Genomic DNA, 55815 nt, shown 5'->3' on the forward strand with positions numbered 1-55815 from the left:
CGAGCAGGGTGCGCAGGTAGCGATCCCCCATCTTCGACACGCGCCCGAGCCGGGTCTTTCCGCCCGAGGAGTTCTGTCGTGGAGCCAGGCCCAGGAACGCTGCGAACTCCCGACCAGAGGCGAACATGGAAGGATCGGTGACGCTGGCGGCGAGGGCCGTAGCTGTCACGGGACCGACACCCGGAATGCCCGCCAGGCGCTGACTGACCTCAGTGATTCGATGCCATTCGAGAAGCTGCTGATCCAACTGCGCGATCTGCTGCTCCAGGCTGGTCAGCTGGTGCTGGCAGTCTAACGCTAGAAGGTCTCCGGTAAGGGCTTGATGTCCGGGAGGCGGGATGGATCCGATCAGTTTCAAGCGGCATCGGTTCCCCGGAGCCGTAATTGTGCAGGCGGTGCGCTGGTACTTCCGTTTCACGCTCAGCATTCGTGACGTCGAGGAGTTGATGGCCGAACGCGGGATTGCGGTCAGCCGTGATGCGATCCGGTGCTGGGTCATCAAGTTGACCCTCTGATTGCCGCCAACCTGCGCCGGGTGAGATCACGCCCTACCGGCCGTTGGCACCTGGATGAGGTTGTCGTGAAGATCGGTGGCCGGCGAATGTATCTGTGGCGCGCTGTCGATGATGAGGGCGAGGTGTTCGACGTTCTGGTCCAGAAGCGCCGGAACAAGCAGGCGGCGCTGAAGGTGCCGCGCCGCCTCTTGCGCAACAGTGGGATCCAACCGGAGGCTATCGTCACCGATGAGCTGGCCTCGTACAGAGCGGCGATGAAGGTGCTGAATCTCCAGGCCCGTCACCGCCCCGGCGGGATGCGGGAGAACAATCGCGCCGAGAACCCGCACCTCCTGATCCGCCGACGAGAACGCAAACAGCAGAAGTTCAAATCCCAGGGTTCAGCCCAGCGTTTCCTCTCCAGCCACGGTCCGATTTACAACGCGTTCAATCTCCAGCCCCATCTGGTGTCCCGAGCCGGCCTTCGCTCCCTGCGAGGTCTGGCTGACAACGCCTGGGCGGCCGCAACCCAAGCTGCCTGAAACGGGGAAGGGAAGGGGCCATCTGCGGGCTAGGAGACTTAAGTTGTCAGTCCCTCTGGGGGTCTATGGCCCGCAAACGCCCGCCCTGTCTGGCGATCGCACCAGTTTGCGGCCCGCAAGAGTCGAGTCCGCGGGCCTGTCGGCGATGCAATTTTATTGTTGATATTCAATGGTTTAAACGGTGGCGGTGGTGTCAGTCGGAAGATAACCTGTCTGCACCAGGCGCCAGGCAAGGCAGTGGGAGTCGATGCCGGGTCAGGCCGGCAGGTCCTTCACATTCCGCGGAGAAAGCCGGTACGTCATACCTGTCGTCATCACGAGGCGGATCACCTCGGGCGAGTTGTCGAAGTAGCGGAACACGGGACGACCGAGCGAAGCCTCGGCTGACAGCATCCTTCGAACCCAAGAGGCAGTGACCAGCAGAGTTTGTCTATTTCAGGAGGGTCGGAAGCCACAGCGAAAGCGCCGGGATGAAGGTGACCAGCATCAGCACGCCGGCGCAAGTCAGCCAGAACGGCCAGATGGTCTTCAAGGCCCTGGTCATCGGTATGCCGGCGATGGCGCTGCCGACGAACAGGACTGATCCGACCGGCGGGGTGATCAGGCCGATGCCGCAGTTGAGCAGCAGGATGACGCCGAACTGGACAGGATCGACGTCGAACGCCTTGGCCACCGGCAGGAAGATGGGGGTGCAGATGATGATCAGCGGGGCCATGTCCATGAAGGTGCCGAGGATCAGCAGGATAACGTTGATCATCAGCAGGATCACGATCGGATTGTCGGTCAGGGTCTGCAGCAGATCGACCATCATGGTCGGCACCTGCATATAGGCCATCAGCCAGCCGAAGGCCCCGGCGCAGCCAATGATGAACAGGACCACGCCCGAGGTCCGCGCCGCCCCGAGGCAGGCGGCCTTGAAGGCGCGCCAGGTCATGTGGCGATAGATCAGGCCGGTGACGACGGTGGCGTAGACCACGGCGATGGAGGCGCTCTCCACCGCGGTGAAGATCCCGGCGCGGATCCCTCCGAAGATGATGCCGACCAGCAGCAGTCCGGGGATGGCGGCCACCAGCCGGACGGCCACGGCGCGGAAGCCGGGGAAGGCCTCGGCGGCGTATCCGCGTCGCCGCGCCACGACATAGGAGGTCACCATAAGGGCGGCGGCCAGCATCAGGGCGGGGATAATGCCCGCGGCGAACAGGTCGGAGATCGACACCCCGCCGCCGGCTGAGGCCGAGTACAGGATCATATTGTGCGAGGGCGGCACCAGCAGGGCCACCAGTGCCGCCGAGATGGTGACATTGACGGCGTAGTCGGCGTCATAGCCGCGCTTCTGCATCTGCGGGATCATGGTGCCGCCGATGGCCGAGACGTCGGCGATGGCGCTGCCCGAAACCCCGCCGAACAGGGTCGAGCCGACCACGGTGACCTGTCCCAGGCCGCCGCGCACATGGCCGACCATGGACGCGGCGAGGGCGATCATCCGGTCGGACAGCCCGCCCTTCATCATCAGTTCGCCGGTGAAGATAAATAGTGGAATGGCCAGCAGGGCCACCGAGGTGATGTCCGACCCCATCTGCTGGAACACCACGATCGGCGGCAGGGCCAGATAGAGGACGGTCGCCAGGGTCGCGGCCAGCAGGGAGAAGGCGACCGGCACGCCGATTGCCAGAAGGATGGCCAGGAGGCCGAAGAGGATGATGTATTCCACGCTCAGTCCTCCGCCTTCCCGGCGACATCCGGCGCGCGATAGTCACCGGTCAGCAGGCGCTCGAGCGAGAACAACAGAATCAGCGTGCCGCCGACGCACAGGCCGGCGAATTTGAGCCCCGAGGGCAGGGGCGCTCCGGCCAGGGCGACCGGCCATTCGTCGATCATCAGGGTCCCGCCCAGGATCATCAGCCCGGCGCCGGCGGCGGCGGCGATCAGGCGCGCGATCGACTTCAGCAGCCACTGGAGCGGACCCGGCGCCGCGTCGCGGAAGGATTGGAAGGCGAAATGGGTCTCGCGCCGCACCGCCACGGCCGCGCCGAACATCACGGCGAAGCTCATCAGCAGCAGGGCGAGAGGCTCGGTCCAGCCCGGGCTGTCGTTCAGCACATAGCGGGCGAAGACCTGCCACGCCTGGATCAGGGCCATGGCCACGAGGGCAAAGCCTGCGAGCCCCATCGCGAGGCTGGCGAGACCGTCAAGCGCGCGCGCGCTTCCGCGTCGTGGTTCAGACATGCAACGCCCTCCCTGAGCGTCGGGTTTGCGCGGTCGTTCAGGCAACCGCTGCGATCCGTTCGTGGAGCGCGCGCAGGCGCGGCTCGGCGAGATATTTGTCCAGCACGGGCCGGACGGTGGCGGCGAAGGCGGCCTTGTCGACCTCGGCGACCTGGACGCCGGCGGCGATGACCGCGGTGCGGGCGTCGGCTTCGCGCTTGTCCCAGTCGATGCGCATGACCTGCACCGAGCGTCTCGCCACGTCGCGGACCAGTTCGCGGTCCGCCGGCGTCAGGGCGTCGAAACTGGCCTTGGACATGAGCAGGGCGTCGGGAGAGAAGGAATGCTCGGTCTGGCTCCAGAACGGGGCGACCTCGAACTGGCGGCTGGACTGGTAGGCCGGCCAGTTGTTCTCGGCCCCGTCGATGAGATGGGTCTGCAGCGAGGAGAAGACCGCGCCGAAGGTCAACGGCGTCGGATTGGCGCCCATGGCCCGGATGGAGTCGAGGAAGATGTCCGACTGTGGCGCCCGCATCTTCAGGCCGCGCATTTCGCCGGGCTCGGTCACGGGGCGCCGCACATTGTAGAAGCAGCGCGGCGCGGCATCGTAATAGGCCAGACCGATCAGGCCCCGACCCTCGAATACGTTGAGAAGTTCGGTGCCGATCTCGCCGTCCACCACGGCCCGGACGTGAGGCACGGAGCGGAAGACGTAGGGCAGGGCCAGCAGCCGGGTTTCCGGAAAGGCGTTGTTCAGCGCGGCGACGGCGACCCGGCACATGTCGACCGCCTGGAAGCGCGCCAGGCCGATGGAGTCATCCTCGTTGCCCAGTTGTCCGGAGGGAAACTGCCGGATGCCCAGCCGACCGGCCGTAAGGCGCCCCAGTTCCTCGCCCATCCATTTGACGGCGGTCACCGTCGGGAAGTCGCTGGGATGGACGTCGACCGCACTGAAGACGGTCTGGCCATTGGTGGCCGGGCGCGGGGCGCAGGAAGCCAGGCTGAGGCCGGACAGGCCCGCAAGACCGAGAGAACGACGGGTCAGGCTCATACGATGGCTCCTGTCGCCGGGACCGCGAGACAGTCGATATGGCCGTCGGGTCCGAAGTCTGCGGAGGCGGACTGACCGGCGAAGATATCGTGCACCCCGGTGGCGGCGCCGGTCGAGACCAGTTGTCCCGCCTCAAGCCGCCGGCCGCGCCGGTGCAGCAGGTTCAACAGGAAGGCCAGGGAATCGAGCGGCCCCCCCGGAATCGCCGTCGCGCCGCCGCGTCCGATGACGACGTCATTGATGGCCATGGTGCAGGTCAGGCCGGACAGGCGCTGGCGCCAGCCGGCGATCTCGCCGCCGAGGATCAGGCCGGCGTTGTTGCCGAAGTCCGAGGCCGTGACGGCCGGGCCGTGGTCGTTGATGCCCGCAAAGGGGCTGCCGGCGATCTCGACACCGATGAAGGCGCGGGAGACCAGCGTCGCGACCGTATCGACGGTCCAGTCGCCGCGATCCGGCGCGGTTTCGCCGATCTCGATCACATATTCCGCCTCGACCGCCGCGAAGCCGCCCTCGATCACGCCGAAGTGGGTCGGGGTCTGGCCGGCGGTCCAGACGCTCCGCGAAAAGATCGGCCCGGCCAGCCGTCCGGCGCCGAAGCGCACATCGTGTGGGGCGTTGATCCGACCCAGTTTCCAGCCCGCGATCCGGTCCGGCCAGGCGGCGATCGCCTCGTCCTGGATGGCGTATGCGGCCTCGAGCGATTCGGGCTGCAGGCCCGGATAGGCTTCAAGCGCGCGACCGCCGCGACGCGCGCCGACAAAGGCCCGCGCGATCGGCGAAGTCGCTGAATTATCGTGTGCGTGGCTCACGCCGCCTCCCTGTTACGGCAGACATTGCGCAGGAAGGAAACCGGTGTCAATTTGAATCCGGCGACGCCTTTCCGGCGCCGCCCCGGCTCAGGGTCGCGACGACAGGCGACCGTGCGATAGGATGGAATCATGACCCTGCTCCGCCTCGCCGCCCTCGCGGCCGCCCTCGTCCTTCCCGCCGCTTTGGCGATGCCGACGTTCGCGCAGACGCCCGCGCCGGTCGCCGCCGACGCGCTGCTGCCTGCCTTCCCCGGAGCCTTGGGCTGGGCGGCGCAGACGCCGGGCGGGCGTGGCGGTCAGATCATCCGCGTCACCAATCTGGACGCCTCCGGCCCCGGTTCGCTTCGCGCCGCCATCGAGGCCGACGGGCCGCGCATCGTGGTGTTCGAGGTCGGCGGGGTCATCGACCTGGGCAAACAGACGCTGCGCCTTCGCAACCCCTTCATCACCATCGCCGGCCAGACGGCGCCCTCGCCGGGCATCACCCTGATCCAGGGCGGCATGGACATCACCGCCCACGACGTGATCGTCCAGCACATCCGCATCCGTCCCGGCTCGGCCGGCGGCGCATGGATGAGCGGCTGGGACGAGGACGGCATTTCCACCATCGGGGCCTGGAACGTCATCATCGACCACTGCAGCCTGACCTGGGCGACCGACGAAAACCTGTCGGCCTCGGGCCCGCGCTTCACCGGTTCGACGCCCGAGGAATGGCGCCGCGGCACCAGCCACAACATCACCTTTTCGAACAATCTGAACGGCGAAAGCCTGGCCTATTCGACCCATTCCAAGGGCGAGCATTCCAAGGGCTCGCTGATCCACGACAATGTCACCGGCCTGCTGATCGTCGGCAATCTGTACGCCCACAACTACGAGCGCAGCCCCCTGTTCAAGGGCGGGGTGCACGGGGTGATCGTCAACAACCTGATCTACAACCCGGGTCCACGGGCCATCCACTACAACCTCGCACCCGAAGAATGGGGAACCGTCCCGTTCGAGGTCGGCAAGATGACGGTGATCGGCAATGTCCTGCGCGCCGGCCCGTCGACGCCGGTCGACCAGCTCGCCTTCATGATGATAGGCGGGGCCGGCGACGTGGAATACTACGGCCGCGACAACATCGCCGTGGACCAGGTCGGCGAGCCGATCCGCATGTTCGGCCGCTACACCACCAGCCCGGCGCGCATCATTCAGACGCGCCGTCCGCCGGTATGGTGGGAGGGCCTGACGCCCATGCCCGCCGGTGACGTCCAGCGCGCGGTGCTGTCGCAGGTCGGAGCCCGGCCATGGGACCGCGACATGCGCGACGTGCTGCTGATCGCGGAAGTGGCCGAGGGCCGCGGCGAGATCATCGACCACGAGCGCGAGGTCGGCGGTTATCCAGCCGTGATCGAGGCGACCCGCAAGCCGTTCAACCGCGACGACTGGGACCTGCGCTTCATGACCCCATTGCGCGACGAAGTTCTGGACCGGCCGGCGACGCGACGCGGGACGTGACCGCTGACAGCGTGCGCGGCAACGTCTAAGGACAGCGTTCGGCCAGAGAGACTCCCTCAGTGAACAAACCCGGACGGACCGGCGTCAAGCCCGCCACGATTAACGACATCGCCCGGCTCGCCGAGGTGTCGAAGAAGACCGTCTCGCGGGTCATCAACAATTCGCCCTTCGTCAAGGAAGAGACGCGCAAGCGGGTCGAGGCGGTCATCGCCGAGCATGGATTCACCCCCGACCCGCAGGCCCGGGGCCTGGCCTTCCGGCGGTCGTTCCTGGTCGGGATGATCTATGACAATCCCAGCCCGAACTATGTGGTCAACATGCAGCAGGGCGTGCTGGACGCGGTGCGCGGCTCGGGCCTTGAACTGGTCGTCCACCCCTGCAACCGGGGCACGGACACCTTCCTGAACGAGGTGCGGGCCTTCATCGTCCGGCAGAAGCTGTTCGGCGTGGTCATGCCGCCGTCGGTGTCCGAGGACGACCGGGTGGTGGCCATCCTGAAGGAGGCGGATTGTCCCTATGTCCGGATCGCTTCGGTCTCGCTGGACGAACCCGCCTGTATGGTGGTGACCCACGACAGCCGCGGCGCGGCCCAGGCGGCGCGGCATCTGGCGGAGCTGGGGCACAGGCGGGTGGCCTTTATCTCGGGTCCGGACAGCTTCCGGTCTTCACATGAGCGCGGACGGGGTTTCAGCGAGGGGCTGGCCGAGCACGGGCTGGTGCTCGATGATCGCTATGTGCGCCAGGGCGCCTATACCTTCGAATCCGGGGTTGAGGCGGCGGCCAGTCTGCTGGCCATGGCTGAGCCGCCGACCGCGATCTTCGCCGGCAATGACGAGATGGCCATCGGCGTGATGAAGGCCGCGCGCGACGCCGGTCTCGACGTGCCGCGCGACCTGTCGATCGTCGGCTTCGACGACCTGCCGATGGCGTCGCGCGTCTGGCCCAACCTGACGACCGTCCGCCTGCCCATCCGCGACATGGGCCGTATGGCGGCCGAAAAGCTGACCGCCCGCAGCCGCGGGCTGGATCCGGCGACCCTGGTCCAGCCCGAGGTCGATCCCTTCCTGGTGGTGCGCGATTCGGCGGCGCCGCCGGGGCGGTAGCACAGACCTTGCCCCCGAACATGACACCGGTTACCTAGACGGCGCGCCCCGACCCCGACAAGGTGATCCCATGTACTGCAAGACCTATCACGCCACCCATCCGGACATGATGGACGGGGTCACCAATGATCAGCTGCGCGAGCGCTATCTGATCGACGGCCTGTTCGCGGGCGGGGATATCCGCCTGAACTACACCCACTATGAGCGGTTCGTGATCGGTGGGGTCCAGCCGGGCGGCGCGACGGTGAAGCTGCCTGATCAGACCGAGCCGGCCTCGGCCGCAGGCCATCCGTTCCTCGAGCGGCGCGAACTGGGCGTGGTCAATGTCGGCGGCGCAACCGGGACGGTCACCGTCGACGGTCAGGCCTATACGCTGGAGGCCAACGACGGCCTCTATGTCGCCATGGGTTCGAAGGACGTGACCTTCGCCGGCGACACCCGTTTCTACCTCGCCTCGACCCCGGCCCATGTCCGCTACGAGACCAAACACATCTCGCTGAGCCAGGCCGTGCCGCTGGAGCGGGGCGCGCTGGAGACTTCGAACGAGCGGACCATCTACCAGTACATCGTCCCGGCCACCTGCCAGTCGTGCCAGCTGCTGCTGGGCCTGACGATCCTCAAGACCGGCAGCGTCTGGAACACCATGCCGCCGCACCTGCATGACCGGCGCTCGGAGGTCTATTTCTACTTCGGCCTGGGCGCTGACGACCGCGTCTTCCACTTCATGGGCGAGCCTGATGCGCAGCGCCATATCGTGGTCGCTGACGGCGAGGCAGTGGTGTCGCCGCCGTGGTCGATCCACATGGGCTCGGGCACGTCGAATTACACCTTCATCTGGGCGATGGGCGGCGAGAATCTGGACTATACGGACATGACCGTCCTCGACATCTGCCAGCTGAAATGAGCGGCTTTGACCTCACCGGGCGGGTGGCCATGGTCACCGGCGCCAACACCGGCCTGGGCCAGGCCATCGCCGTCGGACTGGCGCAGGCCGGGGCCGACATCATCGCCGTGGGAAGGTCGGCGCCGACCGGGACGGCGGCCATGGTGGCGGAGACGGGGCGAGCCCTGCACCCCATCTCCGCCGACCTGTCGTCCATCGCTCCTATCGCTGATGTAGTGGCCCAGGCCGTAGCCGCGGTCGGAGCGATCGACATTCTGGTCAACAACGCCGGCGTCATCCGCCGCGCCGACAGCCTCGACTTCACTGAGGAAGATTGGGACGCGGTCATCGACACCAATCTGAAGACCGCCTTCTTCCTCAGCCAGGCCGTGGCCCGGACCTGGGCGGCGGCGGGCCGGGGCGGCAAGATCATCAACATCTGTTCGATGCTGAGCTTCCAGGGCGGCATCCGCGTGCCGTCCTATACGGCTTCCAAGAGCGGTCTGGCCGGGCTGACGCGTCTGCTGGCCTGCGAGTGGGCGAGCAAGGGCATCAACGTCAACGCCATCGCGCCGGGCTATTTCTCGACCAACAACACCGAAGCCCTGCGCGCTGACGAGACCCGCAACCGCGACATCCTCGCGCGGATCCCGGCTGGCCGCTGGGGCGATCCGTCCGACATCAGCGGCGCGGCGGTCTTTCTGGCGTCGGATGCGGCGGCCTACGTCCACGGCACGGTGCTGGCGGTGGATGGGGGTTGGCTGGCGCGGTAGGGCCTACCCACCGCTATCGTCATCCCGGGGGGCGCGAAGCGAACCCCGGGACCCAGTGGCGCGTGAAGCGCGAAGCTGTCGACAGCCTGGGTGTGTCAGATCCGCTGCCCGGAAACGTACCGTCGGTGTTTCGCCGCCGTTGCGGCGCCGCTGGGTCCGGCCTTCGCCGGGATGACGAAAGCAGGGAATCAGTGGGCCAAGCTGTTCAGCCAGTCTTCCAGGTTGGTATAGCCATCGCCGTCCCGGTCGGCCGCTCCGTCAACTGCGTCGGCAGGATTGAGGCCATGGGCCGTTTCCCAGTTGTCCGGCATGCCGTCGCCATCGCCGTCGATCCAGGGTGATCCCGCACTCAGTTCCGGCCAGCCGCCGACCTGGGACTGGCTGTCGATGATGCGGCCGGTCCGGTCGCGGACGCCCCTGATGATGCGGGCGTCGACGGCGTCGCGCACCCGGCCGGCGCCGACGTGGGCCAGTACGCGGACCTCAGCCTCCGACGCTGTTTCGCTCGCGGCGTCCGCCCAGTCGGGTCGGGTCGCCAGCCGGTAGTCCGGGCGGTCCGAATCCTTCACCAGACTCCACGGGTCGACCGGGACGGCGCCGTCCATGGCGTTGCCCTCGAACCAGGCGCGGGCCAGCGGATTGGATTCCTCGAACGCCTGCCGGCCGGCCGAGTCCGGACCGGGGATGTAGGCGTTGCCGATGAAGGTATAGGCCGACAGGCTTTCGGTGTCGGCGTTGTAGCCTGCGTGACCGCCGCTCCAGTCATAGAAGACGTTCGACCGGAACTCGAACCGGGCCCCCTCGGGATCGACCGAGGGCGGATTGTAGTTGCCCGGCCGGGGCATGCGCGCCCGGTGAGCGGCCCACAGATTGTGATGGAAGGTCATACGCGCGCCGTGCCCGCCACGCACCAGCGTCCCGTAGCCGTGGTCGCCCTTGGCGTGGCCGGAGGCGTTCAGTGATTCCGCGATCAGCGACCACTGCACGGTGACATCATAGATGCCGCGCTCCGGCGGGTTGTAGCGGCTGCCGACCGACAGGGTCTCGTCGACGGACCAAGAGGCGGAGATGTGATCGAGGATGATCCGGCGGCCGCGTTCGACCGATATGGCGTCGGCCTCGACCCCGCTCTCGTCCCCGAGGCGCGAGCGGAGATGGCGGATCACCACATCATCGGCCGACACGACCAACGGATGGTCGCGCAAGGTGATTCCGCCACCGGGCGCTGTCTGGCCGGCGATCGTGATGCGGCCGCGCCGGACGGTCAGGGGCGAGGCCAGGCGGATCAGGCCGCTGATGTCAAAGATAACCGTGCGCGCCCCATCAGACTCGACCGCCGCGCGCAGGCTGCCCGGACCTGCATCGCCCAGATGCGTCACGCGCAGGACGCGTCCGCCGCGTCCGCCCGATGCAAACCGGCCCGCACCTTCGGCCCCGGGAAATGCGACCACGCTTTCGGCTGATTGCGCGAATGCAGGGTGTGCCCCCGACGACACGCCAATCACGCTTACCGCAACGCTGGTGACAATGAGGCGACGAAGCGGGGTTGCGAAAGCGGGGATCATCAGGTTAGGCTCATGATTGCTACCGGTGTCAGAAGTCATTCCATGCGAAGATGACACCGGTGTCAAACGATTGGGCCAAAGAAGCCGGGTCGCAATAACACATAGACCGGGGCTACCTCGGCGTTCTGTATGCCCATTGGGAGGGAGCATATGTTGCAAGCCATTCAGCCGGGGATGACCCGCACTTTTCGCCGCAGCCTGTTCGCCGGAGCGTCCGGCCTGGCCGTCGCCCTGTCGCTTGGCCTGGGAGCCGGCGCCGCCGCGGCCCAGACCGCGCCGCCACAGGAAGCCACCGAAATCGACGAGATCGTCGTCACTGGCTTCCGGGCCAGTCTGACCGCCGGCCTCGACGCCAAACGGCGTGACGCCAACGTCATCGACGTGATCGTCGCCGAGGACATCGCCGACTTCCCCGACCTGAACCTGGCCGAGTCAATTCAGCGCGTCCCGGGCGTCGCCATCGACCGTGACGCCGGCGAGGGCCGCTCCATCACGGTCCGCGGTCTGGGCTCCGATTTCACCCGCACCCGCATCAACGGCATGGAGGCCCAGGCCACCGCTGGCGGCACCGATTCATCGGGCGGCGCCAACCGCGGCCGCGGCTTCGACTTCAACGTCTTTGCTTCCGAACTCTTCAACAGCATCACGGTCCGCAAGACCGCCGCGGCTGAGACCGAGGAAGGCTCGCTCGGCGCGACCGTCGATCTGCAAGCCACGCGGCCCTTCAACAACCGCGGCTTCACCATGGCCGCCTCGTTCCAGGGCGGCTACAACGACCTGTCGGAAAACTGGGACCCGCGCGCCGCCTTTCTGATCAGCAACACCTTCGGGGCGAACGACGAGTTCGGCGCGCTCTTCTCCGTCGCTTACAGCGAGCGCAACATTCTAGAGGAGGGCTTCAGCTCCGTCCGCTGGGCGCCGGCGTTTGGAACCGGCAGTTCGGGCGGCTTCTGCTCGCCCGTCGGCGTTGCCCCCCAGAACCCGGGCAACAGCGGGGCCAACGGCTCCAGCGCCGCCAACTGCTCGACCGGCAATCCGCGTCCGGCCAACACCCCCGGCAACGTCGCCGCCTACAATACGGCCAACCAGAACAACGTCTTCATCCCGCGCCTGCCGCGCTACGGTCGCCTGACCCATGAGCAGGAGCGTCTCGGCCTCACCAGCGCCTTCCAGTGGCGCCCGGCCGACACCACCCTGTTCTCGCTGGATATCCTGTATTCCGAGCTGCACGCGACTCGTCAGGAAGACTTCCTGGAATCGCTGTCGTTCAGCCGCAACGCCGCGGCCGGGGGGCAAACCCAGGTCATCGTCCGCGAGGCCGAGGTTCAGAATGGCATGCTGGTCTACGGCCTCTTCGACAACGTCGATGTCCGGTCCGAGTCCCGCTTCGACGACCTGACCACCGAGTTCCTGCAGTACAGCCTGACCGCCGAGCACGATTTCAGCGACCGCCTGCGCGGCCGCGCCTACTACGGTCGGGCGGAATCTGACTTCGACAACCCGTTCCAGACCACGGTCACCCTGGATCGGCGGGACACGGACGGCTTCTCGTGGGATTTCCGCGGCAATCCGAACGCGCCGCTGATCGACTACGGCTTCGACGTCACCAGCGCGGCCGCCTGGTCATGGAGCCAGACCGGCTCGCCGACGCCTCGCTCCGAGATCCGCATTCGTCCCCAAGGCGTCGACACCGTGTTCGAGGCGGCCCAGGCCGACTTGGAATTTGACGCAAACGACTGGCTGACCATCAAGGGCGGCGTCAACTGGAAGACCTACGGCTCCCGCTCATTCGAGTTCCGGCGTCCCGACGAAACGGTCGTGCCGGCCTTGCCGGGCGGCACCACGGTGGCGGACATCTCCAACCTGCTGACCGGCTACGGCAGGAACCTGGTGCCCGCCGGCACGGCCACCAGCTGGCTTCGCCCCGACCTGGACGCCATCGCGACGCTTTTCAACATCTACTGCAACTGCAACACCGGCGTTCCTGGTGGCGACTTCACCATGTCCAGCTTCACCAACGGCAACGCACGCGGCGGCAACCGCTACGTCAGCGAGGACGACCTGGCCTTTTACGTCCAAGCCGACTTCAATACCGAACTGTTCAACATGCCGTTCCGCGGCAATGTCGGGGTGCGCCAGGTCAATACCCAGCTCTACGCCGAGGGCTACAGCTCGACCGGCGGCGGCACCCTGGTGTTCGGAACGCATGAATATGACGACACCCTGCCGTCGCTGAACCTGGCGCTGGAGCCAGTCGAGGATCTGATCGTCCGTTTCGGCGTGGCCAAGGTCATGGCGCGCCCGCAGATCAACAACTCGCTCTCGGGTGCCAACTATCTGGTGCCGACGACCTCGCTGAACGCGACGGGGCCGAACTTCACCGCCACGATCGGCAATGTGAATCTGGATCCGTTCCGGGCCACCACCTACGACCTCAGCATCGAATGGTATTTCGCGCCGGAAAGCCTGCTGTCCTTTGCCTATTTCTACAAGGACATCGACACCTACATCCAGGTGATCCGGCAGGACCTGCCCTATACGGACCTGACCGCGCTGAACCCGTCGGCGTTCGACCCCGCCTTCTGTTCCGGCGCCTGTTCGCCCACGACGATCTTCGCGCTGACCTCGGCGGTGAACACCGACGGCGGTCCGCTGTCGGGCTTCGAGATCAGCTACCAGCAGCCGTTCCGCTTCCTGCCGGGCCTGTTCTCGAACACGGGCGTCCAGTTGAACTTCACCCACGTCGAGTCCGAGATCGACTACTGCAACGACGCCCTGTGCTCGACCTTCGTCACGGCCGATCTGATCAGCCTGTCGCCCCGGTCGTGGAACGCCACGCTCTACTATGAGGATGACCGGTTCTCGGCCCGGATCTCGGGTTCGTCGCGAGAGGGCTATATCCAGAACGTGCCCGGACGGAACGGCAACAACATCGAAGGCAAGATGGAGACCTTCAACGTCGACGCCGCCGCCTCGTACCAGATCACCGAACATGTGCAGCTGACCTTTGAGGCGATCAACCTGACCGACGAGTTCAATCACCAGTTCGTCGGCGACGGTCTCGATCGCGAGAGCACCTCAGTTTATCATCACACGGGCCGGCAGTACTTCTTCGGTGCGCGCTATCGCTTCTAGAATCGCGTTCTCCTGAACGTGTCTTGAGGACCGGCGGCCTTGTCGCCGGTCCTCCGCTTTTTCCCGTTTCCGCGGTGTCGGGACAGGCCTACAGGATTCCCGGATGTCTCCCCTGCTGAGCCTTCGCCCCGCCCCCGACTGCCGATGGGACATGGCCGCGCTCGGCGAGGTGATGCTGCGTTTTGATCCCGGCGAGCGCCGGGTGCGTAGCACGCGCTTCTTCGACGTCTGGGAAGGGGGTGGCGAATACAATGTCGCGCGGGCCATGTCCCGGACCTTCGGCCTGCGCAGCGCCGTGGTCACGGCGCTGCCTGACAACGACCTCGGCTGGCTGGCCGATGATCTGATCGCCCAGGGCGGGGTGGACCGCAGACACGTGGTATGGCGCGAGGCCGACGGGATGGGGCGCAACACCCGGCTGGGCCTGAACTTCACCGAGCGGGGATTCGGCGTCCGGCCGGCCCGGGGCCTCTCTGACCGCGCCAATTCTGCGGCCAGCCAGCTGCGCCCTGGCGAGATCGACTGGGATCGGCTGTTCGGCGAGGAGGGCGTGCGCTGGTTTCACACCGGCGGCATTTTCGCCGCTTTGTCCGCCACGACGGCCGAAGTCGCCATTGAGGCGGTGGAGGCCGCTCGACGGCATGGAACGGTCGTCTCCTACGATCTCAACTATCGCGCCAGCCTTTGGGAGGGTCACCCCGACCCGGACGCCGTCCGTCGCGTGAACCGCGCTATCGCCGGCGCAGTCGACGTTATGATCGGGGATGGACATGGGTTCGAAACCTGTCTGGGCGTCGACCTCACAAAGGCTGAGTCCGGAGACGGCTCGGACCTCGGGGCCTCGGCCTTCGCTGTTGCAGCCGAGGCCTATTGCGATCTGTATCCCCGGACGAAGATCGTCGCCGCCACACTCCGGCGTCCATCGACGGCAAGTCGCAATGACTGGTCCGCAGCGGCGTGGAGCGGCGGCGCACTGCAGACCGCGCCGGTCTGGGCCGACCTGGACATTATGGACCGGGTGGGAGGCGGCGACAGCTTCGTTTCAGGCCTCGCCTGGGCCTTGATGAATGACCACTCCGTCAAAGAGGCTGTTGCTTGGGGCGCGGCCCATGGCGCCCTGGCCATGACCACACCCGGCGACGCCTCCATGGTTTCGCATCCGGAGGTCGCAGCCCTGCTGGCCGGCCGCGACGGTCGGTCTATCCGATAGGTCGGCCCGCGCCGCATGCGCAGAAGCGCAGGCTTGGAGTCCGCAGGATTCGCCGTCGGGAAAGGCCGGCCTCACCGGGCGATCGCACCGGTCCAGCCGCCGCCGAGGGCGGAGTTCGGTCAACAAGTCTAGAATAAAATTCTGATCTATATAGAAAAAGGGTGCTGTCAGTCCAACGACAACTTGTCTCCACTGAGCGCAGGTAGGGCAGGGGACGCGAGGCCTATCCGGCGAGCGTCTTCCACTCAGCCAGGGCGGCTGAGCGTTGGGCCTTGTATGTCTCTCTGCTGATGAGGTGGCGGTCCTGATTGAAGTGGTTGTGGAAGGCGGCATGGACGGAGCTGAACTTCTGCAGCGTCTCATCTGCCGGAAGCGGAGCATGGCCCTTTCTCGTCGTCGGAAGGGCAGATGTGAGTTCTCCACCCTGTTGTTGGCCCACCTGCCAACCTCCTGCTTCTCCGCGTTGCCGAGCTCTTTCATGGCGGCCTTGTAGGAGCGCAGACCATCAGTGGTGATGGCCTTGGCGCGGCCGTGCCGCTTCATGAGTTTCTTCATGAACTTCAGAGCGGCCGGCTTGTCCCTGGTCTTGCCGGCAAAGGATTCCAGCACCTCGCCCTCGTGATCGACGGCCCGCCAGAGGTAGTGCATCTGGCCGTTGATCTTCACGTAGACCTCGTCGAGGTGCCACCGCCAGTGGGTGAAGGCGCGCATCTTCTGGACCCGCTTCCTGCGGATCTCCGCGGCGAACATCGGACCGAACCGGTTCCACCAGAGCCGCACCGTCTCATGGCAGATGTCGATGCCGCGCTCCGCCAGAACGTCCTCCACATTCCGGAGCGACAGCGGGAATTTCACGTACATCATGACCACCGTCCGGATCACCTCCGGCGACGAGTCAAACCAGCGGAACGGATCGTGGGTCTTTTTTGGACGGGCCATTCTGCCCGCCTAAACGCTACGCCTTACAGAGCGGTGCATTTGAGCTGACAGAGCCCCTGTCTGAAAGCGATGGAATCGTAGGCCCGGTCGGCCATCACGGCGACCGGCGCAAAGCCTTCAATCAGGGCGGGCGCGGCGAGGATGTCGTGGCTCTGGCCGGCGGCGAGCAGGAAGCGAACGGGTCGGCCCAGACTGTCGCAGGCCATGTGGATCTTGGTCGTCAGTCCACCTCGGGAACGCCCCACAGCCGGATCCAGGCCCACCTTTTTGAGCCGGAGCCCCGGCCGGTCGTCGCCTGCTGGTGCGCTCTGACCAAGGTCGAATCCAGCATCAGATACTGGTTGTCCCGGTCCTTGATCAGATCAGCGAATACCCGTTCCCAGACCCCGGATCGCGACCAGCGGCTGAACCGCTGGTGCGCCGTCTTCCACTTGCCGGAGCGCTCCGGCAGGTCAGGCCAGTGCGCGCCCGACCTCAGAACCCACAGCACCCCATTCACAAACAGCCGGTTGTCGGCCCCCGTCCTGCCCGGGTCGCCCGCCTTGCCCGGCAGCAGCGGTGCAATCCGCTCCCACTGCGCATCGCCCAGTTCGTACCGCTTCACGCCCATCATCGACCTCCGCCAAAGCGGAGACCTATGAATCACGCATTCAGGTCGACGTGAATCCCTGAATGTCGATTGGACCTAGTGACCGACGCAGACAGCTTCGACCTGTTCAACGAGGCGCGAGCCCGGTTCTTGTCATCTATGGCGTCAGAGCACTTGAGTTCATCAGAAGGTACCCTTTGCTCAGTCGTTATCCTGACGCATCTGCTCGCCGACCGGCCAGTCTTCATTGAAGCCCTCAGCCGGTACCTCACGATCAGTCGCGTGATTGCCATCCCCTATTCGACCGATCAACGGGTCGCCGATTGGGTGGCTGCGCGATTTACCCTTGCTCAGCCGAGCCTGCAGGAACTGCAACAGGGTGGGGTCGTCCGCGACGCCCTCCTGCACGACGGGACCGCGGCGCAAATCCTCATTGAAATCGGCGGGTACGGCGCGCGGGTCACGTCAGGGGTAGGGCGCAGTTAGGCTGGCGGCACTCGAACCTTGGGTCGAGAAACCATTTGGGAACTCCTTTGTCGGAAACTCCGTTTAGATCGCCAGGTGCGCCATGCTCATGGTTCTAGACAGACAGGACGGCAAGTCCGACATCGCCAATGTTGAGCTGGTTGTATGCCCGGCTCTGCTAGGTGATCCCTCTCTGCTCTCATCTACATTGAGGATCCTACGTGGGCAGAGCGAGACACTGCTGCTTGGCGAGCGGTCAGCAGGATCGTTTCGCTGGGGGAGCAACATCATCGCTTGGCGCCTTCTGTTTGAAGCTCCGAGGTCGAGCGGAAGCCCCCCCAAATATGTCCTGGCGGTGGATACGGTCGCTGCTACGTCGACCGCTGGCTAATTAGCCGAACGCTGGTCGTTGACCCCCTGCTAATGTTCCGGCACGTTCCGCGCTCTGCGTAATCGGGTGGGCCCGCCTAATCATGAGCACTGAACATGGAGCGTACGCTCCCGGCTTCGCGGTGCGAGCCCAGATCGCAAGGGCGATCGCTCTTAGCCAGCCCCATGCGGTCGAATTCGAGAATAGGAAGCCGAGCCTCTCTCGGGATTCGTTCCTCAAACGTTACACTGAGACAGTCGACGGTGGATCGGAATCATTTATCGATCTGCAGATCATTTCTCTAATCCATCGGGAAGAAGAGCTCGATCGAGCTGTTCAGACGCACGACGCTCTAATTTCATTTTCCAACAGCGAGTATCTAGGTGCTCTAGCCCTCGGTTTTCTGTCTGGCGCTCGAATACCTGAAGCGGTGAACATAGAGAGCAATCTGGATCGTTCGATATTCCTCCAAAGCGCTGCACTCAGAGCCAATGACGATCGAGACTTCGCGAGTGGCGTGGCGACGTTTGTGTCGACCTGCTTCAAGAGTTTCGGCCTACACTACCCCCTTCGCTCCTTCGCCGAACTCGCCAAGCTCGCACACGCCTTCGAAATTTCGTGGTCCCCGAATTCGCTTCATCGCGTACCGGAACTAGCGAACGAGATAACTGCGAGCAGTTGGTATGTATGGGGGCCGGAATTCCGCTTAGCGCTGTTAGATCTCGCTGAAGGCAGCCCGCCGGGACGGGCTCATTTGACCGAAATTTATGGCCTCACTTATCTATCGGCGAGGGTCCAAGCACTACGAGACGCTGCAGAGGCAGCTCTCGATATGGACTTCGAGCCCGAGGGAGACGGTGACATTGGCGAAGCGGCGATTGAACGCTATGCCGTGCAATCACGTGCGAGAACAGGCCGCAGCACCCGGTCCGCGCTCGACAATGATTACTTCGAGTTAGCTGAAAGTCTCATTAATTCTCTGAGACGAGGCTTGCGCACTAACAAGCTTGAGCAAGCGTACAGGGCAATCGCTCTTTTGCACGAGCTCGATCCTAGTATTCTAGATTTTCTTGACTGGGAAAAACTGAATCACTTAATGCCGACCTTCAGGGAGGCCCCATCCATACCTAAATGTTTCTGCGATATTATGTTTGCGACCAGGAGCAACAATTCTCTGGCCCTTCGTGTTGCGCGGGGGGATGGGGTCTTTATCGGAAGCTATTCCCGGGTCATTGAAGCAAGTCGCCGACAGAATAAGTCTCTTTATGCGTTAGTGGGCCAGATCAAAGCCGAACTTCCGCCCCGAGCCGCAGAAACCTTCGCGAACTACATTCTTCGGGGAGACATTGTCGCAGACCTGCACCTGAAGCTTCCTCCACCGACGAGAACAGACGAAGCGCTTGATGATGAGCAGGGGAAGACGGACTATCTTCGAGCTGCGCAGCGAATCGCGCTTGGCCAGCAATTCATCGGCCAGCGTATCCTCGCGCCCCTATCCTGTAATGAAATCTTCGAAGAGGAGCGACGGTGCATCGCACTCCTGAAGTTCAGGAAGGCGCTTGCACGCGGCCGGATCAGAATTCGGCGAGAGTTTCTAAGGCAGGAAGCGGCTCGGTTTGTTGCCCAAGTCTATCCCGGATTGCAGTTTAATCGGAGATATTCGGACTTCAGCAATGAAGAACAGGTGAGCGCTTTTGTAGATTTGCTAAAGATAGACATAGAGGGCCTCATAAAGGGCGTCTTCTTGACGGGCACCAACGCGTTGGACAAGCAGATTTCGAGTAATATCAGACACGGTTGGATTACAGATCGATACCAAGCATCATTTATCAACGCTATCCGAGAGTGTTGCGAATGTGAGCCCCGCGGCGCCTTCAACTGGGAAGACGCTCTCGTTGCAGAGAATCTGGGCGCCGCATACGAAGAAGCGACCAATCTCAAACGAGAAATAGCTCTCAAAGTTGAGATATTTCTCGATCAGCACCTCACTGTCCGCTCAGATTGGCAAGAGTTAGACCACTTGCGGATGCAAATGCGGCAAAGGATGTCTCAAACCTTTACTGCTCGAACAATCATCCTTTCCGACGTAATCGAGGACCTCGCAGCCCACGTGAGATCGACCGTAATAGCTGTTCTCAATCGTATGCGACAGGACTTGGAGACCGTCCTGGTCGCCGACATCAATTCTCTTATAGAGCGTAGCAGAAGTGAAGTTATTCGAGCGCACGGCAATCGCCATGCGGCATTCTTTGACGCGTTGACGCTGTCTGCAGACGCAACGCAAAACGAACTCTCTGGATGGCTGAAGGTCACCGAGGAGGATGTTGAGTTCGGCTCCTATCGGGCTACGCACCTAGTCATGTTTGAGGCACACATTGTTCACCTAAGCACTTCGAAACAGCTGAATGTAGAGGTCAAATGTGCTCAGGAGCGCGAAGGAAAATCTATCCGCCGCTTCGATTTCGAACTCCGGGGCGGCAGCTTTGTGGCGATGACTGAGGTGGTCCACAACCCTATGTCGAACGCCATGAAACATAGCGGGGAGGGGCGGATGACCGAGATAGCCCTAAGCTTTATAGGGCGCGGCGACGAGTTCATAGTCCAGTGCTACAATTCCTATACTTCTCAGGCGTTCAAGGTGATGCGCGCCGACAGGGAGAGAATTGCGCAGCTGGCAAAGGGAGAGAGCAGCGAGTTCGCTGGTCGTGAAGGGAGCTCGGGCTTTCAGAAGATCGTTGACGTGTGCAGACACCGTTTGGGAGTCGTGCCGAAGATCAACTTCATTATGCCTAAAGCCGGCCGCCATCATACATCCGTGGAGGTTAGGATACCAGCGGGGGATCTGGTGGTGAAGGTGTTGTGATGAAGGTTCTGTGCATAGAAGATCAAGAAACCAAGTTCAAAGCCATTAGGGATGCCCTCCGTGGCGGCTTCGGCGCCGAGGTGACCTGGGCACGGGCAGTCTCAGCCTCCCTCGGCTTGCTAGCCGAACCGTGGGATCTCCTGGTTCTTGACATGAATTTTCCCGCCGCCGGAGCTACCGGGCGTGAGGTTGGGCGACGGGAAACGTCCGGGATCAGGGTCTTGCAGGTAATGAGCGCGCAAGACAGCCGCGTGCCCGTCATAATTGCGACGGCTCACGATTCATTTGTTGAAAGCAAAGATTTCAAAATCTCGGGCATCGATGAGCTAGACGAGGTTCTACGTTCCGCATTTCCCAAGTTGTACCGGGGCGCAGTGCGAGTTGATCATACAGCCGAAGCGTGGCGAGACACGTTCCTTAGGCTAGTGGAAGGCCTCGGGTTTGAACGACGATATTGAAATACTGCTCGTCGAGGACGACGCGGCCAAAGCTGAGCGCATCATGGCGACCCTGGCAGCGGCTGTCGAACCCGCTGCTATTCGGTTTACCCATGCGGTCGACTACGAAACCGCACGGGACTGTCTGAAACAGGCCCACCATGATGTGCTTATACTCGATTTGCACATTCCCGGCGCTGGTCAGATGCCATCGCCAGCTTTCGCCATAGCATTGCTACAGGACTTGGTGAAGGGCATCCTCAATGCCCCTACACACGTCATCGGGCTAACACAGCACGAGGAGTCTGCACTCCTACATCGGGAGTCGTTTGCGCGTTACTTGTTCCACCTGGAAATATTTTCACACAACGACACCGGTTGGGCGCGGCGGATAGCGGACAAGCTTCGCTACCTCTTCGACGCGCAGCGGGCAATGTCGCGGTATGCGCTGTCAAGGAGCGGCACAGACATCCTCGTGGTGGTGGCAAGAGGTGGAAGCGAGTTTGTCCCTATATCGTCGAGGATCGACTGGGTTGCAGAGCCCCAAGACGGTCATGTGATGTTCCCGGGATCACGGGTGCTCCACGGGATGGTGAAAACCCCCAGTGGGGAACAGCGCAGTCTTGTGTTCGCCTGCTTCGAAGAGATGGGCATAGCTGCCGCCGCGGTGCATTCAAGCAACCTTCTGCACGTTTTCCGCCCTAAGTTGGTCGCAATGCTGGGGATGTGCTGTGGCTTTCGCACAGCAGGGAGGAATGCAAACCTCAATGATATAATCGTGGCGGATGAAGTGGCGTGTTGGGATGAAGGAAAGTATGTAGAAGGGACAGAAGATATCAGTCGTTTCATTAGTCGTGCAAAAACGATAACAGTGCGGGAGCCGCTAGCGAAGTACCTTAGTAGCTTTATGGAGCGACGCGGTGACGCGCTCGCGAAGAAACTGTCAAAAATGCCGGAAAACACGCGCTTGGTTAGGCTCTCGCAACTCGCAGGCTATAGTTCGCCAAACATCGAACTGAAGGCTGGGCGGATTGTGAGCGGTCTTAGTGTCGTAAGTGACAGAGAGAAGGTAAGGTCAATATTGGAGCGGTCGCCTAGTGCCGTTGCGCTGGACATGGAAACCTATGGCGTATTCAAAGCGGCGAAATCGATGCCTCTTTTTAGACCGTACTTCGTGGCGATCAAAGGGGTGGCGGATTTCGGGTTTGACAAAGTCGACAAGAGATTTGATCCCGCGCAAAAGACAGCTTCGGTCCTTTCTTACGCTACGTTTTGGGAGTTCATGGACTTCTTGGAAGGTGAGACGACGTTCTGGGAATAGATGCTGCAAAGGCTCCCTTGGGTGCATCAAAGGATGAACAGACGGCACGGCTCGTTCGGCGTGATGTGGCCTGTATGTTTCTCGGGGTCAGTCCGGCTTGCCGCGGAGCTAGGTTTGGGGTGACGGAGCCCTCCGGCCGAGATCTTGACCTAGCTGAGACTTTGGACCGACATTAGGTGCGTCGAATTCAAATGGGCCGGCGGGGTCTTCGGGCGAGCCAAGGGAATTCCGAAATTCTAATCTGGCCCGGAGCTGCGGCCATCATCTAAGGATGGGCATTGGCGTGGATCTCTGGACCTGGATCACTAGGGTGCTGAGTGCCGGGGGGGCAGCGCCTGTAACCGGAAGCTTGGTAGAACGTGACGCGTTGGATCACGCTTGGGCTTGGTTCGACCTCCATTCCAAACAGCGCATGCAGACGGTCCACTTCTACATGATTTTGATGGCGGCTCTCCTTGCGGGCTGTGCGGGCGCGATCAAGGACAACCAGCAGGAATTCCTGCTAGCGCTCGGGGTGGCGATAGTACTTATCTCTGGGCTGTTTTACGGATTCGACCAGCGTGCCCGACAACTAGTTAAGATCGGCGAGAGGGCCCTCGAAGCTGAGGAAACCAAACTGGCCAAGCTCTCCACTCCTGCCCTCAACCTGATCAAGGAGGCTGCCCGCACCGGAAAAACCCGCCTGAGCTACGGCAAGCTGCTGAAAATTATGTTCGCGACGTTTGCACTGGGAGGTCTCCTTATTGCCATCTTTGCGGGCTTGGCGCTCGTACAGGCGGCGAAAGCTTGATCGTGTCGACCATAAGGTGCGTGCCAAGTTTCGCGTACCCGGTTTCACATCCTGAAGCGCTCAGAGAATGTCCAAGAACTCGTAGTGCGATCCAGAATGACCAACTGCGGGGATGCTGCCAGTCGTCCAACCGGTCGGTCCGACTTCTCGGAATCCCGCGTGTCGGCGACCGACCCTGATCAGGGCCTCGCGTCCGGGACGGTCTGTTGGGCGCGTCAGGTTCGAGTCTCACCACCTCACCAACCGCGCCATTCCCAGTCCTCGATTGGCGGCAGACGGTCGAATGGGGCCGAGCCGTCCAGCAGCGGGTCGATGGCGTCCGCCTCCACCTGAGCCCAAGCCCGCCAGCTGGCGTAGTCTTCGGCCTCGGCCGTGGGCGAGCTATCCGCCGCGAGCACTCAACGGCGAGCCGCCGAAGCGCGGTTGCATCAGCCAGCCGCTGGTCAAGGCGGTGAAGCGGGCCCATGAGCTTCTCGATGCCCATGCCGATGCCAATCGCGTCCTGCTGCAGGCGCCCCCGACTGTTCATGAGCGCGGCCTGATCCGGCTCGCCTGGCTCGCGCCGGATTTGCAACTCGCGATGCTCGAAGGTCGGCAGAAGACGGGGCTCTGCCTGGAGGATTTGCGCTTCGCGCCTATCCCGCTGTGCTGGGACGACCAGCGGCGGATGCTCGCGGAATGACCCGCGCCAGGCGTTTCCTGCCGGCGGCGTTGTTTCCCTGATCAGGCCGACAATTTTCCCTGCTAACGACAGCGCCCGGATACCAGCCGGCCGGTCGAAAGGGCTGCTGGCATTAGGTCCCGGCGTCGAGGCGGTTCGGCGACCGCCGCCAAGAAAGCGGAAATTCCCTGCTAATTTCCCTGTTAGCAGGGAAACTCCACCGGATCTTTGGACGACAGAGACGGCGGCCGAGGGTTCTTGGGGTTTATGGCCCGCAAACACCCGCCCCGTCTGGCGATCGCACTAGTTTGCGGCCCGCAAGAGTCGAGTTCGCGGGCCTGTCGGCGATGCAATTTTATTTTTGATATTCAATGGGTTAAACGGTGGCGGACAGAGAGGGATTCGAACCCTCGGTAGGCTTTCACCTACACACGCTTTCCAAGCGTGCGCGATCGACCACTCCGCCACCTGTCCGTTTCCACGACGTGCGTGAACGCGCCGGAGGTCGATCCGGCGCGAGGCGAGGCTGATAGAACACCCGGACCCCCTCGGCAAGCGGCGCATGAGGCCCCATATGGAAGAATGATCGTTCGACCGGCCGCGTCGGATCAGGAAGGCGGAGCCTTCTGACCGCGGCCTATCAGGGAGCCCGCCATGTTGTTCCAGAAAACCCACGAAATGCCGACCGCCGCGGAGGCCCTGCCGGGCCGCGCGACGCCTGTGCATACCGACCAGGTCCACCATGTCACCGGCCGCCCGCTGAAGGGGCCGCATCCGGAAGGGTTCGAGACCGCCATTCTCGGCATGGGCTGCTTCTGGGGCGTGGAGCGCATCTTCTGGCAGTTGCCGGGCGTCTGGGTGACCTCGGTCGGCTATTCCGGCGGGATCACGCCCAATCCGACCTATGAGGAGACCTGCACGGGCCGGACCGGTCACGCCGAGGTGGTGCAGGTGGTCTTCAATCCGCATGAGACCAGCTACGGCGATCTGCTGAAGGCCTTCTGGGAGAATCACGACCCGACCCAGGGGATGCGCCAGGGCAACGATGTGGGCACCACCTACCGCTCGGCCATCTACTATCTGAACGACGCCCAGCGGGACGAGGCGGAGGCGTCGCGCGAAGCCTATCAGGCGGCCCTGACGAAGGCCGGACGCGGGACCATCACGACGGAGATCGCGCCGGCGGGCCCATACTATTTCGCCGAGGACTACCACCAGGGCTATCTGGCCAAGAACCCGGCGGGCTATTGCGGCATCGGCGGGACCGGGGTCGTCTGTCCTATCGGCGTGGGCGTGGAGGCCTGATCATGGATCGCGAAGGCGTCGGCAGGGTGTGCCTGGCGTTGCCGTCGGTGACGCTGGACCATCCGTTCGGCGAGGACCACGACGCCTATCGCGTCGGCGGCAAGATCTTCGCCATGGTCGGCGAGCGGGGCGGCATCTCCTTCAAGGTTTCCGACATCGCCTATGAGGTGCTGACCGAATCCGGCCACGCCCGCCCCGCGCCCTATATGGCGCGGAACAAATGGGTGAACCTGCCGCAGATCGGCGACTGGGCCGACGACGAACTGGCCGAGCATCTGGCCATCGCCCACGGCATCGTGGCGGCCAGGCTGACGAAGAAGGCGCGGGCGGCGCTGGGGCTCGCCTAGTCGGCGGGCCGCGCCTTCTCTTCCGCGATCCAGCGGTCCATCCGCTCGTCAAGCAGGGCCATCGGCAGCGGACCGTCGACCAGCAGGGCGTCGTGGAACCGGCGGATGTCAAACCGGTCGCCCAGTTCGGCCTCCGCCCGCGTCCGCACCGCGCGCAACCGGATCTCGCCGATCTTGTAGGCCGTGGCCTGCCCCGGCCAGCCGATATACCGCTGCAGCTCGGTCTCGATGTTGAGCGGGGCCAGGGCCGAGTTGTCGCGGAAACAGGCGCGGGCCTGTTCGATATTCCAGCCCAGCCAGTGGATGCCGGTGTCCGACACCAGCCGACAGGCGCGCCACATCTCGTAGCTCAGCCGCCCGAACCGCTCATACGGCGTGCGATAGAAGCCCATCTCCTCGCCGAGGAACTCCGAATACAGGCCCCAGCCCTCTACGAAGGCGGTGACGTCGACGCTGCGCCGGAAATAGGGGCCGTCCTCGGCCTCCTGCTGCAAGGCGATCTGCAGATGGTGGCCCGGCACCGCCTCATGCAGCGTCAGGGCCGGCAGCTCGTAGAGGCCGCGCTGGTTCAGGCTCGAGGTGTTGACCATATAGCCGCCGGCGACGCCGTTCTCGATGGAGCCCTGGTTGTAGCGGCCGGTGGTGTAGTTGGCCTCGATGGCCAGGGGCACGGGACGCACGCCATAGGGCAGGCGGGGCAGGGTCCCGAACAGGGCCGGCAGGCCGTCGTCGGCCCGTTTGGCCATCTCCGACGCCTTCTCCAGCAGCGCCTCGCGGCTGGTGACGTAGAATTGCGGATCGGTGCGCAGGAAGTTGAGGAAACCAGCGAAATCCCCGGTCCAGCCGGCGGCGCGCATCTCTATATCCATGCGGCCGCGGATCCGGGCGACCTCCTCGAGGCCGATGGCGTGGACTTCGTCAGGCGTCAGGTCCGTGGTAGTGAAGCCGCGCACCAGATAGGCGTACAGCTCGCGCCCGCCGGGCCGATGGACCAGGCCGAGGGTCTCAGGCGCGCGGGGCAGATAGTCCTCACGCAGGAACCGCGCCCATTCGCGCCGCTGCGGCATGATCCCCTCGGCCACGGCCCGCGCCGCCCGTTCGCGCAGGGCGGCCTGCTGGGCGGCCGGGATGGAGGCGGGCAAGGTCTCGAACGGCTTGAGCAGCGGATCGGCGTCCGGCGTCAGCGCCGCCTCGGGCCCGACCAGGGTCAGGGCGTTTTCGACGATGGAGCGGGGCTGGACCAGACCCGTCTCGAGACCGCGCCGGGCGTTGGCCAGCGGATCGGCATAGCTTTTCGGCATGGCCTCCAGGCGGGCGATCCAGGCCTCGGCGTCGGCGGCGGTGGCGATCCGGGTGACGCTGGCGATATAGGCCAGACCCTGTCCCGGTCCGCCCTCGGAGTTGAAGGCGTCAATCCGGCCGGTGTCGAGCGGGATGCGGGCCAGCGACCGCTGGAGCACATAGGTCAGGAAGGTGTGGTTCAGCCGGTCATCGTCGCTCAGCCCGGCGGCGTCGATCGCAACCAGCCGGTCGGCGAACCCCCTGAGCACCGGTTCCTGCGCCACTTCGAAGGCGCGCGAGCCGTCGGGCAGACGCGACAGGGCGGCGCGGTCGCCTTCCATGCCCGCATTGATCGGGTCCACGGCGCGGAGATAGGCCTCGTAGTCGGTGAGAACGACGGCCAGGGCCGGGTTCTCGGCGTTGTGCGCGGCCGGGGCCTGCACCGGTGCGGGATGGGCGAAAACAGGGGCCGCGACGGCGGCGAGTACGGCGATGGCGCCGGCGGCGATGACGAGCTTCATGAGGTCCCTCTCCCGGATTGGGCGTGACTGCACCGGAGCGGAGCCGTCGCGTCAACCGCAGAAGGCGAAGAACCGTTCGATATTCGGCGCGGATTCCGGATGGGGGGCATAGCCCTGCCGTTCGCCGTCCAGCCACAGGGCGATCCAGCCGACCCGTCGGAAGCGCTGGAACACGAGCGCGTCCGTCCCCGCTTCGGCCGTCAGGAAGACGCCTTCATGCAGTTCGGACGGCTCGGACCGCGCCGCAAACCGTTCCGTCTCGCCGCCCGCCTCAACGTGGATCTCGGGCCTGGCGTCGGGACCGGCGACGGCGCTCAACGTCAGCCGTCCGCTGCCTTGACCGCAATCCAGTCCCAGCCGCAAATCATCGCTCTCCGCCAGTCCATAGACCAGTCGAGCCTCTCCGCCGTCGCGATGATAGAACCAGTCATGATCGGCCACGGGCGCCGGCGAGCCGGATGAAGCGCCGGCGGGGGCCGGCTCCACCGGGGTCTCGACCGTGGCGCAGGCCGCAGCACTGAGGGCCAGGACGGTCAGGACAATCAGGGCTGGGGCGCGCATCGACGTCTCCCGCGATCAGCCCGAGCACAGTTCCGCGAACCGGCGCAGCTTGGCAAGGTGCGCGGCGGGGATCTCGATCGGGCGGCGCTGGTCGCCGACGACGATCGCCATCCGACCGTCGACCGTAAAGGCGGCGAACACGGGATGGTCCGTCCGTAGCGCCAGCTTGGTAGCGCCGGCCCGCGCCGTCGCCGCCTCGGCTACGGCGGAGGCTTCGCCGGCGGTGACCCGCGCCATACCGCTCAGGGCCGGGCCGCCATACAGGGTCAGCCGCGCGACGCTCGTGCCCGGATCGCATTCCAGCGTCGTGCGCAGGTTGGCGGTGTCGGGGACTTCATGAGCCAGAACCACCGGCTCCGCGTCGGCGTACAGGGTCCAGGTCCAGGCGGGTTCCGGTGCCGGGCTCTGCGCGGCCAGGGTCGCGATGACGAACAAGGCGATCATGGCTCAGCCCCCGCGGAATGCTCAGTCCACTGTTGTGGTCAGACGCGGTCCGAACCGCAATAGGCGAAAAAGTCGCTGATCAGGCGGCGTTCGGCCGGGTTTGCGGACAATTCGAACTGTCCGGCGTCGGCCTCAACCGCCAATTTGCCGCTTCGGGCCAGCTGGCGCAGGGCTGGATCGCGAACCGAAATCCGCGTCTCATCGGCCAGTCCGCCGCTCAGGGGATCAATCGTCGTCGCCATTGACGCCTTGATCAGACGTCGGCTCGCCGGTTGGACGTCGCCATAAACCGTCGCCTGGGTCTGCCCCCGCTCGCAAGTCATCATCAGGGCCAGTTGGTCGGAGTTTTCAACACCATAGGCCAGTTTGGCCAGCGACCCCTCGCGGCTGAGATGCCAGCCCATCGGTGCAACGCCGGTCTGGACATCAAGGTTTGTCGCCTGCGACTGGGCGGCGAAGGCGATCAGCCCTAGGGCGGCGACGGCTGGAATGGCGATCTTGAGCATCGGGGAATCTCGCGTCTGGTGTCGAAACGCTACATTCCATTAACGGTTCACGGCCCCGCTTGGACGCATCCGGACCTTGTCCGGGATGTGATGAATTTATCGCGCGTTCGGCGAACGGCCGGATTCAGCCCAAGGCCGCGTCGGGTCGGGAGGTCCCGAAGGGCCGACGACCGCGGCCCACCTAGAAGGGACTGAACCGCTCCACCAGCGCCTGGGCCGCGGGCGCGGCCTGGACGCGGCTGATGTCGCCACGGCCGCCGTAGCTGATCCGGGCCTCGGCGATCTGGGTGTGGGCGATGGTGTTGGCCGAGCTGATGTCCTCGGGCCGCACGATGCCGGCGACGGTCAGTTCTCGCACCTCGCGGTTGGTGCGCACTTCCTGCCGGCCCTGGATGACCAGATTGCCGTTGACCATCACGTCCGTGACGACAGCCGCGATTGTCAGGCTGACCTTTTCGGACCGGTTGACCGAACCGGAGCCGTTTGAGTTCGATTCGCCTTCCAGTCCGACCAGATTGGCCGGGTCGAATCCGCCGGGGAAGGCCTGGCCCAGGCTGTTCTCGAGTCCGAAGAAATTGGTGACCCCGCCGGAGATCTCGTTGGTGCGGCTGCGCGCTGTCGAATTCTGGGTCTGGGCGCGGTCGTCGATATCGATGTTGACGGTGACGATGTCGCCGATCCGGCGCGCGCGCTGGTCGCCGAAGAAGGTGCGGGCCCCGGCGCGCCACAGGCTGTTGGCGCTGGCCGCGCGGTCGGCGTGCTGCTGCTCCGGCGAAGGCAGATAGGTCTGGCTGGTCGGCATCAGGGCGGCGGGATAGCCGATGGGCGCCAGCTCCGGTCCGCGCACAGCCTCGATGGCGGTGGAGCAGGCCCCCAGCGAGAGGGCGGCGGTGGTGACGATCAGGACGGTACGCATAAACTGTATCCCTCTATCGGGCGGCGAAATGTTGGGCGGCGCGGGCTTCCTGAGCGGTCGGGCCTGCGAGGGCCAGACCGGGGCCAATGGCTACGGCGTCGATGGTGCGGCCCGATTGCAGGTTGCGAACCGCCAGACGCTGGCCGGCGGCGGCATTGCCCTCGGCGCGGCCGGTGATGGTCAAGCGCACGCCGCCGACCTCATAGGCGACCTCGACCATGTCGTTGCGAGTGATGACGCGTTCGGCGAGGGCGGTGCGGACGGGCTGGGGCCGGGCGGCGACAGCGGCCGGAGCGCCCTCGGCCGCGGCGGGTGATACGGGAGCAGAAGGGGCGGATGTCGGCGCGGCGGCGGCGTTGCGCACCACCACGCGGCGCAACCCGGTCGGATTTGCCCAGTCCAGGCCCGACTGACGCGCGAGGCTCTGAAGCTGACCGGCCTCAAAGACGATGGAGGGTCCCACGCGGTTCCCGACCACCACATTGGACGCTGCGCCCGCGCCATCGAACAGGTCGCCCAGGGTCACCCGGCCGTCGCTGTCGACGGGGTTGGCCTTCAGCTTTACCGGGCCAGCGACAGCGGCGCCGGCGACTATCAGGGCCGCGACGGCCCCGAGGATCAGGGACCTCATGATTTCACGCCCGCGCTGACCGACAGCATCTGGTCGGCGGTGGTGATGACCTTGGAGTTCATCTCATAGGCGCGCTGGGCGATGATCAGGGCGCTGATTTCGGCCACAGCGTCGACGTTCGAGGCCTCGGTATAGCCGTGCAGCAGCTGGCCGAAGCCGACTTCACCGGGCGTCCCGACATTGGCCGCGCCCGAGGCGGCGGTTTCCATCAGCAGGTTGTCGCCGATCGCCTCCAGCCCCGCCTCGTTGAAGAAGCTGGCCAGCTCCAGCTGGCCGACGACCGACGGCTCGGTCTCTCCGGCGGTGATGACCTGCACCTGTCCCGACTTGGAGATCGACACATCAACCGCGTCCTGCGGGATCGAGATGTTCGGCTGCACCGCATAGCCGTCGTCGGTAACCAGCTGGCCCTCGCCATTCAGTGCGAAATTGCCGGCGCGGGTGAAGGCAGTCTCGCCGGACGGGAGCAGGACCTGGAAATAGCCGCGCCCGTCGATGGCGACATCGTAGCGGCCGCCGGTCTGGGTGGGGGAGCCCTGCTCGGTGATGCGATAGACGCTGCCGGCCTTGACGCCCGCGCCGATCTGGATGCCGGTCGGAACCACCGTGCCCTGGCTGGACGACTGCGCGCCCATCCGTTCGACGTTCTGGTACAGCAGGTCCTGGAACTCGGCCCGCTGCCGCTTGAACCCGACGGTGTTCATGTTGGCGATGTTGTTCGAGATGACCTCGACGTTCAGCTGTTGGGCGGCCATGCCCGAGGCTGCGGTTCTGAGCGCGCGCATGTCTCAGTCTCCCTTCTATGCCCGGCCCAGCCGCTCGACGGCGCGGCGTGACAGGTCGTTGGCGTTCTCGATCATCCGCGTGACGCTCTCGTAGGCGCGCTGGATCTCGATCAGATTGGTGATCTCGAGGATCGGATTGACGTTGGAGCCTTCCAGCATGCCCTGACGCACACGGGCGTCGGTCGCCTCGATAGCGGTGGCGTTGGAGGCGTTGCGGTACAGGCCGTCGCCGCCCTTTTCGAGCGCCGCCAGGGCGTCAAAGCGAACGATGGAAATCCGGCCAACCGGGTTGCCGTTCTGGCTGATCGTGCCGTCCGCGGCTACGGCAGGCTCGCCCAGCGCGCGATCCAGGATGATCTCCCCGCCGTCGCCCTGGACGGCTGCACCGCCCTCGGTCGTCAGCCGGCCTTCGGGATCCAGGGTGAAGGCGCCGTCGCGGGTATAGGCCTCGCCGGCGCCGTCATCGAGCTTGAAGAAGGCGCCCTCGCCCTCGATGGCGAAGTCCAGATTGCGGCCGGTCTGTTCAAGCGCGCCCTGGCCGTAGTCGCGGCCGATGCCGTTATCCAGCACGAAGCTGGCACCTGGCCGGATGAAGGCGTTGCGGGCCCGCTCGCCGATCTCGGCGCCCAGCAGCAGCTGTTCGACCTTGAAACCGGTGGTGTCCGCATTGGCGATGTTGTTGGCCACGATGTCGAGCTCGCGGCGCAGCGTCATCTGGCGTGACAGTCCGACATAGGCGGCGTTTTCCACGAGGCGGCTCCTTTCGGCCATCCCCTCGCAACGGTCGTGCCAACAGGGTTAATCCAGTGCGGACGGGCATTTAGTCGGCTTTGCCGCCCGGATTACCCGGCAGGATTTGCCGGTTCTTAGCGGCTCGTTAACCAAAAAACGCTCGTATGGGTCAGGAGATTCTCGGGGCGTGGTCCATGTTCAAATTCGGCAAGAAGAAGGACGCCAAGGAGGGCGGCGACGAGGCCGCCAACCTGCCGGCCGTTTCGGACGCACCCGGAGCCGAGGGCGAGGATGGCGCTGCGCCGAAGAAGAAGAAACTTCCCCTGCTGTTCATCGTCATTCCGGCCGCCCTGGTGGTGCTGGGCGGCGGCGGGGGTGCGGCCTTCTTTCTGATGCAGCCCAAGGCGGCCTCGGCCGAAGAGGGCGGCCACGGCGCCGAGAAGAAGGGCGGCCATGACAAGAAGGCCGAGAAGAAAGGCGGAGGCCACGGCGCGCCCGCCGACGGGGCTGCGGACGCCTCGCTGGGCGTGATCGCCGAGGGGCCGGACGGCGTCACGTTCTTTACCCTGCCGGACATGGTGGTGAACATTCAGGCTCCCGACGGCCGTCCGACCTACCTGAAACTGAAACTGACGCTGGAGACCCGCGACGCTCATGTGGCCGAGCAGCTGCAGGCCGAGATGCCGCGGATGCAGGACATGTTTCAGGGTTTCCTGCGCGAGCTGCGGCCGGAGGACCTCGCCGGATCGGCCGGCAGCTTCCAACTCCGCGCCGAAATCCTGCGCCGGGTCAATCTGATCGCGGCGCCCGGCAAGGTCGACGCCGTCCTGATCGAAGAAATGCTGGTGCAGTAGGCATGACCGACGCGGCCTTCGCCGAAAGCGCCGACCCCCTCGCGGAAGAAGCCGGGGCGGACGATGCGCGACCGTCCTCCCTCTCCGAACGCGTCCTGAATCAGGATGAGATCGACAGCCTGCTGGGCTTCGACATGGGCGAGGGGGATGACAGCGAGCGGACCGGCATTCGCGCCATCATCAACTCCGCCCTCGTCAGCTACGAGCGGCTGCCGATGCTCGAGATCGTTTTTGACCGCCTTGTGCGGTTGATGACGACCTCGCTGCGCAACTTCACCTCGGACAATGTCGAGGTCAGTCTCGACAACATCTCGTCGATCCGTTTCGGCGACTATCTGAACTCCATACCCCTGCCGGCCATCCTGGCGGTGTTCCGGGCCGAGGAGCTGGACAACTACGGTCTGCTGACGGTCGATTCCAATCTGATCTATTCGATCGTGGACGTGCTGCTGGGCGGCCGTCGCGGCACCGCGGCCCTGCGCATCGAAGGCCGGCCCTACACTACGATCGAGCGGGTTCTCGTCCAGCGGATGGTCGAGGTCGTGCTGGCCGACGCCCGCGCGGCGTTCGAACCCCTGACGCCCGTGCATTTCAGCCTCGACCGGCTGGAGACCAACCCGCGCTTCGCCGCCATCGCCCGCCCGGCCAACGCCGCGATCCTGGTCAAGCTGCGCATCGACATGGAGGATCGGGGCGGCCGCATCGAACTGCTTCTGCCCTACGCCACCCTCGAACCCATCCGGAAGATGCTGCTGCAGCAGTTCATGGGTGAGAAGTTCGGCCGCGACAACATCTGGGAAGGCCACTTGGCCACCGAGCTCTGGACTACGGAAACCGAGGTGCGCGCGGTGCTGGACGAGCAGCAGCTGCCGCTCTCCAAGGTGCTGGACCTGAAGGTCGGCGACACCCTGATGCTGAACGCCACGCCCGATTCCGACATCTCGGTCCGCTGCGGCTCCATCCCGGTCACGACCGGCAAGATGGGCCGGAAGGGGCAGAGCATCGCCGTGCGGATCGAGGCGCCGATCAGCATTGAAGCCGCGACCAGTCTGACGAAGGGAAGACGCTGATGACCGGAATGATCCTCGATGGCGTGCTGATGCTGCTGCTGGTGGCCGCACTCGGTTACGGCGTGCGGCTGGAGAAGAAGCTGTCCGCCCTCCGCGCCGGCCAGCAGGCCTTCGCCACCGCTGTCACCGAACTCAACGCCGCCGCCGGCCGGGCCGAGGCCGCCCTCGCCAGCCTCCGGGCCTCGGGTCAGGAAACCGATCTTCTCCACGATCGCATCGTCAAGGGGCGGGAGGTGAAGGCCCAGCTGGAAGTCCTGATCGCCCGGGCGCCCGAGACCCTGAAGACCGCGCCCCAGGAGGCGCCAAAGCCCGTGCTGGTCGCCGCCCGCGCTCCTGTGGCCGTTACGGCTGAAGGCGAGCGGGCCCTGCGCATGGCCGCTCTGGCGGAACGCATCCAGGGCATGGCCCCGGCCACGCGTGCCCCTGCGCCGGTCGCGGCTATCCTCGGCGCCCTGACGGCAGGCCGGAGCACTAACCAGGCTGCGAAGCAAAGCCTCAACCAGTCACGCCGCAATCTCGACGAAGACCTCTTCGCCGCCTGAACCCCCTATCTTGCCCAATGCCCGGCGCGCGGCGCCCGGCGACTTGAGGGCTTTTACGAGTAGCCGATCATGAGCAAGATCCCCCGCCTGCTGCCTCTGATCGCCGTCGCTATCGGCGGGGTGGTTCTGATTCGCGCCGTCGGTGTCGCCCCCGGTCTGTTCGAGGGCGCCCGCGCCTGGGCCGAGGAAGCCGTGCCCGCCGGCGCTGCTGCGGCCCCCGTGGCGGCCGCTGCGGCGGTCTGCGCCCTGACGCCGGAACAACTGGCCCAACAGGCAGGACTGTCGCCGGCGGAGATGCGCATTCTGGATGCGCTGAAGAATCGCCGCATCGAACTGGACGCGCGCGACGTCGATCTCGCCTCGATGCTGCCTCTGCTGGCGACGGCCGAACAGAAGCTGGACGCCAAGGTCGCCGCCCTCGAGGCTGTGAAGGCCGAGGTCCGCATTCTGCTGGGTCAGGTCAGCGAGCAGGAAAAGGCCGAGACCGATCGCATGGTGGCCGTCTATTCCGCGATGCGCCCGCGCGAGGCGGCCCGCGTCTTCGCCACCCTGGACGACGATGTCCGTCTGCCCGTCGCCGCCGCCATGCGTCCCCGCTCCCTGGCCGCCATCATGGCCCAGATGGAGCCCGCCGCCGCCCGCAACCTGACCGAGAAACTGGCCCGCCGCTTCGAGGCGCGCCAGCAACTGGCCGCCCGCGCAGCCGCGGCTTCTGCGGCGGTTGCTCCCGCGACGGAGACCGCCGCGCCCGCCGCCGCCCCGACTCCGCGTCCGGCCGGAGTGACGCCGGCGCCCGCTCCGACGGCGGACGCCCCGGCTCCCGCGCCCGTTCGCGCCGCTCGCCCGCCTGCACGCCGTCCCGCCGCCCGTCCGGCCGCCCGCACGCCCGCGCCCGCAACGCCGGCGCCGGCCGAAGCCGCCGGCGAGCGTCCCTATACAGCCCCGGCCGCCGCCACGCCGGCCCCGCCACGGCAGTCGGTGCAGTAGCGATCCTTCCCCCTTCCCTTCATGGGAAGGGTGGTCGTGAAGCGACCGGGTGGGGAATTGTAGCTTCAAGCCCGGACGGCGGCGGGATCGAACTTCCCCACCCGCGCTCGGCTGCGCCTCACGGCCCCTCCCCACTCCGGGGGAGGGAGAACAAAAGAAAGAGGCCGCATCCCTGCGGACGCGGCCCCTGTTCGTTCAGCGCGGCGTGGCGCCTATTCGATGTCTTCGTTCAGCAGGCCGACCTTGAAGAAGCCGTTCTCCTGCAGGGTGTTCATGACTTCCATGAACTGGTCGTACTTCACTTCCGGCTGGGCGCGGACGAAGACGCGCTCGTCGCGGCAGTTGGCGGCGGCCAGGGCCACGCACACGTCGGCGGCAAGGGTCTCGATCGTGGTCTGGCGGTCGGCCAGGAAGATCGAGCCGGTGTCCTGGATGGTGATGTAGACCGGTTCCTTGACCTCGCCCGGGGGGGGCGGGGTCGCGGGCGGCAGGTCGAGCCGGATCGAAACGGTGGCCATCGGCGCGGCGACCATGAAGATAATCAGCAGGACCAGCATGATGTCGACGAACGGCGTGACGTTGATGTCCGCGTTCTGCTCGATCGTCTTGCCGCCCTGGCCGGCGGGTCCGGAAAGTTTGGAGCCCATGTGTCACTCTCTCCATCGGGCTCGACGCGATCGCGGCGAGCGCAAGCTATGACGTTCGGTTCGTCTCTTGGCGTCCCCGACCCGGCTTGTAAAGCGGGTTCAGGCGGGTTGGGGTTCCATACGCCCGTGATTGTCCCAAATACGCCTTTCAGGAGAACCTATCAGCCCTTCGCCAACCTCAGGAAGCGATCCTTCAGCGCGGCGTCGGTCTTGAAGACGCCAGTGAAGCGGGTCGTGATGGTGGAAACGTGGCGGTGATGCACGCCCCGGGTGGTCATGCACTGATGTTCGGCGTCGATCATGATGGCGACGCCGGCCGGTTGCAGGTTTGATTCGATGGCATCGGCGATCAGCTGGGTCAGGGTTTCCTGGGTCTGCAGGCGGCGAGCGAAGATCTCGACCACCCGCGCCAGCTTGGAGATGCCGACGACCTTCTCCTGCGGAATATAGGCGACATAGGCCTTGCCGAGGAACGGAGCCATGTGGTGCTCGCAGTGGCTCTCCACCTCGATCTCGCGCAGCAGGACCATGTCGTCATAGCCCTGCACGTCCTCGAAGGTCCGCGACAGCTCGACCGCCGGATCGGCGTCATAGCCGTCGAACCATTCGCCATAGGCGTCGACCACCCGCTTGGGCGTGTCGCGCAGGCCCTCGCGATCGGGATCGTCGCCGGCCCACGCCAGCAGCGTGCGTACAGCCTTGAGGGCCTCCTCGCGGCTGGGGCGTTTGGACGGGTCGTTGTCACCGACCAGAACCGGCTTGACGGGGATGACGCTCATTCTCGATCTCGACGCTGTTCGCTTGTGCAGCAGGACCGCTATATGGGACGGCGGGTCCGTCCCGCAAGAAAACCGAAAGCTTCCGCCTCACTATGCCGCTGACCCTGCACGACACCCTGCATCGCGAAAAGCGCGTTTTCACGCCGCGCGACCCCGACCGGGTGACCCTCTATGTCTGCGGCCCGACGGTCTATGACTACGCCCATATCGGCAATGCGCGACCGCCAGTGGTGTTCGATGTGCTGGTGCGTCTGCTGCGCCGTCAGTACGGCGCGGACAAGGTCATCTACGCCCGCAACGTCACCGACGTGGACGACAAGATCAATGCGAAGGCCGCGAAGGAGGGCACGCCTATCGGCGAGGTCACCTCCCGCTACGAGGCCGCCTATCTGGAGGACATGAGCCGGCTGAACGTCTCGCCGCCGGACATCGCGCCCCATGTCACCGACCATATGGACGCCATCGTCGCCCAGATCGGCGCGATCATGGAACAGGGCTGCGCCTACGCCGCCGAGGGTCATGTCCTGTTCGACGTCTCGTCCTACGAGGCCTACGGTCGCCTGTCCGGCCGCAACCTCGACGACATGATCGCCGGGGCCCGCGTCGAGGTCGCGCCCTACAAGAAGAACCCGCACGACTTCGTTCTTTGGAAGCCCTCGAAGGAGGGTGAACCGTCGTGGCCGTCGCCCTGGGGCGAGGGACGTCCGGGCTGGCATATCGAATGCTCGGCCATGATCGAGGAGACGCTGGGCCTGCCGATCGACATCCACGGCGGCGGCATCGATCTGGTGTTTCCACACCACGAAAACGAGATCGCCCAGAGCGTCTGCGCCCACGGCCACGCCCATTCCCCCGACCCCCATGCGGAGTACAGCCGCTACTGGATGCACAACGGCTTCCTGACCGTCGACGCGGAGAAGATGTCCAAGTCGATCGGCAATGTCCTGCTGCTGCATGACCTGGTGCAGGCGGTTCCGGGCGAGGTGGTGCGCTGGGCCCTGCTGAGCGCCCACTACCGCCAGCCCCTGGACTGGAATCAGGCCCTGCTGGACCAGAGCCGCAAGGCGCTGGACCGGCTGTACAGCGCCCTGCACCGCGCCGCCGCCGTCGAGGCCAATGGCGATGAGCCGCCCGAGGACTTCCTCAAGGCCATCGAGGATGACATCAACACGCCGGGCGCCATTTCGACCCTCTTCGCCCTGTCCAGCGAGATTGAGCGCGCCATGACGGCGGGCGACCACGGCGTCGTGGCCCGCGCCAAGGGCGAGCTGGTCGCGGCCGGCGCCCTTCTTGGCGTGCTTCAGGCCGATCCGGCCGACTGGCTGGAAGGCGAGATCTCCGACGCCCTCCGCATCGAGGTCGAGGGCCTGCTGGAACAGCGCGCCACCGCCCGCGCGGGCAAGGACTGGCCCGAGGCCGACCGCATCCGCGACCGGCTCAACGCGCTGAAGGTGGTCGTGATGGACGGGCCGCAGGGCGCGACCTGGCGGGTGAAGACCTGACGCGGATCAGGTGATCCGCTTGGCCGAGACCGGATCGCTGGCGGGGAAGGTCTCTTCCAATCCTTCGTCCAGCAGGGCTTCCTGACGGTCCTCAGCGTGACGTTCCTTTTCGCGCAGCTGATCCGGCTTGCCGGTTTCGCGCGCGGCCTTTTTGGCATGCGGCGTATCCGGATCGCCGTCGTCGCGCGGGGACGGGGTGTGGTCGGTATGAACGGTCAAGTCGCCCTCCTTATTTCGCGGGATGGTCTTCGTCGCCGTCGGGGCCGTAGCCCAGGCCGGCGAGGTCGTCGTCTGACAGGCGTTTGGCTTCCCAGTGGGCCGCGCTGGCCTGGGCGCCGCGGGCGTTGCGCATCAGGCCGGAGTAGACCAGCTCGACCTCGTCCGGCCCGCGGCCTCCGGCGCTCTCGCCGTCGATCTCGATCAGACGCTCGCCATCCACGCCCAGCAGGGCATCGGCCTCAGCCTCTATGCCGGATGCGCCCTGGACCTCGTCCAGATCGTCCTCGACGTCCTCGTCGAACGGCTCCTCGTCGGCGTCGCCGGCCATCTGTGTGACGTCCAGCACGAGATCCGCTTCATCCAGCAGAATGTCGCCGTCGCCCTCATCGTCGATGTGGGTCTCGTCATAGACTTCTGACTGGGCCTGGTCGTCCGAATAGCCGTCGATCTCGGGCATGCGGTCTCTCCTGCTGTAGGGTCAACGCCCGGTGCTTGTCCGATGTTCCCCGGGGTGACCGGGATCAGTCGCGACGGACAAGACATGGTTAACCACGTTTGTTTAGGCTGCGTTTGGTCCCGGTTTCCTAACGTCGCCGGGAGCCTGTCAGGAGACGCTCTCTCAGATGCCGCTCAAGCTGTCGCTGAAGCCCGGCGAGAAATTCGTCCTCAACGGCGCCGTCGTCCAGAACGGCGATCGTCGCGGCGTGCTGATCCTGCAAAACAAGGCGTCGGTGCTGCGCGAGAAGGACATTCTCCAGCCCGAGGATGCCAATACCCCCGCCAGACGCATCTATTTCCCGGTCATGATGATGTACCTGGACGAGGGGGCGGCGGCCAAGGTCTATGACGAGTTCGCCCTGCGGCTGAGCGAATTCATGGGGGCGTCGCGCAATCCGGGGGTCCTGGCCGACTGCGTGGCGGCATCCCGCCATGTGATGGCGCGCGAATACTACAAGGCGCTGATGGCGGCGCGTAAACTCGTTGAGTATGAGGAAGGTCTGGCGAATGTCGCTGCAGGCGTACAAGACCGCGGCCTCTCGGGCTGAGTCTCCGCGTGAGATGGAGTATCGGCTGTTCGGGCAGGTGACCCGGGCGCTGATGCACGCCTCGACGCTGGAGACTTCGGAAATCGCCGCGCGCATCGACGCCCTGGACTGGAACCGCCGGCTGTGGTCGGCGCTGGCCACCGACTGCTCCGATCCCGACAACGCCATGAATTCGGGCCTGAAGGCCCAGATCATCTCGATCAGCCTGTTCGTCAGCCGTCACTCGTCGGCGATCATGCGCGGTGAGGATGACTTCGAAGCCCTGATCGACATCAACAGGATGGTCATGCAGGGGCTCGCCGGACCCGGACCGGGCGCACAGCAGGCGGCCTGATGGCGCCGGACCTCAGCCGCCTAACAGGCCGGTCAGCCAGGTCCATGCCTGCGGCAGCAGACCGTTGAGCCAGCTCCAGAACGGCAGGAGGTAGGGAGAGACCCAGGTCCAGGTGAGCCAGATAATCAGGGCCGCGACGACGATCAGGGCGATCGCGCTCCAGCCGATGACGATGGCCAGCCCGTCACGCTGCAACAGCCCGAAGCCGAAGGCCGAGATGATCAGGGCCGGCACCAGATTGCCACCCCAGATCGGCAGGATCAGGATGAAGGCCAGCAGGACGGTGGCGACGCCGATCAGGACCTCGGACAGCTCGCTGGTCATGATCGACAGGCGGGGCTTGGACAGCCGCTCCAACTTTCTGAGGCGCGGAAGCACCTTTTCCACGCCCTGCCGGTAGGTTTCACGTTCGATCCAGCGCCGCAGGGCCCAGCGCGGCAGCCACAGCTGGTCCTGGCGGATCGCCAGTTGCAGACCTATCAGCAGGAGCGGCGCCCCGAGGATGGTGGTCGTGCCCGGGATGATGCCGATGGCAACGCTCAGCAAGCCGAAGAACAGCATCAGGGCGCCGAAGCCGCGCTCGCCGAAGGCGTTGACCAGCTCGCCGAGGTACAGTTTCGGATCGTCCTTGACGCCGATGTCCTCGATCACCTGCGAGAAGGTCCGGTTGTCGCTCTGATAGTCGTAGTCGGGCATTGGCGACGGGGCGTCCGGACGGGATATCTCGATCTAGGCCGGTAGATAAACAGGCGCCACTTAACATTCGTCAATCCTCCCTGACCGACTGGCGGAACATTGCTATTTCGGGCATTCTGCGGCCGCCAAGGCAGGGCCGGCGGAGAGCCGGGCGGGAGAAATCAGGATGCGCAAGATTACACTTGGCCTGGCCGGTTGCATCGGCCTGGCCCTGACGGCGTGTGGTCAGGGCGATGACAAGGCGCCCGCGTCGAAGGCTGACGCCGGCGGCGGCTCCGCGCCGGCCGCCGCGGGAATGGAGGGGCCACGGCCCGGGCTCTGGCGGATCACCACCCGGATCCCCGGCATGCCGGCCGGGGTCGCCCTGCCTGCGATCGAGACCTGCGTCACTCGGCAGGATTTTTCGGAAATGCAGCGCGGTCCGGGCAAGGCGCCCGACGGGGTTCAGTGCACTGAACAGCGTTTCCGTCGTGACGGCGACGCCATGGTCGGACATTCGGTCTGCAACATGCCGGACGGAGTTCGCGCCGAGACGGACATGCGGGTCACCGGCGACCTCTCCCGCCGCTATTCGACGGAGGTCAGGACCCGGATGACGCCGGCGCCCGACCCGTCCATGGCCGATACGACCATGACCATGACGGCCGAGCGGATCGGCGACTGTCCCCCGGGATCAGCTGCCCAGTAGTTCCCGCCCGATCAGGAAGCGGCGGATCTCGTTCGTTCCGGCGCCGATGTCGTACAGCTTGGCGTCGCGGACCAGCCGCTCGACCGGCCACTCCCTGGTGTAGCCGGCGCCGCCGAGGGCCTGGACCGCCTCAAGGCTGACCTTCACCGCGTTCTCCGAGGCCAGCAGGATCGCCCCGGCGGCGTCATAGCGGGTGGTCTTCCCCTGATCGCAGGCCTTCGCGACGGCGTAGACATAGGCGCGGGCGCTGTTGAGGGCGACATACATGTCGGCGACCTTGGCCTGCATCAGCTGGAATGAGCCGATCGCCTTGCCGAACTGTTTGCGTTCGCGGACGTAGGGCAGGACCACGTCCAGCGCCGCCTGCATGATGCCCAACGGACCGCCGGACAGGACGGTGCGCTCATAGTCGAGGCCGCTCATCAGCACGCCGGCGCCGCCGCCGACCGGGCCCATGACGTTCTCTTCCGGGACCTCGCAGTCCTCGAACACCAGTTCTGCGGTGTCGGAGCCGCGCATGCCCATCTTGTCCAGCTTCTTCGAGACCGAAAAGCCCTTCATGTCCTTCTCGATGAGGAAAGCCGTGACGCCGCCGTTGCCCTCGCCGGTGCGGGCGTAGACCACCAGGGTTTCGGCGTGCGGGGCGTTGGTGATCCAGAATTTGGTGCCGTTCAGGATGTAGCGGTCGCCCTCCTTGCGGGCCTGGGTGCGCATCGACATGACGTCGGAGCCCGACCCGGCCTCGGACATGGCCAGCGAGCCGACGTGTTCGCCCGAGATCAGCTTGGGCAGGTATTTCTGCTTCTGCTCTTCCGTACCCCAGCGGCGGATCTGGTTGACGCACAGGTTGGAGTGGGCGCCGTAGGCCAGGCCGATCGAGGCCGAGGCGCGCGACACCTCTTCCATCGCCACGACATGTTCGAGATAGCCGAGGCCGAGGCCGCCATGCTCTTCCTCGACGGTGATGCCGTGCAGGCCCAGCTCCCCCATCTCGGGCCACAACTCACGCTTGAAGGCGTTGGTCTCGTCGATCTCGGCGGCCAGGGGCGCCAGACGGTCGCTCGCCCAGCGGGCGGTGGTCTCACGGATCATGTCGGCGTTTTCGCCGAGGCCGAATTCCATCGATTGGGGGGCGTTGGGAATGCTCATGGCGGCGGGGGTAGCATCATTCCTCCCCCCGAGTGAAGCGAGAGGGGGAGGGGGACCGCGAAGCGGTGGAGGGGGCTGTTCCGGGCGCTGGCGGCGGCCGCCAAGGCCCCTCCACCATGCTTCGCATGGTCCCCCTCCCCCGGAGGGGGAGGAATATCAGTCCGCCTTGCCCCACCGCACATACAGGTTCCACGAGGACACGCCGACGCAGATCACCCCGATCAGGGCCAGGGCCCAGGCGATGACGGTGGTCTCGCCCATTGGCGACGGCTGTTCGACGGCGAGACGGAAGGCGGCGGCCGACGCCCCACAAGCCGCCAGTCCCACGCCGCCCATGATCAGGAAGGCGCCGGTCTCGCTCCAGTCGAAGCGGCGCGGTCCGGCTGGTTCGACCTCGTGACGCAGCACCGACAGGGTCGGCTCGTTCTCGAACAGGACGGTTTCCTCGACTGTGGGGGCGGGAGCGCGCTGGTCCGACGGCCACACCGGGCGCTCGGCCTCTATGAAATCGGCCTCGGTGGCCGGCGTCAGGACCAGCTCCGGATCCATCGCCGGAAAGGTCGAGGGGAGGACTGCGGCGGACTGCAGCGGGATCACGGGAATGGCGGGTTCGGCAGGCTCAGCCGTCGCCTCGGCCTCAGGCGCGGGCTCGGCCGGGGCGGCGACCGGATCAGCCGGGGCGAAGCCGGGCAGGGGGCCGATGATCGCGGCGGCGTAGGGCGAATAGCGATCCAGATTGACCCGCGTCACCGCATCTGCCGGCTGGAAGGTCGGAGATTCGAAGGCGGGCGCCTCGGGCGCCCAGGCCGGATCGGGCTCGACGGCCTCAGGTTCGATGGGGTCGGGAGTTTCCGGCGCTTCGCCCAGCAGGGTGGCGACGGCGGCGGCGCGCGCATCGGTCCCCGGCGCTTCGGCCTCGGTCGTCGCCTCGACCGGCGGGGGGGGCAGGGGAGCGGCCAGCAGCTCAGCCAGGGTGACCGGGGAGGCCGGATCGGCGACAAACAGCGCGCGCTCGGCTGCACGGCGGCGCAGGCGGGCGTCAGCGGAGGCGTCTTCGGGCCAGCCTATCAGGGCGTCTGCGGCCTGGCCGGCATGACCTTCATTCAGCCTTTGCAGGACGTCGGACGCCGTGAAGCGCTCAACGCCGACGGACACGGCGAAACTGGCCAGGGCGTCGAACTGGTGCTGATTCAGCGGACCCTGAACCTGCTCATTCAGAGCCTTCACCACCGGCATCAGGTCGTATTGCAGCAGCAGTTCAGCGTCCGCCTCCGCGACAATCAGGCCTTCGCGGGCCGAGGCGCTGTGGCCATAGCCGATGACCCAGCGTCCGTCCTCTTCCTGAACGGCGCGCGGACGGAAGCCCTCAAAGCTCTTGATGAGGACTATCCCCTCGCGGGAGACCTTCAGACGGGGTGTGGGCGTTTCGGACACGGATTGACCCAAATCGAGACGGGCGCGCTCGCCCGAAGAGAGAGCCAGCAAGGGACGCGCCGCTCTACAACAGCACGATGCTCGCAAGACCGAGGAAGATCAAAAAGCCGAAGAAGTCCGTCGTCGCTGTCACGAACACGGCTGAGGACACGGCCGGGTCGAACTTCAGCCGCGACAGAGTCAGGGGCGTCAGGACCCCGACCGTGGCCGCGACCAGCAGGTTCAGCACCATGGCCATGCCGATCACCGCCCCGATGCGCCAATCCCGGAACCACAGGCCGGCCGCCGTCCCGATCAGGGGCGCCAACACTAGACCATTGGCCAGACCGACGGCCAGCTCGCGGCGGAAGGTGCGGGCGGCGTTGGAGCTGTTCAGCTCGCGCGTCGCCAGGGCGCGCACGGTCACGGTCAGGGCCTGGGTGCCGGCGTTGCCGCCGATGGCCGAGACGATGGGCAGCAGGATCACCAAGGCGACGATCTGGGCGATGGTGACCTCGAACCAGGAGATGACGATCGAGCCGAGGACCGCCGTGCCGAGGTTGATGGCCAGCCAGGGCACGCGACCGCGTACGATCTCGGACACCGACGAGCCCCGGTCCTCGTCCGACACGCCGGCGAGGCGCAGGATGTCCTCGCGGTTCTCTTCCTGGATGATGTTGACGATGTCATCGACGGTGATCTGACCCACCAGCCGCCCCGCCGCATCGACGACGGGGGCCGAGATCAGGTGGTATTTCTCGAAGATGTAGGCGACTTCTTCCTGGTCCTGGTCGACGGCGATCGCATTGATCGGCTCCATGATGTCGATCAGGGCGATCGTGCGCGCCGCGCGCAGCAGGCCGCTGACGGGCAGGCCGCCGACCGGCTTGTTCGACGGATCGACGACATAGATGTCGAAGAACAGTTCGGGCAGATCCTCACCCTGCTTGCGGATGTGATCGATGGTGTCGCCGACGTTCCAGAACGACGGCGCGGCCATCACCTCGCGCTGCATCAGGCGACCGGCAGAGTCCTCGTCATAGCGCAGCGAGTTCTCGATCGCTGCGCGATCGATCTCCGGCATGGCCGCCAGCACCCTTTCGCGCTGGTCGTCTTCCAGATCCTCGACCACCGCGGCGGCGTCGTCGGAGTCCAGCTCCTGCAGCGCCTCGGCCAGGGTCAGGTGCGGGACGCGCTCCAGCACCTCCTCGCGGATATTGTCGTCCAGCTCCGGCAGGGTTTCCGCCAACAGGTCGGGCGGCAGCCACAGCACGACGACGGTGCGATGCTCGGCGGTCAGGAAGCCCATCAGGTCGGCGACGTCGGCCGGGTGCAGGTCTTCCAGCAGCGACCGCAGCTTGAGCCCGTCGCCGGCGTCCGAGGCGTCGACGACCTTCTCGACGAAGGCCGCCGTCAGCACATAGTCCTCGTCGAGGGCGACGTGGTCGATTTCGTTGGTCTGGGAAGGCGTCAGGGAGGCTTTTGCGGTGATCGTCACGCTCGGCCTCCCCGAATTTTATGTCAGCTCAATTCTAGCCGAGATTCGCCCTGTTGTTTCGATGGTGCGGTCGAGAAGACTCGAACTTCCACTCCGGTTAGGGAACAGCGACCTCAACGCTGCGCGTCTACCAATTCCGCCACGACCGCTCGCATCGGAGCGGGGCTGATAGCGGAGAGAGGCGCGGCTGCCAAGCGGTATCAGGCGGCGCCGGCCATGAAGTCGTAGACGTCGGCGGCGCGGGTGACCGTGATGGCGATGCGGTCGTCGCGGATTTCGATCTCGCCGCGCGCGACCGGATGATTGTTGGCCAGGATCCAGACCTCGTCATGTTCCGAGGCGTCGAGCGGAATCACCGCCCCGCGGCCCATCCGCAGCAGCTGACTCATCGGCAGGACAGAACGCCCCAGGACGACCGAAATTTCGATATCGACGGCTTCGATCTGACTCACTGGATACTCTGACGCTGACTCTGAGGAGGCGGGTTCGTGGGCGATCTTGGCTTGCATGGCGCTCCCGACCCCCACATTGGAGGCGTCATGCTTTCCCAAGCCTTAAGCGAAACCATATCGAAGCTGGCCATGCCCAAGCTCAACAGGGCCGACGGCCGCCCGGTCGAATGGGCGGCATCCGAAGGCTATGTCGGCTATGAGGCGGCGGTCGCGGCCATGGAGGCCCGGGCGGCGGCCAACGCCACGGGCGAGGCCGGCGAGCTGGTCTGGCTGCTGGAGCATCCGCCGCTCTATACGGCGGGCGTCTCGTCGAAGGACGGCGACCTGCTCGACGCGGCCCGGTTTCCGGTTCACCGCAGCGGCCGGGGCGGACAGTTCACCTACCATGGGCCGGGCCAGCGGGTGGCCTATGTGATGCTGGACCTGAACGCGCGCGGCAAGGACGTGCGGACCTTCGTGCGCGGGCTCGAACAGTGGATCATCGGGGCGCTGGGCGAGCTCGGCGTGCCCGCCGATGTGCGTGAAGGCCGCGTCGGGGTCTGGGTGGAGCGGAAGGGGCCGGGCTGGAGCCGCCCCCCCCTCGTCGGCTTCGCCGACACTCCCCCCGCGGACGGGGGGAGAGAAGACAAGATCGCCGCCATCGGCGTCAAGGTCCGCAAATGGGTCAGCTTCCACGGCATCAGCCTGAACGTGGAGCCGGACCTCGGCCATTTCACCGGCATCGTGCCCTGCGGGATCGCGGAGCACGGGGTGACCAGCCTGGTGGATCTGGGCGTGCCGGCGACGATGGATGAGGCGGACGCGGCGCTGAAAATCAGCTTCCGGCGGGTGTTCGGACCGGTGACCGAGGGCGCGGCGCCCATTTAGACGCTGTGCCTTGTCATCCCGGACGCCGCAAAGCGGCGATCCGGGACGGCATGAGCCTGCTCCCTCCGCCCTCCCGGAAATCGCATCGCGATTGTCCGGGGGACAGGCAGCCGTCGCGCTGATCCTGACGTGTCTCCCGGATAGCTGCTGGCGCAGCTTCCGGGAGGATGAAGTTCGTTCGATCCACCGTCCCGGATCGCCGCTTTGCGGCGTCCGGGATGTCATAGGCATCCTCGCGAGCATCGGGGGACAGCCACGACAGGCCCATCTGACACTGGTATCAAGTCGCGTGGAAGACCCGAGGGAAACCGCGCTGCGGTCCCGCCCCGGGCGGTCTCACTTCAGCTCAGGACGACGATCGCCACGCGGCGGTTCTGGGCCCGGCCCTCGGCCGTGTCGTTCGGCGCCACCGGCGACTCCTCGCCATAGGAGATGGTCGCCATCCGGTTCAGGGCGATGCTGTTGCGGCTCAGATAGCGGCGCACCGCCTCGGCCCGGGCCTCGCCCAGCTGCTCATTGAACGCCGCGTCGCCGCTGGCGTCCGTATGGCCCTGGATTTCCAGATAGACGTTGCGGTTCTCGCTGATCAGCCGCTGGACCAGTTCCGCCAGACGCGCCTCGGCCTCGGGCGAGAGTTCGTCGCGGTTGACGGGGAATTTCACCGAGTCGTCCGACAGCACGACCTCATAAAGGAATTTGCCCTCGGCCAGTTTGTGGGCGGCGGTGGCGCGGGCCAGGGCCTCGCCGGCCGTGCCCGCCACCTCGGTGACGCGGGTGTCGACGCCGGTCACCCGGGTGTCCACCTCGGCGAGATTTTCGCGCACGAATTTGTGGCTGGCGCAGCCGCCCGCGGTCAGGCCGGCGATGAGGACGACACCGGTCACGGCCGCCATTCTGGAGGTGAGTCTGGTCAAGGGATGAGCCTCTGTTCAGTCGGGGCGCTACTCCCGGGGGCATGCGCAAGCTGTCAGGTACCGTAACCGTGATGGCGACGTGATGACGGGTCGGGGGCGATAAGGTGTCAGCTTGACTGTAACGAGCGCTTTATTGTCCAGAGCAGTGGTCCGTTCAGCAAACGGTGGTTTGATTCCCGCCATAACGCCTCATTTTACAGAACGACGACTGCCGGGGGACGCGCCACGATCCTGACGCGGGCCGGTGCTGATCTGGGCTTCGCCAATGACCCCCATCGGCGCCGGGACCGTCCATGCCTGCACCGACCCGCAACCTTGACTCCGCCAAACCCGACCCGATCAGGGGCGGGAACCAGGATCCGCGTCCGTCGTCCCATTCGGCGAAGCGCGCATGGCTGCTGGCCGGGGCGGTCAGTCTCGCGGCCCATATGGCGGTCCTGCTGCCGGTGTTGCTGGCTCAAGCCGAACCTTCCCGCCTCTGGACCGCACCTCAGCCGCCTCCGGCAGTGATGGTCACCCTGTTCAAGCCGCCGCCGCGCCCGGAACCCGCGCCCGGCCCGACCTCCGACCCCCAACCACCTGCCGGTCCCGCGACGCCCACGCCCGCCGCGCCTCCGGCCAAGGCCCGCCCGACCCCGCCGGCCCCGGCTCCCCGGCCCAGCCGCGCGCCCATCCCGCCGCCGCCGCATGTCGAGACCGTCGCCGCCCGCGTGCCCGCGCCGCCAGCTCCCATGGCCACGCTCAGCGACGCCCAACTGGCGGGGGCGACCGTTGCCGGGCCCGGCGGCGGCGTGGGCGGGCGGGGGGGAGGCGGCGAGACGGGCGGGACGGGCGGGACGGGCGGCTCCGGCTCCGGCGCCGGCGGTTGCGACATGGTGCGCTGGCTGCAGGACGCCCTGCGCGACGACCCCGAGGTCCGCGCCGCCGTGACCCGGGCCCAGCGCGAGGTCGGTCCCGGCAAGGCCCTTCTGGTCTGGAACGGCGACTGGATCCGCAATCCCGGTGAGGCCGGCGAAGGCCTGGCCGGCGTGCGGCAGGCCATCGCCATGGAGGTCGCCTTCGCCCCCCACGCCTGCCGGGCCCAGCCCATGCGCGGTCTGGTGCTGATCAGCTTCAGCGACTCCGCCGGGGGCCCGAGGCTGGCGCTGGGCAGGGGGGCGTGGCGGTGGGGGGATATGCTCAGGGGGCGGTAGACCGCTGGCAATCGCGCGATTGTCAGCACAATCCAAATCGCCAACCGATTGATCCGGAAGAATTTCCTTGCCCGGACAGCGTCGCCAGCCCGCCTGAGGTAGGGACCCGCCGACAATGGCGGCCATGTCGAAAAGCATCCTCACCGAAGACCAATGGCTGGCCCTGTTCGCCGAAGAGGCAGCCGGCGCGACGCGCAAGGCGCTGTCGGCCAAACACGGCGTCCACACCGGCACGATCAATCGTCAGGCCTCGGCCCGCGGCCTGCTCAAACGCCAGACCGGCGCCCCCGATCATCGTCGCAAGCCCCCCGGAGGCTGGCCGGATGACCGCGTCATTCCGCAGAGCCCGGTCGGCATGACCGGTGCGCTCTGGCGCGAGGCGCTGGACCTGTATCTGGCCGGCGAACCCGCCGCGGACATTGCGGAGCGCTACGGCGTGACCGAAGGGGCGCTGCGGTCTCGCGCCCATGCTGACGGCTGCCAGAAGAAGGACGTGCCCGGCGCCGTCTATCGTCTGACCGGGCCCAAACCGATCACCCTCGAGACCCTGCCCGACACCCGCATCCGGCTGAAACACCGCGACCGCGCCTTTGTCCTCGACCGCAACAATCCCGGAGCCGCCGTCGACGCTCTCGTGGCCCAGGCCGAAACCCTGGCGGGCGCCGGCGAGCGCGAGGCCTGCGCCTCCGACCTGAGGATGGCCGATCTCATCCGCCGCGTGCTGATCGGAGGCCGTCCCGGCGCCGGGCCGCCGCCCGAGGCGGCCAATGACGACGCCCCGTCCGTCCCGCCCATCCATCTCCGCATCGCCCAGACTCCGCCCGGCCCTCTGCCCGACGGCTCCGACTGGTCGACCTGGCTGTTCCTCGGCGGACGCGGCGCGGGCAAGACCCTGGCCGGGGCCAGCTGGCTGGCCGATCAGGCGGAACTTCTCGGCCCCGGCGGCCGCCTCGCTCTTGTCGGCCCGACCCTGCATGACGTGCGCGAGGTGATGATCGAGGGCCCGTCCGGCCTGCGCTCCCTGCCGCGCTGGACCCGCGCCGACCGCCCCGCCTATGAGCCCTCGCGCCGCCGGCTGGTGTTCGCCAACGGCTGTATCGCCCAGGCCTTCTCGGCCGAGGACCCCGACTCCCTGCGCGGTCCCCAGTTCAGCGCCGCCTGGGCGGACGAGTTCTGCGCCTGGCCCGCCGTCGGCGCGCGCGGGGCGGGCGAGACGCTGGCGCTGCTGCGGATGGGGCTGCGGCGGCCGCTTCGCCCCTCCACCGCTTCGCGGTCCCCCTCCCCATTGCATGGGGAGGAGACGGAAGCGCCGCCCGTCTCCTCCCCGTCGCGCAGCGATGGGGAGGGGGACCATGCGAAGCATGGTGGAGGGGCGGGGTCCGGCGCGCCTCGCCTCGTCGTCACCACCACCCCCCGCCCGACCCGCGCCCTCATCTCCCTGCGCGACGAACCCTCCTGCGCCCTGACCCACGCCGGAACGGCCGACAACGCCGAACACCTCTCCCCCGGCTTCCTCGACGAGCTCCGCACCCTCTACGGCGGCACCCGCCGCGAGGCCCAGGAGATCGAGGGCCAGATCGTCGACCTGGCCGGGGCGCTGTTTACGGCGGAGATGATGGCTGGAGCGAGGGGCTGGGGGTTGGGGGCTGGGGAACGGGGGGCAGCCGGGTCGGCCCCGTCGCCCGGGACTTTACCCCAAACCCCAGCCCCCAGCCCCCAACCCCTCGACCGCGTCATCATCGCCCTCGACCCCACGACCACCACCACCGGCGACGCCTGCGGCATCATCGTCGCCGGCTCGCGCCGCCGCCCCGACGGCGTGCGCGAGGCCGTCGTCCTCGCCGACCGCTCGGCCCACGGGCTCAGCCCCGACCAGTGGGCCCGCCGCGCGGTGCAGGCGGCGCGCGAGTTCAACGCCGGAGCCATGGTCGCCGAGGTCAACCAGGGCGGCGACATGGTCCGCGCCGTGCTCAAGACCGCCGGAAACACGCTGCGGGTCCGCGAGGTCCGCGCCACCAAAGGCAAGCGCGTCCGCGCCGAACCCGTCGCCGCCCTCTACGAACAGGGCCGCGTCCGCCACGCCCCGGCCGACGGCGTCCCCCTGTCGGCGCTGGAGGAGGAGCTGATGTCCTTCGCCGGCGAGATGGAGGGGGCCGGCTCGCTGGATCGTGCGGACGCGCTGGTGTGGGCGGTGACGCACCTGCTGATCGACGCGCCGGAGGGGGAGCGGGGGCCGAGGGTGCGGCGGTTGTAGATGGGACTGAAAGAGAAGATGTCCGGAATGAATATGGACTATAATGCAAGATAATTGACATTTATACGTATTATGATCCATAAAATATCGAAAATAATTGGACTATAAGTCATGACAACCGTCGCTTCCGCCCGTCGAAGTCTGGACGACCGCCTCGGCCCCCTGAAAAGCGACGTCGGCACGCGTCCGCACAGAGGATGGGTGCGCGCGGTGCGCGAGGCCCTGGGCATGACCGGGACGCAACTGGCCGCTCGGCTGAAAGTCGATCCCTCCACCGTCTCGGCCCTGGAGAAGGGCGAGGTTCAGGACACGGTGACCCTGGCCACGCTTCGGCGGGCGGCCGCGGCGATGAACTGCCGTCTGGTCTACGCCTTCGTTCCCGAGACCTCGCTGGAACAGACCGTGCGCGACCGCGCCGCGATGGTCGTCGATGTTCGTCTCGGCAGGCTGGGCCACACCATGGCGCTGGAAAATCAGGCCCTGAGCGATCCCGACCTCGCGGACGAGCGGGGGCGGATGATCGAGGACTTGATCCGCGAGGAACCCCGGCGGCTCTGGCAGACGCCGTGACCGATCCGCTGTTCGACGGCGACGACGAGGGGAATACGCCCCTGATGCCCGAGGAGCGTGAGGGGCTGATCCCCAGCTGGATCACCACCCGCGCCGACCTGAACCGGGCGGAGTTCGACAACATCGCCAAGGCTCAGACATGGGCGGCGGCCCGGCGGCGGGACATTCTCGCATTCGATCCCCTGATCGCCCTGCACAGACAGATGTACGGGCAGGTGTGGCGTTGGGCCGGCCGGTTCCGGGAGACGGGCAAGAACATCGGCGTCGATCCGTGGCGGATCGGCATGGACGTGCACGCCCTGCTGGAGGCGGTGCGGTTCGAGATCGACCACGACGCCTGGCCGCCGGACGAACTGATGGCGCGCTTCCATCATCGGCTGGTGCAGATTCATCCGTTTCCGAACGGGAATGGTCGGCACGCGCGGATGGCGGCCGACATGTTGGCGACGCGACTGGGCGTGGAGCCGCTGAGCTGGGGGCGGGACAGTCTGGTCGAGCCGGGGGAGACGCGTCGGCGGTATATCGCCGCGCTGCAGGCGGCGGACCGGCATGATCCGGGGCCGTTGCTGGCGTTTGTGCGGGGGTGAAGGGGCGGTGGGAGTCGGTGCGCTGGCGAGGGCGGTCAGCGATCTGCCTATCGACGCATCGGAGGTGAGGCGGTTGTGGAGAGGGCGGCGTAGCGGGCCGATTTCAGCGAAGGCTCAGATTTCGCTCATGCCGCTCACCCGTCCGCCGGTCAGGATGCAGGGCTCTGCTGAACCGGATGACGCCATGCCGCCCGAACTGCACGCCTATGCCGGATGCTACGCTGGCGACTCCGCCGCGTCGGCCGAGGTCACGGACGCCGACGGGGGCGTGGCCGTGCGGTTCGGGCGGGGCTCGCTCGGGCGGCTGGAGCTGGCGGCGGCGTCGCCGGACGTGTTCCGGCAGGGGTCGATGATTGCGCGGTTCCACCGGAATGCGGACGGCGAGGTGACGGGGTTCAGCTACAGCGACCCGCTGCTGCGCGGGCTGCGGTTCACGCGGCGGGACTGAGACCTATTCGAACTCGACCAGCACATCGTCCGCCGCCACGGGATCGCCCGCCGCGGCGCCGACGGACTTCACCACGCCGTCGCGTTCGGCCTTGAGGATGTTCTGCATCTTCATGGCCTCGATGATGGCGACGGTTTCGCCGGTCTTGACCTCCTGGCCGACCGTCACCGGGATGGAGACGACGAGGCCGGGCATGGGGGACTGGATCAGTTTCGAGGTGTCGGCGGCGACCTTTTCCGGCAGGCGGGCGTAGAGGGCGGCGACGGCGGGGGTCAGGACGCGGACGCGGGCGCGGGCGGCGCGGGTGCGGATGACGAAGCCGTCGGCGACGCGGCTGACCTCGGCGGTGAAGGGGACGCCGTCCAGCGTGGCGCGGAACTGGGCCAGGCCGGGGCGCCAGTCGATGTCGCCGAGCTTGAGGGCCCTGTGTTCGTCATTGGCCTCGCCGACGAGGTCCAGCGTCAGGGCCTCGTCGTCGTCATAGCCGAGGGAGACGCCGTGGGCCTCGCCGGGGCCGGCGGGATGGCCCGGGCCCTGGGCGGCGACGAGGATGATCCAGTCGGTGCGGCCGGACGGGTCGCCGGACTGTTCCGAGGCGATCTCGTTCATGGCCGCGGCGGTGGCGATCAGGATGTCGGTCTGGCGGCGGTCGGGCAGCAGGCCGTGGAAGCCTTCGGGGAATTCGTCCTTGATATAGCTGGTCGAGATGTTCCCGCTGCGGAAGCGGGGCTGGTCCATGACGGCGGCGAGGAAGGGGATGTTGTGGCCGACCCCGTGGATGTGGGTGTCCTCCAGCGCCCGGGCCATGCCGTCGATGGCGGCGTCGCGGGTCTCGCCCCAGGCGCAGAGCTTGGCGATCATGGGGTCGTAGAACATCGAGATCTCGTCGCCCTCGCGGACGCCGGAGTCGTTGCGGACGGTGTAGCCGCCCTGATCGCCTTCCTCAGGTTGTTCGTAGCGGATCAGCCGCCCGATCGAGGGCAGGAAGCCGCGATAGGGGTCCTCGGCGTAGATGCGGCTCTCGATGGCCCAGCCGTTGATGGCGAGGTCCTTCTGTTCGAAGACGAGCTTCTCGCCCCAGGCCGAGCGGATCATCTGTTCGACCAGATCGACGCCGGTGATCAGTTCGGTGACCGGATGCTCGACCTGCAGCCGGGTGTTCATCTCGAGGAAGAAGAAGGACTTGTCCTGGCCGGCGACGAATTCGACGGTGCCGGCGCTGTCGTAATTCACGGCCCGGGCCAGGGCGACAGCCTGGGCGCCCATGGCGGCGCGGGTCTCGGGGTCGAGGAGGGGGGAGGGGGCCTCCTCGATGACCTTCTGGTTGCGGCGCTGGATCGAACATTCGCGCTCGAACAGGTGGACCACGTTGCCGTGCTTGTCGCCCATCACCTGGATCTCGATGTGGCGCGGGTCGATGATGAATTTCTCGAGGAAGACGCGGTCGTCGCCGAAGGCGCCCAGCGCCTCGGCCTTCACGGCGGCGAAGCCCTCGGCCATGTCGGCGTCGGAGTGGGCGACGCGGATGCCCTTGCCCCCGCCGCCGGCCGAGGCCTTGATCATGACCGGATAGCCGATCTCATTGGCGATGGTGACAGCTTGCTCCGTCGTCTCGATCAGGCCCATGTGGCCGGGGACGGTGGAGACGCCGGCGGCGGCGGCCAGTTTCTTGGAGCTGATCTTGTCGCCCATGGCCTCGATGGCCTCGGGGTTGGGACCGATGAAGGCGATGCCCTCGTCGCGCAGACGGCGCGCGAAGCCGGCGTTCTCGCTGAGGAAGCCGAACCCGGGGTGGACGGCCTCGGCCCCGGTCTGGCGCACGGCCTCGACGATCCGGTCGGCCAGAAGATAGGACTGGGCCGCGGGGGCCGGGCCGATCAGCACGGTCTCGTCGGCCATCTCGACGGCCAGCGAGCCAGCGTCGGCCTCCGAATAGACCTGCACCGTCTTGATGCCCATGCCGCGGCAGGTCTTGATGATGCGAACGGCGATTTCGCCGCGGTTGGCGATCAGGATTTTGGAGAACATGCGGCGGTCTTTGGCGTCTTTGATTCTGAAGCGAACGTGATCGCGGCGTGAAGGGACCGCCCCGATTAGGCCGCGATCCGGCGCGAGTAAACCGGAGGGGGCGTTCACCTCAGCCGGGTATGGGGTTGGCAAGGGCGGTACCGATGGGGTTTAACCCGTTCCAGTTCCGTTCATCCCCGCTCATTCAATCTTGATCCGTCCCTGTCCCGCTTACTGGCCTGGAGCCTGACCTGATGTCCCGACCGCTTACCTTCGTCGCCGCCGCCGCCCTGTCCCTCGTCGTCAGCGCGGGCGCCGCCTTCGCTCAGGACTTCCGGGCCCTGGCCCGACAGGACCTGCAGCGTTCGCATGACGAACTGGCCGCCAACCATCCGGCGCCGGCGGTGCAGGGTGCGGCCAGCCAGGGCTTCCGGGCCTGGCTCGACAGCGGCCTGCAGGAGTCGCTGGGCCTGTCCACGCGGGTCAACAGCGCGCACAGCCACGCCTATCTGATGCGCTACTACGCCGGCGGCTTCCGCGATTCGAACATTCAGGTCAGCCCGACGTTCGACAACATGGGCCCCTATTTCGGCACCAGCTGGCCGGGCTTCACCACCGGCTGGCGCGGCGGCCGCTATATCGTGACCTATGTGAAGCCGGGCACGCGCAGCGCGCCGCGGGTCGGCGACGTGGTCACCTCCTGCAATGTGATACCGATCGAGGAATTCGCCCGCGCCAAGCTGGACCGTTGGGAAGGCAATCTGGACACCGAGGCCGGCCGCGTCACCTCGGCCCCCTATCTGTTCTGGAACCGCAACAACCCCTTCACCGCCGGCGTGCCGTCTCAGTGCAGCTTCCAATCCGGCCGCGGCCGTCCGCGTGACATCCAGATCCGACCGATCCCGGTCGTCGCCGGCGACCTTGAGGCCGCCTATCGCGCCACCGTCTACATGCCTCCGGCCACGCCGCTGGCGGTGGAAACGGTCAACGGCCGTCCGTGGCTGCATGTCCATTCGTTCGCCGACAGCGCCGGCTGGCCCGCCTTCAACGCCGCCGTCGAGGCCCAGGCCGCGACCCTGCGCGGGCCGGCTGGCTTCGTGCTGGACCTGCGCGCCGCCTCCGGTTCGGGCGAGAACTCCTCGACCGCGCGCGGCTACGGCATGGCCAACCGCATCTGGACACCCGAGTTCACGGTCAGCCGCCAGCCCGCGGCGGGCGACATCACCTACCGCGCCACCCAGGGCAACCGCGACTGGTACGCCGCCGCTCTCGGACGGATGGAAGCCGATCCCCAGTTTGTCCAGGACGCCATGCCGGTGATCGAACAGACCCGCGAGGTCGTGGCGGCGTTTGACGCCGCCATCGCGG

At 66.1% G+C, this 55815-nt stretch carries 54 protein-coding genes, 2 tRNA genes and 4 pseudogenes (2 of these 60 running past the window's edge); 29 read left to right on the forward strand and 31 right to left on the reverse strand.

Annotated elements, in window-relative coordinates:
- A pseudogene (locus ACTIEW_RS05220) lies at positions 1-277 on the reverse strand (IS110 family transposase); its annotated part reaches 200 nt to the left of the window's first position; the annotation flags it as partial.
- Between the two features lie 61 nt (positions 278-338).
- Between ACTIEW_RS05220 and ACTIEW_RS05225 the strand changes: the two are divergent.
- Positions 339-1036, forward strand: a pseudogene (locus ACTIEW_RS05225) (IS6 family transposase).
- A 255-nt stretch (positions 1037-1291) separates the two neighbouring features.
- On the opposite strand, the gene ACTIEW_RS05230 reads toward ACTIEW_RS05225, so the two are convergent.
- From ACTIEW_RS05230 to ACTIEW_RS05250, 5 genes are read right to left on the reverse strand one after another with little or no spacing between them, the layout of a single operon-like run.
- Positions 1292-1429 (reverse strand): hypothetical protein, encoded by a 138-nt coding sequence (locus ACTIEW_RS05230; protein WP_439476860.1) that lies wholly within the window; start codon positions 1427-1429, stop codon positions 1292-1294.
- A 37-nt stretch (positions 1430-1466) separates the two neighbouring features.
- Positions 1467-2747, reverse strand: coding sequence for a TRAP transporter large permease (locus ACTIEW_RS05235; RefSeq protein ID WP_439476861.1), 1281 nt, complete (start codon positions 2745-2747; stop codon positions 1467-1469).
- Positions 2748-2749: 2 nt separating this feature from the next.
- Positions 2750-3262 (reverse strand): TRAP transporter small permease, encoded by a 513-nt coding sequence (locus tag ACTIEW_RS05240; protein WP_439476862.1) that lies wholly within the window; start codon positions 3260-3262, stop codon positions 2750-2752.
- A 37-nt stretch (positions 3263-3299) separates the two neighbouring features.
- Positions 3300-4292 carry a TRAP transporter substrate-binding protein gene (locus ACTIEW_RS05245; RefSeq protein WP_439476863.1) on the reverse strand — a complete coding sequence of 331 codons (993 nt, stop codon included), beginning with the start codon at positions 4290-4292 and terminating at the stop codon, positions 3300-3302.
- The gene (locus ACTIEW_RS05250) at positions 4289-5101 is read right to left on the reverse strand and encodes a 2-keto-4-pentenoate hydratase (protein ID WP_439476864.1); all 813 of its coding nucleotides are present in this window, start codon (positions 5099-5101) and stop codon (positions 4289-4291) included. The genes ACTIEW_RS05245 and ACTIEW_RS05250 overlap by 4 nt, the downstream gene beginning before the upstream one ends.
- Before the next feature lie 129 nt (positions 5102-5230).
- On the opposite strand from ACTIEW_RS05250, the gene ACTIEW_RS05255 reads away from it, so the two are divergent.
- The 4 genes from ACTIEW_RS05255 (at position 5231) to kduD (ending at position 9357) form a co-directional block, all read left to right on the forward strand.
- Positions 5231-6598, forward strand: a complete 1368-nt coding sequence (locus ACTIEW_RS05255; protein ID WP_439476865.1) for a pectate lyase family protein — start codon at positions 5231-5233, stop codon at positions 6596-6598.
- Between the two features lie 59 nt (positions 6599-6657).
- Positions 6658-7701, forward strand: coding sequence for a LacI family DNA-binding transcriptional regulator (locus ACTIEW_RS05260; RefSeq protein ID WP_439476866.1), 1044 nt, complete (start codon positions 6658-6660; stop codon positions 7699-7701).
- Positions 7702-7771: 70 nt separating this feature from the next.
- Positions 7772-8605, forward strand: a complete 834-nt coding sequence (gene kduI, locus ACTIEW_RS05265) for a 5-dehydro-4-deoxy-D-glucuronate isomerase (protein WP_439476867.1) — start codon at positions 7772-7774, stop codon at positions 8603-8605.
- Entirely contained in the window at positions 8602-9357 is a 756-nt protein-coding gene (gene kduD, locus ACTIEW_RS05270; RefSeq protein WP_439476868.1) for a 2-dehydro-3-deoxy-D-gluconate 5-dehydrogenase KduD, read from the forward strand. Before kduI ends, kduD begins: the two co-directional genes overlap by 4 nt.
- Before the next feature lie 188 nt (positions 9358-9545).
- Here kduD and ACTIEW_RS05275 read toward each other — a convergent pair whose 3' ends face one another.
- Positions 9546-10808 (reverse strand): pectate lyase family protein, encoded by a 1263-nt coding sequence (locus ACTIEW_RS05275; protein WP_439476869.1) that lies wholly within the window; start codon positions 10806-10808, stop codon positions 9546-9548.
- Positions 10809-11072: 264 nt separating this feature from the next.
- On the opposite strand from ACTIEW_RS05275, the gene ACTIEW_RS05280 reads away from it, so the two are divergent.
- Positions 11073-14057 carry a TonB-dependent receptor gene (locus tag ACTIEW_RS05280; RefSeq protein ID WP_439476870.1) on the forward strand — a complete coding sequence of 995 codons (2985 nt, stop codon included), beginning with the start codon at positions 11073-11075 and terminating at the stop codon, positions 14055-14057.
- Between the two features lie 103 nt (positions 14058-14160).
- Positions 14161-15267 carry a PfkB family carbohydrate kinase gene (locus tag ACTIEW_RS05285; RefSeq protein ID WP_439476871.1) on the forward strand — a complete coding sequence of 369 codons (1107 nt, stop codon included), beginning with the start codon at positions 14161-14163 and terminating at the stop codon, positions 15265-15267.
- Positions 15268-15490: 223 nt separating this feature from the next.
- Here ACTIEW_RS05285 and ACTIEW_RS05290 read toward each other — a convergent pair.
- A pseudogene (locus ACTIEW_RS05290) lies at positions 15491-16206 on the reverse strand (IS6 family transposase).
- Positions 16207-16244: 38 nt separating this feature from the next.
- Positions 16245-16810: pseudogene (locus tag ACTIEW_RS05295) on the reverse strand (IS5 family transposase); the annotation flags it as partial.
- 84 nt (positions 16811-16894) lie between these two features.
- Here ACTIEW_RS05295 and ACTIEW_RS05300 point away from each other — a divergent pair.
- The 4 genes from ACTIEW_RS05300 to ACTIEW_RS05315 all read left to right on the forward strand — a co-directional run bounded on the left by ACTIEW_RS05300 (position 16895) and on the right by ACTIEW_RS05315 (position 23041).
- Positions 16895-17281: a hypothetical protein gene (locus tag ACTIEW_RS05300; RefSeq protein WP_439476872.1), complete on the forward strand. Its 387-nt coding sequence runs from the start codon at positions 16895-16897 to the stop codon at positions 17279-17281.
- A gap of 452 nt (positions 17282-17733) precedes the next feature.
- On the forward strand, positions 17734-20493 hold the full coding sequence (locus ACTIEW_RS05305) for a hypothetical protein (RefSeq protein WP_439476873.1): 2760 nt from the start codon (positions 17734-17736) through the stop codon (positions 20491-20493).
- Positions 20494-20934: 441 nt separating this feature from the next.
- Positions 20935-22251, forward strand: a complete 1317-nt coding sequence (locus ACTIEW_RS05310) for a phosphorylase family protein (protein WP_439476874.1) — start codon at positions 20935-20937, stop codon at positions 22249-22251.
- Positions 22252-22534: 283 nt separating this feature from the next.
- Positions 22535-23041 (forward strand): RipA family octameric membrane protein, encoded by a 507-nt coding sequence (locus tag ACTIEW_RS05315; RefSeq protein ID WP_439476875.1) that lies wholly within the window; start codon positions 22535-22537, stop codon positions 23039-23041.
- A gap of 236 nt (positions 23042-23277) precedes the next feature.
- On the opposite strand, the gene ACTIEW_RS05320 is transcribed toward ACTIEW_RS05315, so the two are convergent.
- Positions 23278-23439 carry a hypothetical protein gene (locus ACTIEW_RS05320; RefSeq protein WP_439476876.1) on the reverse strand — a complete coding sequence of 54 codons (162 nt, stop codon included), beginning with the start codon at positions 23437-23439 and terminating at the stop codon, positions 23278-23280.
- A 53-nt stretch (positions 23440-23492) separates the two neighbouring features.
- Here ACTIEW_RS05320 and ACTIEW_RS05325 point away from each other — a divergent pair, with 53 nt between their 5' ends.
- Positions 23493-23723 (forward strand): hypothetical protein, encoded by a 231-nt coding sequence (locus ACTIEW_RS05325; protein WP_439476877.1) that lies wholly within the window; start codon positions 23493-23495, stop codon positions 23721-23723.
- Positions 23724-24086: 363 nt separating this feature from the next.
- Here the strand turns inward: ACTIEW_RS05325 and ACTIEW_RS05330 are convergent.
- Positions 24087-24176: transfer RNA gene (locus ACTIEW_RS05330), tRNA-Ser, on the reverse strand.
- A gap of 180 nt (positions 24177-24356) precedes the next feature.
- On the opposite strand from ACTIEW_RS05330, the gene msrA reads away from it, so the two are divergent.
- Positions 24357-25007 carry a peptide-methionine (S)-S-oxide reductase MsrA gene (msrA, locus tag ACTIEW_RS05335; protein ID WP_439476878.1) on the forward strand — a complete coding sequence of 217 codons (651 nt, stop codon included), beginning with the start codon at positions 24357-24359 and terminating at the stop codon, positions 25005-25007.
- A 2-nt stretch (positions 25008-25009) separates the two neighbouring features.
- The gene (locus tag ACTIEW_RS05340) at positions 25010-25354 is read left to right on the forward strand and encodes an MmcQ/YjbR family DNA-binding protein (RefSeq protein WP_439476879.1); all 345 of its coding nucleotides are present in this window, start codon (positions 25010-25012) and stop codon (positions 25352-25354) included.
- On the opposite strand, the gene ACTIEW_RS05345 is transcribed toward ACTIEW_RS05340, so the two are convergent.
- The 8 genes from ACTIEW_RS05345 to flgF all read right to left on the reverse strand — a co-directional run bounded on the left by ACTIEW_RS05345 (position 25351) and on the right by flgF (position 31749).
- Positions 25351-27156, reverse strand: coding sequence for a DUF885 domain-containing protein (locus ACTIEW_RS05345; RefSeq protein WP_439476880.1), 1806 nt, complete (start codon positions 27154-27156; stop codon positions 25351-25353). The two genes, ACTIEW_RS05340 and ACTIEW_RS05345, sit on opposite strands and share 4 nt — an antisense overlap.
- 51 nt (positions 27157-27207) lie before the next feature.
- Positions 27208-27717 carry a hypothetical protein gene (locus ACTIEW_RS05350; RefSeq protein ID WP_439476881.1) on the reverse strand — a complete coding sequence of 170 codons (510 nt, stop codon included), beginning with the start codon at positions 27715-27717 and terminating at the stop codon, positions 27208-27210.
- Positions 27718-27732: 15 nt separating this feature from the next.
- Positions 27733-28161: a hypothetical protein gene (locus tag ACTIEW_RS05355; RefSeq protein ID WP_439476882.1), complete on the reverse strand. Its 429-nt coding sequence runs from the start codon at positions 28159-28161 to the stop codon at positions 27733-27735.
- Between the two features lie 38 nt (positions 28162-28199).
- Complete coding sequence (locus ACTIEW_RS05360; protein WP_439476883.1) at positions 28200-28667, reverse strand: hypothetical protein; 468 nt, start codon at positions 28665-28667, stop codon at positions 28200-28202.
- A 181-nt stretch (positions 28668-28848) separates the two neighbouring features.
- On the reverse strand, positions 28849-29583 hold the full coding sequence (flgH, locus tag ACTIEW_RS05365) for a flagellar basal body L-ring protein FlgH (protein ID WP_439476884.1): 735 nt from the start codon (positions 29581-29583) through the stop codon (positions 28849-28851).
- A 13-nt stretch (positions 29584-29596) separates the two neighbouring features.
- Positions 29597-30214 carry a flagella basal body P-ring formation protein FlgA gene (locus tag ACTIEW_RS05370; protein ID WP_439476885.1) on the reverse strand — a complete coding sequence of 206 codons (618 nt, stop codon included), beginning with the start codon at positions 30212-30214 and terminating at the stop codon, positions 29597-29599.
- Positions 30211-30999, reverse strand: a complete 789-nt coding sequence (gene flgG / locus ACTIEW_RS05375) for a flagellar basal-body rod protein FlgG (RefSeq protein ID WP_439476886.1) — start codon at positions 30997-30999, stop codon at positions 30211-30213. The genes ACTIEW_RS05370 and flgG overlap by 4 nt, the downstream gene beginning before the upstream one ends.
- Positions 31000-31014: 15 nt before the next feature.
- Positions 31015-31749, reverse strand: coding sequence for a flagellar basal-body rod protein FlgF (gene flgF / locus ACTIEW_RS05380; RefSeq protein ID WP_439476887.1), 735 nt, complete (start codon positions 31747-31749; stop codon positions 31015-31017).
- A gap of 176 nt (positions 31750-31925) precedes the next feature.
- On the opposite strand from flgF, the gene ACTIEW_RS05385 reads away from it, so the two are divergent.
- From ACTIEW_RS05385 to ACTIEW_RS05400, 4 genes are all read left to right on the forward strand, one after another.
- Complete coding sequence (locus ACTIEW_RS05385; protein ID WP_439476992.1) at positions 31926-32585, forward strand: flagellar basal body-associated FliL family protein; 660 nt, start codon at positions 31926-31928, stop codon at positions 32583-32585.
- A 2-nt stretch (positions 32586-32587) separates the two neighbouring features.
- The gene (gene fliM / locus ACTIEW_RS05390; RefSeq protein ID WP_439476888.1) at positions 32588-33655 is read left to right on the forward strand and encodes a flagellar motor switch protein FliM; all 1068 of its coding nucleotides are present in this window, start codon (positions 32588-32590) and stop codon (positions 33653-33655) included.
- Positions 33655-34197, forward strand: coding sequence for a DUF6468 domain-containing protein (locus tag ACTIEW_RS05395; RefSeq protein ID WP_439476889.1), 543 nt, complete (start codon positions 33655-33657; stop codon positions 34195-34197). Before fliM ends, ACTIEW_RS05395 begins: the two co-directional genes overlap by 1 nt.
- 69 nt (positions 34198-34266) lie before the next feature.
- Positions 34267-35184, forward strand: coding sequence for a MotE family protein (locus ACTIEW_RS05400; protein WP_439476890.1), 918 nt, complete (start codon positions 34267-34269; stop codon positions 35182-35184).
- 212 nt (positions 35185-35396) lie between these two features.
- On the opposite strand, the gene ACTIEW_RS05405 is transcribed toward ACTIEW_RS05400, so the two are convergent.
- Both ACTIEW_RS05405 and folE read right to left on the reverse strand, forming a co-directional pair.
- On the reverse strand, positions 35397-35831 hold the full coding sequence (locus ACTIEW_RS05405; protein WP_439476891.1) for a biopolymer transporter ExbD: 435 nt from the start codon (positions 35829-35831) through the stop codon (positions 35397-35399).
- A 161-nt stretch (positions 35832-35992) separates the two neighbouring features.
- Positions 35993-36610: a GTP cyclohydrolase I FolE gene (gene folE / locus ACTIEW_RS05410; RefSeq protein ID WP_439476892.1), complete on the reverse strand. Its 618-nt coding sequence runs from the start codon at positions 36608-36610 to the stop codon at positions 35993-35995.
- 92 nt (positions 36611-36702) lie between these two features.
- Here folE and cysS point away from each other — a divergent pair, with 92 nt between their 5' ends.
- Complete coding sequence (cysS, locus tag ACTIEW_RS05415) at positions 36703-38112, forward strand: cysteine--tRNA ligase (RefSeq protein WP_439476893.1); 1410 nt, start codon at positions 36703-36705, stop codon at positions 38110-38112.
- Positions 38113-38118: 6 nt separating this feature from the next.
- On the opposite strand, the gene ACTIEW_RS05420 is transcribed toward cysS, so the two are convergent.
- Positions 38119-38331, reverse strand: coding sequence for a hypothetical protein (locus tag ACTIEW_RS05420; RefSeq protein ID WP_439476894.1), 213 nt, complete (start codon positions 38329-38331; stop codon positions 38119-38121).
- 10 nt (positions 38332-38341) lie between these two features.
- Positions 38342-38788, reverse strand: coding sequence for a hypothetical protein (locus tag ACTIEW_RS05425; protein ID WP_439476895.1), 447 nt, complete (start codon positions 38786-38788; stop codon positions 38342-38344).
- Positions 38789-38954: 166 nt separating this feature from the next.
- Between ACTIEW_RS05425 and flbT the strand changes: the two genes are divergently transcribed.
- Both flbT and flaF read left to right on the forward strand, forming a co-directional pair.
- A complete protein-coding gene (gene flbT / locus ACTIEW_RS05430) occupies positions 38955-39377 on the forward strand; it encodes a flagellar biosynthesis repressor FlbT (RefSeq protein WP_439476896.1) in 423 nt (140 codons plus the stop codon).
- Positions 39337-39711, forward strand: coding sequence for a flagellar biosynthesis regulator FlaF (flaF, locus tag ACTIEW_RS05435; RefSeq protein ID WP_439476897.1), 375 nt, complete (start codon positions 39337-39339; stop codon positions 39709-39711). Before flbT ends, flaF begins: the two co-directional genes overlap by 41 nt.
- A gap of 12 nt (positions 39712-39723) precedes the next feature.
- On the opposite strand, the gene ACTIEW_RS05440 is transcribed toward flaF, so the two are convergent.
- Entirely contained in the window at positions 39724-40407 is a 684-nt protein-coding gene (locus tag ACTIEW_RS05440) for an exopolysaccharide biosynthesis protein (protein WP_439476898.1), read from the reverse strand.
- A gap of 166 nt (positions 40408-40573) precedes the next feature.
- On the opposite strand from ACTIEW_RS05440, the gene ACTIEW_RS05445 reads away from it, so the two are divergent.
- Positions 40574-41095, forward strand: coding sequence for a DUF3617 domain-containing protein (locus ACTIEW_RS05445; protein ID WP_439476899.1), 522 nt, complete (start codon positions 40574-40576; stop codon positions 41093-41095).
- On the opposite strand, the gene ACTIEW_RS05450 is transcribed toward ACTIEW_RS05445, so the two are convergent.
- The 5 genes from ACTIEW_RS05450 to ACTIEW_RS05470 all read right to left on the reverse strand — a co-directional run bounded on the left by ACTIEW_RS05450 (position 41081) and on the right by ACTIEW_RS05470 (position 45664).
- On the reverse strand, positions 41081-42244 hold the full coding sequence (locus tag ACTIEW_RS05450) for an isovaleryl-CoA dehydrogenase (protein ID WP_439476900.1): 1164 nt from the start codon (positions 42242-42244) through the stop codon (positions 41081-41083). The two genes, ACTIEW_RS05445 and ACTIEW_RS05450, sit on opposite strands and share 15 nt — an antisense overlap.
- Before the next feature lie 156 nt (positions 42245-42400).
- Positions 42401-43678: a lysozyme gene (locus tag ACTIEW_RS05455; protein ID WP_439476901.1), complete on the reverse strand. Its 1278-nt coding sequence runs from the start codon at positions 43676-43678 to the stop codon at positions 42401-42403.
- 64 nt (positions 43679-43742) lie between these two features.
- Positions 43743-45155: a magnesium transporter gene (mgtE, locus tag ACTIEW_RS05460; protein WP_439476902.1), complete on the reverse strand. Its 1413-nt coding sequence runs from the start codon at positions 45153-45155 to the stop codon at positions 43743-43745.
- Between the two features lie 62 nt (positions 45156-45217).
- Positions 45218-45304, reverse strand: a tRNA-Leu gene (locus ACTIEW_RS05465).
- Positions 45305-45355: 51 nt separating this feature from the next.
- Positions 45356-45664 (reverse strand): FliM/FliN family flagellar motor switch protein, encoded by a 309-nt coding sequence (locus tag ACTIEW_RS05470; RefSeq protein WP_439476903.1) that lies wholly within the window; start codon positions 45662-45664, stop codon positions 45356-45358.
- Between the two features lie 30 nt (positions 45665-45694).
- On the opposite strand from ACTIEW_RS05470, the gene lipB reads away from it, so the two are divergent.
- Positions 45695-46474, forward strand: coding sequence for a lipoyl(octanoyl) transferase LipB (lipB, locus tag ACTIEW_RS05475; RefSeq protein ID WP_439476904.1), 780 nt, complete (start codon positions 45695-45697; stop codon positions 46472-46474).
- A 341-nt stretch (positions 46475-46815) separates the two neighbouring features.
- Here the strand turns inward: lipB and ACTIEW_RS05480 are convergent, their stop codons facing one another.
- Positions 46816-47367: an OmpA family protein gene (locus tag ACTIEW_RS05480; RefSeq protein ID WP_439476993.1), complete on the reverse strand. Its 552-nt coding sequence runs from the start codon at positions 47365-47367 to the stop codon at positions 46816-46818.
- 314 nt (positions 47368-47681) lie between these two features.
- Between ACTIEW_RS05480 and ACTIEW_RS05485 the strand changes: the two genes are divergently transcribed.
- The 5 genes from ACTIEW_RS05485 (at position 47682) to ACTIEW_RS05505 (ending at position 52440) form a co-directional block, all read left to right on the forward strand.
- A complete protein-coding gene (locus ACTIEW_RS05485; RefSeq protein ID WP_439476905.1) occupies positions 47682-48581 on the forward strand; it encodes a hypothetical protein in 900 nt (299 codons plus the stop codon).
- Between the two features lie 124 nt (positions 48582-48705).
- The gene (locus tag ACTIEW_RS05490; RefSeq protein ID WP_439476906.1) at positions 48706-50835 is read left to right on the forward strand and encodes a terminase large subunit domain-containing protein; all 2130 of its coding nucleotides are present in this window, start codon (positions 48706-48708) and stop codon (positions 50833-50835) included.
- Between the two features lie 111 nt (positions 50836-50946).
- The gene (locus ACTIEW_RS05495; RefSeq protein WP_439476907.1) at positions 50947-51405 is read left to right on the forward strand and encodes a mobile mystery protein A; all 459 of its coding nucleotides are present in this window, start codon (positions 50947-50949) and stop codon (positions 51403-51405) included.
- Positions 51402-51992: a mobile mystery protein B gene (locus tag ACTIEW_RS05500; protein WP_439476908.1), complete on the forward strand. Its 591-nt coding sequence runs from the start codon at positions 51402-51404 to the stop codon at positions 51990-51992. Before ACTIEW_RS05495 ends, ACTIEW_RS05500 begins: the two co-directional genes overlap by 4 nt.
- A 127-nt stretch (positions 51993-52119) precedes the next feature.
- Positions 52120-52440 (forward strand): hypothetical protein, encoded by a 321-nt coding sequence (locus ACTIEW_RS05505; RefSeq protein ID WP_439476909.1) that lies wholly within the window; start codon positions 52120-52122, stop codon positions 52438-52440.
- 3 nt (positions 52441-52443) lie between these two features.
- Here the strand turns inward: ACTIEW_RS05505 and ACTIEW_RS05510 are convergent, their stop codons facing one another.
- Entirely contained in the window at positions 52444-54468 is a 2025-nt protein-coding gene (locus ACTIEW_RS05510; RefSeq protein ID WP_439476910.1) for an acetyl-CoA carboxylase biotin carboxylase subunit, read from the reverse strand.
- 233 nt (positions 54469-54701) lie between these two features.
- On the opposite strand from ACTIEW_RS05510, the gene ACTIEW_RS05515 reads away from it, so the two are divergent.
- A protein-coding gene (locus ACTIEW_RS05515) for a hypothetical protein (RefSeq protein WP_439476911.1) crosses the window boundary here: on the forward strand, positions 54702-55815 show its 5' portion. Its footprint extends 377 nt past the window's final position; 1114 of the gene's 1491 nt are visible here — the first part of the coding sequence; its start codon is at positions 54702-54704; its stop codon lies off the right edge, out of view.

This window comes from Brevundimonas sp., assembly GCF_051860745.1.
Classification (GTDB): domain Bacteria; phylum Pseudomonadota; class Alphaproteobacteria; order Caulobacterales; family Caulobacteraceae; genus Brevundimonas.

Bases quoted from the DNA above. Each gene is read 5' to 3' on its own strand.
- ACTIEW_RS05230 (WP_439476860.1), bottom strand. From the start codon at position 1,429: ATGCTGTCAGCCGAGGCTTCGCTCGGTCGTCCCGTGTTCCGCTACTTC.
- ACTIEW_RS05240 (WP_439476862.1), bottom strand. From the start codon at position 3,262: ATGTCTGAACCACGACGCGGAAGCGCGCGCGCGCTTGACGGTCTCGCC.
- ACTIEW_RS05245 (WP_439476863.1), bottom strand. From the start codon at position 4,292: ATGAGCCTGACCCGTCGTTCTCTCGGTCTTGCGGGCCTGTCCGGCCTC.
- ACTIEW_RS05255 (WP_439476865.1), top strand. From the start codon at position 5,231: ATGACCCTGCTCCGCCTCGCCGCCCTCGCGGCCGCCCTCGTCCTTCCC.
- kduI (WP_439476867.1), top strand. From the start codon at position 7,772: ATGTACTGCAAGACCTATCACGCCACCCATCCGGACATGATGGACGGG.
- kduD (WP_439476868.1), top strand. From the start codon at position 8,602: ATGAGCGGCTTTGACCTCACCGGGCGGGTGGCCATGGTCACCGGCGCC.
- ACTIEW_RS05280 (WP_439476870.1), top strand. From the start codon at position 11,073: ATGTTGCAAGCCATTCAGCCGGGGATGACCCGCACTTTTCGCCGCAGC.
- ACTIEW_RS05285 (WP_439476871.1), top strand. From the start codon at position 14,161: ATGTCTCCCCTGCTGAGCCTTCGCCCCGCCCCCGACTGCCGATGGGAC.
- ACTIEW_RS05305 (WP_439476873.1), top strand. From the start codon at position 17,734: ATGAGCACTGAACATGGAGCGTACGCTCCCGGCTTCGCGGTGCGAGCC.
- msrA (WP_439476878.1), top strand. From the start codon at position 24,357: ATGTTGTTCCAGAAAACCCACGAAATGCCGACCGCCGCGGAGGCCCTG.
- ACTIEW_RS05340 (WP_439476879.1), top strand. From the start codon at position 25,010: ATGGATCGCGAAGGCGTCGGCAGGGTGTGCCTGGCGTTGCCGTCGGTG.
- ACTIEW_RS05345 (WP_439476880.1), bottom strand. From the start codon at position 27,156: ATGAAGCTCGTCATCGCCGCCGGCGCCATCGCCGTACTCGCCGCCGTC.
- ACTIEW_RS05350 (WP_439476881.1), bottom strand. From the start codon at position 27,717: ATGCGCGCCCCAGCCCTGATTGTCCTGACCGTCCTGGCCCTCAGTGCT.
- ACTIEW_RS05355 (WP_439476882.1), bottom strand. From the start codon at position 28,161: ATGATCGCCTTGTTCGTCATCGCGACCCTGGCCGCGCAGAGCCCGGCA.
- ACTIEW_RS05360 (WP_439476883.1), bottom strand. From the start codon at position 28,667: ATGCTCAAGATCGCCATTCCAGCCGTCGCCGCCCTAGGGCTGATCGCC.
- flgH (WP_439476884.1), bottom strand. From the start codon at position 29,583: ATGCGTACCGTCCTGATCGTCACCACCGCCGCCCTCTCGCTGGGGGCC.
- ACTIEW_RS05370 (WP_439476885.1), bottom strand. From the start codon at position 30,214: ATGAGGTCCCTGATCCTCGGGGCCGTCGCGGCCCTGATAGTCGCCGGC.
- flgG (WP_439476886.1), bottom strand. From the start codon at position 30,999: ATGCGCGCGCTCAGAACCGCAGCCTCGGGCATGGCCGCCCAACAGCTG.
- ACTIEW_RS05385 (WP_439476992.1), top strand. From the start codon at position 31,926: ATGTTCAAATTCGGCAAGAAGAAGGACGCCAAGGAGGGCGGCGACGAG.
- fliM (WP_439476888.1), top strand. From the start codon at position 32,588: ATGACCGACGCGGCCTTCGCCGAAAGCGCCGACCCCCTCGCGGAAGAA.
- ACTIEW_RS05395 (WP_439476889.1), top strand. From the start codon at position 33,655: ATGACCGGAATGATCCTCGATGGCGTGCTGATGCTGCTGCTGGTGGCC.
- ACTIEW_RS05400 (WP_439476890.1), top strand. From the start codon at position 34,267: ATGAGCAAGATCCCCCGCCTGCTGCCTCTGATCGCCGTCGCTATCGGC.
- ACTIEW_RS05405 (WP_439476891.1), bottom strand. From the start codon at position 35,831: ATGGGCTCCAAACTTTCCGGACCCGCCGGCCAGGGCGGCAAGACGATC.
- folE (WP_439476892.1), bottom strand. From the start codon at position 36,610: ATGAGCGTCATCCCCGTCAAGCCGGTTCTGGTCGGTGACAACGACCCG.
- cysS (WP_439476893.1), top strand. From the start codon at position 36,703: ATGCCGCTGACCCTGCACGACACCCTGCATCGCGAAAAGCGCGTTTTC.
- ACTIEW_RS05425 (WP_439476895.1), bottom strand. From the start codon at position 38,788: ATGCCCGAGATCGACGGCTATTCGGACGACCAGGCCCAGTCAGAAGTC.
- flbT (WP_439476896.1), top strand. From the start codon at position 38,955: ATGCCGCTCAAGCTGTCGCTGAAGCCCGGCGAGAAATTCGTCCTCAAC.
- flaF (WP_439476897.1), top strand. From the start codon at position 39,337: ATGTCGCTGCAGGCGTACAAGACCGCGGCCTCTCGGGCTGAGTCTCCG.
- ACTIEW_RS05440 (WP_439476898.1), bottom strand. From the start codon at position 40,407: ATGCCCGACTACGACTATCAGAGCGACAACCGGACCTTCTCGCAGGTG.
- ACTIEW_RS05445 (WP_439476899.1), top strand. From the start codon at position 40,574: ATGCGCAAGATTACACTTGGCCTGGCCGGTTGCATCGGCCTGGCCCTG.
- ACTIEW_RS05450 (WP_439476900.1), bottom strand. From the start codon at position 42,244: ATGAGCATTCCCAACGCCCCCCAATCGATGGAATTCGGCCTCGGCGAA.
- ACTIEW_RS05470 (WP_439476903.1), bottom strand. From the start codon at position 45,664: ATGCAAGCCAAGATCGCCCACGAACCCGCCTCCTCAGAGTCAGCGTCA.
- lipB (WP_439476904.1), top strand. From the start codon at position 45,695: ATGCTTTCCCAAGCCTTAAGCGAAACCATATCGAAGCTGGCCATGCCC.
- ACTIEW_RS05480 (WP_439476993.1), bottom strand. From the start codon at position 47,367: ATGGCGGCCGTGACCGGTGTCGTCCTCATCGCCGGCCTGACCGCGGGC.
- ACTIEW_RS05485 (WP_439476905.1), top strand. From the start codon at position 47,682: ATGCCTGCACCGACCCGCAACCTTGACTCCGCCAAACCCGACCCGATC.
- ACTIEW_RS05490 (WP_439476906.1), top strand. From the start codon at position 48,706: ATGTCGAAAAGCATCCTCACCGAAGACCAATGGCTGGCCCTGTTCGCC.
- ACTIEW_RS05495 (WP_439476907.1), top strand. From the start codon at position 50,947: ATGACAACCGTCGCTTCCGCCCGTCGAAGTCTGGACGACCGCCTCGGC.
- ACTIEW_RS05505 (WP_439476909.1), top strand. From the start codon at position 52,120: ATGCCGCTCACCCGTCCGCCGGTCAGGATGCAGGGCTCTGCTGAACCG.
- ACTIEW_RS05510 (WP_439476910.1), bottom strand. From the start codon at position 54,468: ATGTTCTCCAAAATCCTGATCGCCAACCGCGGCGAAATCGCCGTTCGC.